This is a genomic window from Elusimicrobiota bacterium (assembly GCA_026388095.1).
Lineage (GTDB): Bacteria > Elusimicrobiota > Elusimicrobia > UBA1565 > UBA9628 > UBA9628.
The window spans coordinates 1-55,877 of sequence record JAPLKL010000062.1; the positions used below are offsets into that span (position 1 = coordinate 1).

The following is a 55,877-nucleotide window of genomic DNA, read 5'->3' on the forward strand; positions in this document are numbered from 1 at the left end:
GGCCGGCAAGGCCGGCGCGCCCACGGACCTGGTCCTCATCTTCGACACCAGCGGCAGCATGAACGAGAGCGTGCCCGGCGGCCGCAAGGTCGACGTGGGCAAGGCCGCCATGTGGAAGTTCGTGGAGCTCCTGCCCAAGAACACCAACGTGGGCCTGGTGGCCTTCCAGAACGCCTGCGACGTGAGGACCGTCTCCCCCATTCAAAAAGCTTCGAGCGAGGCCCGCGCCGGCCTGCGCGCCTCCATCGCCGGCCTGCGCGCCGAGGGCTCCACGCCCCTGGGCTATGCCGTAGACCGCGCCACGCGCATGCTGGCCGGCTCGCCGCGCGCCAAGCGCATCGTCATCCTGACCGACGGCGAGGAGACCTGCGACGAGAACGCCTTCGACCAGGCCGCGGACGCGGCCTGGAAGGCGGGCATCAAGGTCTACGCCATCGGCTTCTCGGTGGGCTCCGAGCCCAGCCGCAACTTCCGGCGCCTGGGCATCTACAAGGACGCGGGCGACGACAAGCAGTTGGCCTCGGTCTTCAGCGACATCCGCAAGAGCCTGGAGCGGGGCTCCTCCGGCTACGACGAGACCAAGGCCGTGGCCGCGGGCGAGGCGCCGCCCCGCTCGCTGGTGGGGCGCAAGGGCTTCTTCAGGGACTCGGGCTCGCCGCGCGCGGGCCGGCTCTACGAGAGCCTGCAGCTCAAGTCATCGTTCGAGCCCCGCTTCAAGGCGACCGACCGCTTCACCGTGCTCGAGCACGGCTACCACGTGCTGTTCGACCCGGAGGAGTTCACGGCCAAAAAGGTCGAGGTCATGAAGGTGCGCCTCGACGAGACGCTCAATTTCGCTTACGGCGGGGCGGAGGGATTCGTGCTCGCCAGCGATGTCGTCATCGAATAGGAGAAACAGAACATGTGGGAAAGATTGAAGCGGGTGGTCCGGTCCTTCGTCGGGTTCTTCATCAGCACCATGGAAGACCCCAAGCTCATCCTGGAGCAGACGGTGCGCGACATGCAGGACAAGGTCCCGGTCATGAACCAGGGCCTGGCCAAGGCCCGCGGCGGCATCATCATGATCCAGAACGAGATCAAGCAGTACGAGCGCGACGTCAACCTGCTCACCGCCAAGATCAAGGCCTGCGTGGTCAACAAGGACGAGGAGCTGGGCGGCCAGTACGCCTCGCGCCTCAAGCGGACCCAGGAGGCCCTGGCCCGCGACCAGGAGCAGCTCCAGGCCGCGCAAGCGGGCTACGACGCTTTGCTCAAGATGAAGGAGAAGTTCATGCGCGAGATGAAGGCCAAGACCGAGGAGGCCATGGCCGCCATCCGCGACGCCGAGGCGTCCAAGTGGAAGACCGAGCTGGCCGACGTGTTCGAGCAGTTCGAGGTGGCCGGCGTGGACGCCACCCATGAGGAGATGATCGGCAAGCTGCGGGCCAAGAACGCCGAGGCCGAGGGCCGGCTGGCCATGGCCGCGGAGAGCGTGGACTCCAAGGCCGCGGCCGCCGACGAGACCGCCGAGGAGCTCGAGGGCAAGGAGCTCTTCAAGACCTTCCAGATGGAGATGGGCGTCACCGGGGAGGCCGCGGGCGGCGACAAGAAGGAGGCCGCTGAGAAGACCATCGGCATGAAGGACGCCCAGAAGGCCCAGGAGTGACCTCATGGAACTGAAACTCGGCGGTAAGATCGCGCTGCTGCTGGTCATCGGGGCCCTGGCCTTGGGGGCCCTTTACAAGTTCGGCGTCATCAAGCCCGGGCACATGCCCGTGGTGGGCAAGACCATAGACAAGGACACCTTGGACAAGATCAAGGCCGGCACGGAGACGCCGACCACGGCCAAGACCTACAGCTTCGTGGCCAAGCAGGCCCTGGGCGAGGTCAAGGGCGTGTCCAACTACCAGTTCAAGGACAACACGATCGTATTCCCCATCAACATCTGGGGCGGCTGGGCGCCCATCGTCGCGGCCAACAACGGCTTCGGCCCCAACAAGGACTCCGTGTTCTTCAAGAAGCACGGCATCCTGGTGGACCTCAAGCTCATCGACGACCCGTCGGCCGCGCGCGACGCCTTCGCCTCGGGCCAGTCGCACGTGCTCTGGGGCACCCTGGACATGATCGCGCTCTTCGCGCCGGGCCTGTCGCGCGACTCGCGCACCGTGCCCATCGTCTTCCAGCAGATCGACTGGTCCAACGGCGGCGACGGCATCGTGGTGCGCTCCCGCATCAACGAGGCCAAGGACCTGCGCGGCAAGACCATCGTGCTGGCCCAGCACTCCCCCTCGCACTACTACATCCTCAGCGTGCTCACCGACGCGGGCATCCAGCCCTCGGAGGTCAACTTCAAGTTCACGAGCACGGCCTTCGAGGCGGCCAAGGCCTTCGTGGACAACGCGGACATCGACGCCTGCGTATCCTGGTCGCCGGACATCTACAACATCATCGACGAGAAGTACGGCGGCAAGAAGGGCGGCGTGGCCGGAGCCAGGCTCTTGACCACCACCCGGGACGCTTCCCAGCTCATCACCGACGTCTACGCGGTCCGGGCGGATTTCGCCCGGGACCACCACGACCTGGTCAAGGGCCTGGTCGCGGGCATCTACGACGGCTACGACATCGTCCAGAAGGAGCCGGGCAAGGTGGCGGGCCTCATGGCCAAGGGCTTCGGCGTCTCCGCGGAGGAAGCCAAGTCCATGATGGGCGACGCTCACCTGACCAACTACGCGGAGAACAAGAAGTTCTTCCTGGACAAGGACAACCCGGCCAACTTCGCCCGCACCTGGGCCGCGGCGAGCTACGTCTACAAGTCCTACGGCGCCATCGGCACGCCCGTGCGCGCCGACGAGGTGGCCGACTCCACGGTCCTGGCCGAGCTGGACGGCAAGTACCCGCACCATAAGGACGAGTACACCCCGGCCTTCAACAAGATCAACATCTCGCACATGAAGCTGGAGTCCCAGCCCATCCTGACCAAGTCGGTCATGATCACCTTCGCGCCCAACTCCTGGAACCTGGACTCGAAGTACGACTCCAACATCTCCAACGTGATCGAAGAGGTCGGCCAGTTGGCCGGAAAGTTCGCGGCCGCGCGCGTGGTCATCGAGGGCAACGTGGACACCAGCCGCAAGATCGAGTTCCAGCGCGAAGGCCCCCGGGTCTTTCAGGAGATGTCCTTGGCCGTGCAGGAGCTCTCGGAGCGGCGGGCCGAGTCGGTGAAGACGGCTCTCGCGGCCAAGTACAAGTTCCCGCAGAACAAGCTGGCGGTCATCGGCAACGGCTGGGACAACCCCATGTCCTTGACCGACCATACCAAGAACCGCCGGGTGGAGATCAAGGTCTACCCCCCGGAGGCTGAGTAGCGCCGGCGGACCTTTGTAGAGCTTCGGTGGAAATAAGACTGATCCGACAACCCGTCTCCTGGGCGGAGGTCCGCGCGCTGGCGGGGACGCAATTCGGCGAGATGGTCAAGGCGGCGGTCGACGTCGAGCGGGGGCTGTTGGCCCTGGGCGGAGAGCTGCATTCCGATGAGGAAGCGCTCTTGATCGAGGACGGCTCGCGGCAGGAGGACCTTTGGGGGATCAACATCTACCCGGACAGGCCCGAGGCGGACCGCGTCGAGTTCGACTCCATGATCAACGTCCGGCCTGCCCAGAACAACCGGTCGCGAGGGGTGGAGGACCCGGCGCTGCGCCGGCGCGTGCTGGCCGTCGTGGACAGGCTGGTGAGAACGTGAGCGGGCCTCGCCATGCCACGTTGGCGGCCGGCCGCTGGGAGACCTTCACTCTGGCGCAGCAACTCGGCAATGTGGGCAGCGAGGTGAGCCGGGCCTTGCGCTGGCGAGGCAAGGATCAGAAACTCTTCGACGGCGCCATGGAACGGGCGCTTGAGCTGTTGGACCTCTCCATACGCGATCCCCGGTGGAAGCACCGCCTCAAGGAACTGACCCGGGCGCGCGAGCTGCTCTGCGATGCCTGGCTGGGCGGCAGGGAATACTCCTCCGACCTGGAGGGGCTCAACCGCTATTTCTTCAACTTCGCCTTGGCCGCCAGATCGTAGTGCGTCCCTTTTATTATATTATCATGGTCGCAAAGGATCCCATGTCCGAGGCCACACGATGAGTCCCGCATTCAAGATCCGCGAGGAGCCCCTGCGCAAGCGCTCCTTCCTCCTGGGCTCGGCCGCCGTGGCCTTGGCCATCGGGGTCTGGGGCTATCTGACCACCGGCTCGCAGATCGAGTCCCGCATCCTCAACCCGCAGATCCTGCCTAACCCCTGGGAGGTCCTGCTCTCCTTCAAGGGCCTCTACAACGACCGCGACCTCATGACCTCCATCACCTACAGCCTGTTCCGGACCACGGTGGGGTTCCTGCTCGCGGCCGCGGTCGCCATCCCGCTGGGCATCCTGATGGGCGCCTTCACCAAGTTGCGCGAGTTCTTCAAGCCCCTGACCACCATCTCCGGCTACATCCCCATCGCGGTCCTGGTGCCGCTGTCCTTGTCCTGGTTCGGGCTGGGCGAGAAGCAGAAGATCCTCTTTTTGGCGCTGGCCACCTTCGTGATGCTGCTGCCGCTGGTCATCGCCAGCCTGGACCGGGTGGACGAGGTGTACCTGCAGACCGCCTACACCTTGGGCGCGAACTCCTGGCAGACCATCTCCGAGGTCCTGGTGCCGGTGGCGCTCTGCGACATCTACGACGACCTGTGCCTGACCTACGGCATCGGCTGGGGCTACATCATCCTGGCCGAGCTCATCAACGCCAAGTTCGGCCTGGGCTACCTCATCACGGTCTCCCAGCGCCGGGGCATGAACGAGGACGTCTACGCGGTCCTCATCGTCATCGTGCTCATCAGCTTCCTCATCAACTGGACGCTCGCCCGCATCGGCGGGTGGCTCTTCCCCTACCGCGAAGCAGGGGCGGGGAGGTGAGGCCATGAAATGGCTGGCGGGTCTTTCCGACTACGCGCGGCGCGCCTTCATCCAGGAGGCGGCCGAGGAGAAGGAGCACGAGCATCTCGAGCAGTTCGAGGAGCCGCCGCACAAGAAGAAGCTGACCGCGGAGCAGTTCGCGGCCCTGCCCGTGGTCGAGTGCCGCAACGTGAGCAAGTCCTTCCGGGACCACCGGACGGGCAAGGATGTCCTGGCCCTCGAGAACATCGACTTCGTCATCGACGACATCCCCAAGGTCGGCGAGCTGATCACCATGCTGGGGCCCTCGGGCTGCGGCAAGAGCACGCTGCTCAACATCATCGCGGGCCTGGAGCCGCATTTCCCGCCCAGCAAGGGCGAGATGATCGTCAAGGCCGAGCCCGTGACCGGGCCGGGGCCGGACCGGGGCATGGTCTTCCAGAGCTACTCCTCCTTCCCCTGCTACACGGTCCTGGAGAACGTGGCTTTCGGGCTCAAGCTCAAGGGCGTGGCGGAGAAGGAGCGCGAGGCCATAGCCGCGGACTGGATCAAGAGGGTCAAGCTCTCCGGCTTCGAGCACGCCTATCCCAAGGAGCTCTCCGGCGGCATGCGCCAGCGCGTGGCCTTGGCGCGCACTTTGGCGGTCAAGCCCCGCATCATCCTGATGGACGAGCCTTTCGGCGCCTTGGACCGGGTCACGCGCTGGGAGATGCAGGACCTGCTCATCGAGCTGTGGAGCCAGGTGGAGGCCACGGTCTTCTTGGTGACGCACGACATCCCGGAGGCGGTGTTCCTGGGCGACCGGGTCTTCATCTTCAGCCCCCGGCCGGGCAAGCTCGTGGAGATCGTCAAGCTGCCCCGGCCCACGGAGAAGGCCGCGCAGATGCAGCGCACGGCCAAGTTCGCGGACATCGTAAACGAGATCAGCCGCAAGGTTGAGGCGGTGGACAGCCATGGCGGATAAGCCCAGCTACGTGGGCGCGGCCTTCAAGCGGGCGGAGAACCTCATCGGCCTGACCGGGCTGTGCGTGGCCGGGGTGCTGTTCAACCCGGGCTTCCTGTTCCTGGCCGGCGCGGCCGAGCTGGCCTATCTCTGGGCTTTGGGAGGCAACGAGCGCTTCAAGCGGGTGGTGGATTCCCAGACCAACCGCCTGCGCAGCCTGTTCGACGCCAAGGAGAAGGACCGGCTGCTCCTGCGCCTGCCGGGCGAGGAGCGCGACCGCTACCTGGAGCTGGCCAACATCCGCCAGCGGGTCTACGAGTCCTGGCAGAACCGCGACGCGGTCACGCAGGGCCTGCTGCAGCCCAGCGTGGACAAGCTGGACTACCTTTTGGACACCTTCCTGCGCGCGCAGATCACCTTGAGCTCCATGCAGGAGCACCTCTGCGACAGCAACAAAGCTCAATTGGAGCGCCAGATCCGGACCATCGAGGCGGACATCAAGCGGGGGCTGCCGGACAAGCTCAAGGACGCCAAGAACCGGAGCCTGGACATCTTCCGGCAGCGCATGACCAGGCTCGACAAGCTCGAGACGGATATGGAAGTCCTGCGCACCCAGATCGACAACATCGAGCAGACCATCAAGCTGGTCAGCGACCAGTCCATCTCCTTGAGCGACCCCCAGCAGGTGGCAGGCCAGATCGACGGGGCCGTGGCCGAAGTGGGGGAGACCGAGCGCTCCCTCAACGAGGTGGAGAGCTTCCTGGGCTCCGAGCAGGAGGCGGACAAGAAGGACGCGGCCGCGCAGGAGCAGGCGCAGAAGGAGCAGTCATGAGCGTGGAGAACTATCCGGCCTGGGCGCGCGAGCTGGCCGACAAGTACATGAGCGGCTCGGCCTGCCTGTTCATCCTCTCCGGCAACATCAACGACTGGGTGCCGCTGCGCGAGACCAACACGACCAGTTTCGTCTCTTTGGCCGATTTCCTCAAGAACGCGCTCTTCGGCCAGCGCGACGCGGTGGTGTCCTACGACCAGGGCTCGGGCATCACGGTGAGCGCCGACGCCATGCAGGACTTCTACAAGACCGTGGAGGCCTTGGACACGGTCACGGGCACGACTTACGGCAAGAAGATGCCCAAGAATCCCTCCGAGGCTTTGCTGGTCATAGACCGCTTCATCCGTTCCCGGGCCATGGACTCGAAGAAGAAGGCCAGCGTGGCCGTGGTCATCCAGTTCGCGCATATGGTGGCGCCGCGCGGGGATCTGCAGTTCATGAACCAGGAGGATTTCCGCACGCTCATCACGGTGCAGAAATGGGCCACGGACCCGGTCTTCGCCAAGTCGGATGTGACCATCGTGCTGGTGACGGGAAGCCTGCAGGACCTCAACGAAGCTATCGTCAACAACCCTTTCACGGCCAAGGTGGAGATCGGCCTGCCTGACGAAGGCGAGCGCCGCGATTTCATCGCCAACTGCAACATCCCGGTCAAGTACGATGGGCTCACCGAGGAGACTTTCGCGCGGCAGACCAACGCGCTCTCGCGGGTGGACATCTCGGTCATCCTTCGCGAGGCGCAGAGGCAGGGCAAGCTGGACCTGACCTTGATGGCGCGCAAAAAGAAAGAGCTCATCGAGAAGTCCTGCTTCGGGCTTCTGGAGTTCCTGGAGCCGACGCGGACCTTGGACGACGTGCAGGGCCAGGACGCGGCCAAGAAGCGTCTGCGCGAGGACATCAGCCTGATCAAGAAGGGGGCCTGGGACGCTTTGCCCATGGGCTATCTCTTCACCGGGCCGGTGGGCACGGGCAAGACGTACCTGGCGACCTGCGCCATCGGGGAGCTGGGCATTCCTTGCGTGCAGTTGATGAATTTCCGGTCCAAGTGGGTGGGCGCGACCGAGGGCAACCTGGAGAAGATCCTGCTGACCCTGCGGGCTTTGGGGCCGGTGGGCGTGATCATTGACGAGGCCGACGCTTTTATGGGCACGCGCGAAGAGGGGGGGGACTCCGGGACCTCCAACCGCATCTTCGCGCAGTTCGCCACGCAGATGGGCGACACGCGCTATCGGGGCAAGATCCTGTGGTTCTTGATGACCTGCCGGCCGGACCTTCTGCCGGTGGACATCAAGCGGCAGGGCCGGGTGGAGATCCACATCCCGCTGTTCTATCCGCAGGAGGACGCGGAGAAGAAGCTTTACTTCGTGACCATGTCGAAGAAGACGGGCTGGCCGGTGGGCGAGGCGGACGTGGACCCTCGGTGGGTGGCGGGAAAAAAGCTTTCGGGCGCGGACATCGAGGCGATCATCGTGGCGGCCAAGCGGCAGAGCCTCTTGGACGGGGGCGGGCAGCCGAAGAAGAAGTATCTGGAGACCGCGGCCTTGAATTTCATCCCTTCGACCTCGGTGGTGGAGGTGCAGTTCCAGGAGTTGGCCTCGGTGATCGAGTGCACGGATCAGTCGTTCTTGCCGGATTCCTACCGGAAGGCGGACCGGGTGGAGCTGCTTAAGGATTTCCACCGCTTGCAGGCGATGATGGAGGCCTGATGGGTCTGCGCGATTTCGTGGATCACTACGTGGTAAGCCTGCATCCGTCGGCTCCTAAGGGCGGGGAGATAGACCCGAATAAGGTCCGGCTGGAAACGGGGGGGAAGGTCTCCGAGTTGGATGTGCCGCCGGTGGATGAGGCGCGGCTGGCGAAAGCGGCGGGCGGGGATGTGTCCTTTGACAAGGTCTTTGCCGCGGCGCAGATACCGGTGCCGGCGCATGGGTTCACCGTTGAGAAAGTCGGGGAGATGCTGAACCATCCGAAGCTGGCGGGGATGGTCAAAGAGGCGAAGGCGGCGGCGATCTTGGTGGCGCTGGAGGCGGCGGGGGTGACCATCGAGAGCGTCATCACGGAAGCGGCGCGCAAGGACAAGGCTTTGGATGTGTTTGCTAGGGTGCAGCAGGAGCGGGCGGTGCAGTTGGTGACGCAGAAGGATGAGGAGAATAAGAAGCTGAGGGCGCAGATCGCGGCCAACGACAAGGCGGCGGCGGAGATCGCGGCGCAGCTTGAGGCTTGGCAGAAGAAGAAGGCGGCTAAGGAAGCGGACCTTTATGAGATCGTGAGCCATTTTACTACGGCTAATCCGATAACGGTGGAGCAGGCGCCTGCGCCGGTGGTGGCTCAGCCCGAGACACCCGCAGTCAAGGTGAAGGTGACGGATTTGTCCAAGACGCTGGACCGGTAGCCCACGGACGGGCCGCCGCCCGATCCAGGAGCTCACCCCTGCGGCGTTTTGGTGCTATACTCGCCAGGTACCCTGCTATGGATGAGATTCTGACCAAGATTCGCAAATTCCGCGACGAACGCGATTGGATGCAGTTTCATAATCCAAAAGATCTCGCCATCTCGATTGTTATTGAGGCCGCCGAACTTCTCGAGCAATTCCAGTGGAAGGACAGAGGAGAAGTCGAGAAGCACATCAAGGCGAACCGAGAAGACATCTCCGATGAAATCGCCGACATAGCCATCTACTTGGCTGAGCTCTCCGACAACCTCGGCATCGACCTCAAACAGGCCATGGAGAGGAAGCTCGAAAAAAACGCCAAGAAATATCCCATCGAGAAAGCCAGGGGCGTCGCGACCAAGTACACGAAGCTGTAGGCCCCGGTGGCGACATCCTCTCGCTTCGCCTCTGTTCACTGAATACTTTGGTCTGTAGACCTTTGGTATTCAGATTCCTAGAATCCCCATATGCTTAATCAGGCCTTTGCTAAGGTGCTTAGACGGCTTCGGAACGAAAAGGGTCTTAGCCAGGAGCGGTTTGGTTTTGAAGCGGGCCTGCATCGCACCTACGTATCTCAGTTGGAAAGAGGGCTAAAATCTCCCAGCCTAGAGACCCTAAGCCGCATCTCCAGGGTCCTGCAGATTAGCCTATCGAGTATGATGAAGATGGTGGAGTCCGGGCACCGGAATGCGAATGCTCAGCGGTGATGAACGGCGACGGCTGATCAGCGGCATTCGCGCTGCGATCGCGGTGCCATTCGTGGACGATATTGAGGATTACATCTGGGAGGCAATCTTCGCATACGCGTACAATTTACCTTTGATCGACCCTCTCACGAACACCCGCGCCAAGCTGCTTTTTGACGTGGTTCATTCAAAGAAAAAAATCGGTTGGTCCTGCAAAGCCCTTCAATGGCCCATAACACCTGGCGGAGAATTTGAGCTTGTTATCCAAAGAGCGGATATTTTTAAGAAGGCTTGCGCGTTAGGATTCGGGACTTTGGACACGAATAGTTCCTGCGCGGTTCTCGGTCGTGCCGTTCTGAAGCACTGGCACTCCAAGGTTCATTCTGACGCGGCGACTCAAGGAGTGAGAAACAAAAGAATTGCCGTACTGCTCAAGAGTGATGATCGCACAAAGTACGCAATTTACGAAGACCTGCTGGTCGAATACGCCCCTACTGACTTGGAATGGAGTTGGACGAACCAGTCAAAAGCAGGGCTGCAAGGTAGGCGAAAGAAAGACAATTTTTGCGTGTATCGTTGGCATCCGAATCAAAAACAGTTTTTCGAGCGCTTCCGCCTACCCGCCAATGCGCCCGTCATCGAGATCAAGCCGCAGCGGCTACCTTTGAAGATGGTCGTCGACTTGCTGGTTTCGCGCCTTCAAGACACTTAGTGATGTTTTCTGCCAGGGCTCCCATCAGCAGAGGGGGCACGGCATTCCCGAGCTGGTGCGCCTTCTCAATGTAGGTCCCAGTGAAAAGGAAATCATCCGAGAAGGACTGAATCCTCGCGACCTCCCGAATGGTCAGCACGCGAGGCTCCACTGGATGTGAAAAACGTCCTGAGCCAGGATGAAAGACCCATCTGGTGATTGTGGGGGCAAGCATCTTCGTGTCCAGCCTGCCGTAGGCTCCGCTGTAGCCTGATTTGGGTTGCAGTCGTTTTGGTAAATCTCTCCAGGCTTGGCCGGGGCCAATGGCCGAAATCCGTGCATACTGTTTTTCGTTTAAACGCCGAGTCACATGATCATGCAGCACCTGTGCGCCGCAACGCATGAGACGTTGATAGTCGTTCTGCGGCGGTTGATCATACTCCATTGGGTCATGCCCCTGACCGTTTGTTAGTTTTGGCAAATCGGAAATGCATGACCACGCCGACCTGTGCTTTCGGAGACTGGAAAATAACTCTGTCGTTTCGTCGGGGGCGAAGGTGGGATTAGGGAAGATCGGGGGAACCCCTGTTCTTGATGCGAAGAAAAAACATCGTCGGCGACGCTGCGGCAATCCGTAATCGGGCGCGTAAAGCACTTTAATTTCCGTATCGTACCCCAGCTCCCCAAGTCGCTCGCGGACTTCTTCTCTGACTGCGCCGTCGTATGCGTTAAATATCTCGGCAACGTTTTCCATCACCAGAACCTTTGGTTCAAGGACAGCCGCGTATTCGAGAAAATTTCTAAATAGAAGGTTCCTGGGATCCTCGAAGAATCGACCCTTGGCCGGAACATTTTTGGAGAAACCTTGGCAGGGAGGGCCTCCAATGAGGCAATCTAATTTGCCCCGGCCTAGCCCCAAATGGCGCAGAATCTCTTTCGGGGGAAGATTCTGGATCGACTCGTTGAACACCGCGGCGGTCGGATGGTTGGCTTGAAAGGTTTCCAGGGCCCGTTTCCAAAGGTCAATGGCTCCTAGCGCCCGAAAGCCCGCTTTGTGAAGGCCCCATGACATCCCGCCGCAGCCGGAGAATAGATCGAGGACCGTGTGTTGAGCTTTTATCATTGTAGACTATAGTATTCTAATCGCAGGCATTTGTCAAGGCGTGTCCCACTATATATACGATTGAGGCGCCATTTAGTTCCCTCATCGAATAGCGGTCAATGACACCACTAGGCTTGAAGGTTTTTCCGACAGCTGATGCTCCCAGACACGGCGGACACTCCAGCCAATACGGCGGAGCGCTCTTGCATTCCGCTCATCGCGGGATCGATTGAGAAGCGCTTTGGAGTCCCAATACTTGCGCGAGGACTTCGGCCGACGGTAGCATTTTGGGCAGCCGTGCCAAAAGCAGCCATCAACAAAAACCGCAAGCTTCCGGGCCGGAAATACAAAATCGGGGGTCCCCGGCAGATTTTTGTCTCTTACCCGCCAACCTTTGATGCCCAAGCGAATCAGCACTGCTCGTAGACGCCATTCGGTTGAGCGGTTGCCATCAGAACGGATTTTCTCCATTACGACGGAGCGCTGCGCCTTGGTGATGTTGTCCATTACTCAACTAACTTTTCCCGTTTAAGCTCCTGCATCACCGGGGCGAGATCGCCAATAACTCGGCGGAGCTCGGCCTTATCCCCAAGACTGGTATAAACATCGACAGCCGCAGAGCTGAATATTTGAAGGACAGATGCTTTGTAGGCTCCTTGTGCCTCATGGGGATTATTCAGGTGGCCAGTTGCCCGGATGGGCCGGAATCCAGCGACCAGCGTGATGATGTAGTAGTTCGGTCCACCACCCTTTGGTCGACGGGGATAGTGATAGCTGCCGTCCAGCGTGAAGGCGTAGCCTCTGGTCCCAGAGCTGCTTGCGAGGAACTTCGCCAAACCAATTCTTAGGAACTCTTTATAGTCATTGGCAAGCAGAGCGCTTGGCGCGGGCTTCCCGCCATACGCCGCCTTCGCTGCCTCGTCCGCCATGTTGCCCTCGATGATTCTCTGGAGTTGTCCGTTGGCGTCATCATTGGCAGTGCTCCGGCAGGCGCGAAAGGTTAGAAACATATGCCACTCGCCCGCTCCTTTATCATGCTGTGTCTGCATGATGCGTTCAATTGCGCGGATAGTTGAGTTGTACGGCGGATCATTTTCCGGCACGACGTCTCCAGTGAAGTCTAGATTGATGATGTCGTACGGGAAACTCGCAATAAGAGCCTTGTGATCCTCCGGGAAAGTGGCCGGCTCTAAAAGAATTCTCTCAAGGTCGCCTTTAATCCCCAATTTCGTGGTGCCTAGGGATTCCGCTATGATGGCGTAATCCTGTGCGTCCTGTTCAATGAACGCCACTGTCGGATAGCGCTTCTCTTGGTCATCATGCGGGAGAAGACTCTTGAGGCGAAAATACCTGATATCGATTGCCAACTTGGCGCAGAGCGTGAGATATTTCACTCCATCTTTTCGCATTGGCGCATATTTCTGGAAAACTGGGAGCCAGCCGTGGCCCCGGACATAGTGCTTCTTGGGGTCGGTGTAGGAGCTCTTGGCTCGATTGCGGCGGCTTTCAATGTCTCGGAATGGCGTCATGAGCTAGACCGACTTCAGCGAATCTCGAACAGTTTTGCAATCCTCTGCAGCAAGTCTCGGCGCACTGCGGGCGGGACTCTGTCGCCGATAGTCTTTTCCACCACCCCACATATCCCCATGAATAGATCGCGATGGCGGGTTGGGACTGTGGCCACCAGCTCTTCATCAACAACCAGGCTCCGGCGTGTCAGCCGAACACCTGCAGGAGTCGCGATCTTAGAGGCGGCTGTTTCCAGCGTCATTGAGCCGGGCGAGCCGAAGATGGCGGAGTGGGTTTCGTTGGCGCGTTTTTTGTGTTCCTTTTGTTTTTTCCGGTCGGCCGCTTTTTTTGCCATCGCCTTGATGCTGGTGAAAATGCCGGCACCCTCATCAGTTTTCTTCCCAAGGCGCTGAAAGAGGAACTCCTGCAACGAGAGATATGCCTCGTCAGATTCCCGGAATGAGGCTCTGTCAATGTTGATGGCTTCATCAAGGCCATCGTCAACGTATATCTCGCCGCAGAGCTGGGAGAATTTCCACCCTTCGTGTTTTGGGTACTTAAGGTAGGTGGGGTCGAATGTCCCGATCCCGACGTTCCGCACACGGACCAGGATGCCCTGTAGCTCTCTCGGGAGAATCCGGCTCTGCTGCCAATAGATGTATCCTCGAACCCGCAGCGTTCTCTTGTCTGACAAGGTCGTGGTGAAATCCAGTTTGGGATAAACTTTGAAGTCTGTTGCGGCGCCAAGCGGAAGAAGAAGGGGTTTGAACAACTCGACGCCATCTAGGAAAACGCTAAATTTGAAACTCTCCATGCGCTTCCGCAGATCGTCAAGCGATGGTGTGTCGCGGATCGGCCCTCCGGGAAGATATCTGATGGGCGTGGTCGAGGCGAGTTCCCAAATCAGCTGAGCATAAGCTCCATGTTCCGAAACTGTATCATGGCTTACGCTTCGAAGGAAGGCTTCCATGTCGCCCTTTTTGAATATTTTCGGTGTGACCCCCATCTTTCCCATCGGGGAACTCTGCAATTGCTGGCGGAACCCTGGGATAATCGAATCCATTACAACGCGGGTGTAGTGCTTCTCCGGGTCTTCGGGAGCAGTGTCCATCTCACATTTTCCAATCTCCACCTTGTCGTTTCCTGACAAGGGTTTGTTGAGCTGAACCCTGCGGGCCTCTGGGCGCATATATGGTTCCAAGTTGATCTTTGCCCGGAACTTAATGGGGCTTCCCTTCGCAGATGAGAAGACCTCGAACCTTCGACAAATCTGGCCTATTGAAAGTATCCCGATTCCAATTCTGCCCACGAGTGGGCGGTTGTTGATAGGAGAAACCTCTCCGTGATCTCGCTTGCTGCTGCCGCCAATCAGCCCCATGTTCTGCTCGAACTGTTCTGGCGTCATGCCAGTTCCGTCGTCCGAGCAAGTGAAAGTCCCAAAGTGGGGGGCGTTCGTGGACACCTGCACCATATTCGCATCAGCGTCAAAAGCGTTGGTCACCAATTCTTTCAGCGCGCCTGCCGGTGTTCGATAGATGCCGGCGCTGATGTCGGCGATGACTGATGCCGCTGCGTTTATTGGGAACTTTCGCGTCTCGGCAGCCATTTTGATCTCCTAAATTTGTTTCAAGGTTCGCAACGCGGCTCTTGCCAGAGCGCGAGCCATGTTGTACGGGACGGCGTTCGCTACTTGAAGCGGCTGTTCCGCATGGGGGCCGAGGAAGCGGAACCAATCAGGGAGTGTTTGCAGGCGAGCAGCTTCCCGAACGGTGATTGTTCTATCTTGTAGCGGATGCACCGGTAGCGCCCGGTGGCCAGCGATAATCGTGTGTGCCAGGGTTGTGGGCAATCTCCGGTAAGATAACGGGCCGTTGCCCGGCTGTATCTTCCGTATTTTGGCCACCACTGCCGGGCCGTGCGTCATCGCACGGTGATTGTAAACCAATCTCCCTTTTATGGTCATGACGTCATTACCCTGCCCCGGAGCGAGCTTGGGTAGACCCTTCAAAACCGCGGCAACGGTGCGCTTTCCCCTTCTGCCCGGAGGGACCAGCGCCTCGGGGCGAAGTTTGAGATTCTTCCTCGCAGCGACGAATATTAGTCGTTGCCGCCGCTGCGGCACGCCAAATTTTGACGCATCCAGCTCAACCGCCTTTGCCGAAAATCCATGGTCCTCAATAAATCCCAGAATCCTTGTCTTGAAATTGACACCAGCGACCCGCATGAGCCCTGGCACATTCTCCATAACTAGGATTGGCGATTGTAGCCCATGAGCCATGTTCGCGATGACCCGGTACAGCAGGTTTTGACGGGCTCCAGGCTTCCTGAGGCCAGCGGCGCTGTAGCCCTGGCATGGCGGCCCCCCCATGACGAGGGACAATTTGCCCAGAGCCAAGCCAGAAATCTCGGCGACGCGTGCGGGGGAAATTGAGCGCGCATCCATCTCAAGAACTGGGACTCCTGGGTGATTGTGTCGATACGTTTGGGCCGCATGACGAGATTTCTCAATCGCCAAGACGATGCGGAAACCTTCCCTCAAAAACCCAGCAGACAGCCCGCCCGCCCCGGCGAATAAGTCTAGAACTGTGGGACGATCACTAACTCGATGGCGATGATTGGCAAGGCCCGTTTGGCAGAAAGAGATGAGCGGGCAACGGTGGCATTTGGGGCTAGATGCTCTGCAGAGGCGCTGCGAATGATGAGCCACTTTGGGCAGGAAATCAGCCTGGAGCCTGTCACCGACTCCGTTGCCACATTTCTTTCTAAGAAGTTTTTCGATCTCGCCGAATATTCCGATTCTCCTCAATGCTCGCGTGACTCCGGCATGGGTTAGCCATGAGGTTTGTCGTGCAGCCGAAGGGGGCACTGCGCTGCGCCTGGCAGCGAGCAACTCAACGGAGCGCTCGACTATCCATGCACATTTCGGAGGCTGTCGACCCCAATTGCGGCTCACGGTGCTCCTTGGGCGCTCCAAAGTCATTCCCACGCGAGGGACCGCGAATTCATGCCAACACCCGCTCAATTGCATTTGCAACCATTCCCGGCCTCACCTCTCTAATCTTCCTTGGTCGGCCGGGAATCGGGCGGGTCATGAGTCCTGCCATGCCCTCGTGGGCGAAGCGATAGCGCCAAAGCTTGACCGTATTGCGGCTGATGCCGAGCTGTTTGGCGATCATGTAATTGGTCTGGCCTCGCGCGGCCCGCATGACTACGTTCGCTCGGATTGTCAAGCGTTGGGACAGCCGGGCACTCACAGTCCCCTTATGCCATCTGCCCAGGGTTCTTCGCTCAGGCAGGCTAAGTTGGATGGGGATGGAGGAGCGTCTAGGCATGATTGAAGATTGTAGCATATGGTCAGATTCTTTAATGTCTGATGGGGGCGCGGCCGACGTTGCGGTATTTCTTGGAGGCGGGGCGGAGATGCTCGTTGAGCTTGAGCGGTAGCAAGTGGTCCTGCCACGACTCTGCCTCGATGCCGCCCGCCTAACCTCTCATCCCCAATCAGGGGGCTCACTCCGACAATCTGGGCAGCCTTCGCCTGCGCCCATAACGGCCGACGCACTTCCTTATGGCCGTCAGGACCGGGGGACTACCGTCCCTCGGCCGCAACCTTGACGTGGAAGTACTTCGACACCCCGGCGCCGAAGAATATCACGATGACCTGCTTGCACTGATGACCGGATAATCCGTCGGCATGTACCGCGTGCAGCTTGGCCTCAGGTTCAGCCAGAGCAAGATGGCCAAATACGACAGCCACCAGCCGTAGATCACCAACTCGGCTGAAATCGCATATCGGTCGGCATTGCCGCTCCAGCGGCGCACCTCATGCTCGCCCGCGAAGGCGGCCAACAGCCCCGTGTACATCTCCGGCGTCAAAAAGCGCGTCCCGGCCGAGAACATGAACTCGCGCAGCTCTAAGCCCAAGTAGGTGGCGGTATAAAGGAAGACGATCAGATAGAGCGCTTGGCGCAGAGTGTGCGGGCTTGGGTCGGGGCCAAGTCGGACTCCATGGCGGCAGGCAGACCACACGGCGCAGCATGTTGGCGGCGTTCATGGGACTATTCGTTAGATTGCCAAGGATATACGCATATTGTAGTATTCGAGATGCTGGTATATTGGCGAATTGGACTAGCCCGGTTGGTCTGGTGATAGTTAGCGCGGGAATAGGAAGAGGAGGACCCATGACGAAGTTTAGGGATGTAGTTGCTGCTATCTGTCTCACGATTTGTTTGGCTGGGGCGATATCATTAATCGTGCTTGTGTGGATGGTCCCATCGCAAACCCCGATGGTCACGAACCTTCTCAATATTCTTCTCTTCATTCTTTCAAGCCTTTTCGCCGTAATTGTTGGTTACTACTTTGCGCGTGTTAGCACATCTGAAAAGGTCGATACCATTGCCGAACAATCAACCGAGAAGATGGTCCATTTGTCCCTGCAATTGCAACATCTCAAGAGTTATCTGCAAGAGACTGTAGAGGTGGCGGAAGAAGAATCACATGTTAACATTATGGCCGAAATGAACGCCTACCGGCACCGAGTCGAGGCCGCCGCAGAGACAGCCGCATCGCTCGCTTCATCCAACGAAACGTTTCGTAGCGATTGGCTCGGCATTGTCTCAGATTCTGCCCGTGGGGCAATCGAAAAAAAATATGAGAAATTGCGTGAGTACCTACAGGATGCAGAGACCTATGAACGTCTCAAGACCGAGCGGATTGCGGGCGGTACAACTGCGGCCGAGGATGAGAAACTCCGTGCAGTTGAAGCGCGGATAGAGATTGCCAGGAAGCAGTTGCCGATCCAGCAACTCCCTTTCAGACCGTTGGTGCATCAGCCTGCAGTATCTGTCGAACAAGTAATAAAAGAGGCTTCTGAATCGCACCAAACCGGCACTCTGAAGGTAAAAGTGATAAGACCAGTTTTTATGGCAACCGGTTCCGGTAAACTGACTCCCCCCATGCGGAGCGTGCCTTGGATATCACATAAATTAGTATCACATCCTGCTGAATTGATTGTTGACAATTTCCGGGCATCCCCGGGGACCGGAACCACATATGATTTTAACATCTGTCTAAAGTCAATGATGTTCGGCGTTTATCTCCCCCTTGGAGAGTATGTCTTTGAGTACGATGCGGGGGAAAATGGAGCCGGCCGAGCGTCGGATGCGACTTCACGGCCCAGTCTACGCGCGACATCCGCAACGCCTCAAGGCTGATATTGGCGGGGGATTGATAAGGATTGCAGGACCGTCTGCCGAAAGGGCCAAGAGTCTAGTGCTTCTAGATACCTACCCCTACTTCGACGAGCCCGTATTGTCTCGGCAGGAATTCCAGCCGATTGCGCTTGTGGGGTTGCCCTACAGGACTCAAACCACAAGTACGGTTTGATGAGGGGGCCGTGGAAACGTACGAGGCCAGGCCTCGTGTCGCGCCACGGCCCTACTCTGCGCATGAGAGCCCGTCTCTAAAATGGTTCTGAACAAACCAGTTCTCCTTTTGCGGCCGGAGACTTTTTGCTTTATTTTTGCATAGGTCTGCACTATGAGTCCCATCTAAATATAGGCCAGAAAATGTTTCACCTTTGCCCCAGAGACCCATTCAGAGGGATATGGGCCGGTGTTAGAATAAAGCAGTATTATTTGGTGCCATTATCATATGATTCCACAAAGCGTGTGTATCTCCCAGACACATCAGAGAAAAACAAGACATGCCCTAATCGATCTCCATGGATTACATGATGCCGATGGCGGGATTGATATCAAGACGAAGGACGGGCGAATTACATTTCAATACCCAGCGCGCTGCTAAACAGAGGTGAATATGGAATTTTCCCTTGCAATGAAATTGGTTGCCGATGAACTGTTAGATAAAGAGGTGGCGACAAAGGAAACCTATTCCCAAAGCGCGTCCTTAGATATGGCGCGAGAAATCCTACATGCGTCTCCTGAATATAAATTGGGGGACTTTAGCAGTCCTACTTTGAGGGATTTCATCAAGAATGAGGATTCGCTGGGGCCATATGAAAAGCACATTCTTTGCACGCTTCTGTTAGGGCCATCCAAGGTGGTGGCAATCCTCGGCGGGCTGGGATGTGGGAAATCTTCCTCAATGAAATTCGTCAAAAGGTTTGTTGACGAGAACCGCGTGGGTAACCAAATAGAGGTTTTCTTGGTCGATGGGAATCTGATGGACATTCATTTCCCGCCGACTAATGATGAAGCCATTCGCCGACAACAATGGGAGCATCTTCTGGGCGAACTCGACCGCCAAGTGTACGAGACTTTCTGCGTCACAGCGAAAACCAAAAACGCGGTTTATTCGATACTTGCATCAGCGCAAAGGCGAAGGTATCTGCCCGAAGGGAAGAAAGGTGGAATCGGGTCTAATTTCGCAATCATACAAGATGTAATGGCAAAATGCGGAGGGTTGACTGAACTTAAGAGCGCATTGGATAACGGGCGCGATGTAAATGCGCTCATTCGCAAAGTGGTCCTAGAGGAAATGAAGCCAGGAGACATGACTAGTTTGACTATGGCGTTGATGCAAGTTCGACATCTCCAAAAGCCATTGGCAAAACGAAGATCAATCCTTATCGTTGACAATCTCGACCCATTGCCGAGATATTTGCAGAAGGATCTGCTAGTTTTCCTTCTGCGACGCGGGAATCCAATTGACTATATGGTCGCTGTGCCCCTGCGCTTGTCCACATTCGAAGAAGCCTCCCGATACCACCCATTTTCGTGGTACCCGCATTCCGGGCCACTGCCATTAGAAATCCTCTTTAGTAAGCTTGCCGTCTTTCTCGCGAACCCAAAGGCTCTGAACAGCTTTCAAAGCGTTACCGATAGGGGAATGCAGAGCCGCATCTATTTTAGAGTTACCGAATTCTTCTTCCGTTTTCTCGTGGGGTCTCGCGATTTTAGAGATATCTTCGAATCGATTGCGGGGCATAATGTGCGAAACGCATATGATGTTGCCTCCGGATGGTTACGCCATATAAACCTGCGCAGCAATTATCCAGACCTGGACATGCGGGAAGTGCAGGAGGAGGTTCGGCGGCACAGCTTCTTGTTCTTCTGTGAAGAGGTAATTATGACCTTATCGCGTGTCCTGCGCACGGAATCAACAAGAAGAGAATTTGCCCCCAAAGCACTTTCTGTTGACGGTGAAGAAATGGCGAAGAGAATCGGTGTGCACCTCGCGGAACGGCTTGCCGCGACTTGCGCAAAGCAAGTACAGAGATTTATCGCGAATGTGCGTTGGGTTTCCGATTTGAAGCCGGCAGACTTTGACAGGTACCTAGCATGGGCTTTCGGGAAACTCGAGATGTGTTTTGATCAAGAGAACGAGCACTTGAGTCCACTCGCAGGCGCCACGGCATTCGCCCGGCTGGAAGGAGCCCGGGTTGGCAGAAAAGATGAATTCTGTCAGGAAGCTATGCGAGAGCTGGCCAAGACGCTACAAGATCAGGGGGCAGAGGTCATCTCCGCTGCGGGGATTTCTCTGACCAGCGCGAAATTGCTGTGCAAAGGCATCATTGATCGACTGCAATCAGGAATGAAGGTAGACCCAAGCGATAGAAGGGTGGAGTTGGAAATCAAGGAGCCCTGTAAATATGCTGCACCCAATATTGAGGCTGGCATAAGGGGGCTACTCGATAGGAACAGCAGGTACGAAGCTGCCAAGAGTCTGATCTTTCTCGACGATGCTACTAATCCCTTGCGAGAGAAATTCATTTTTAACGTTTTCGGAATTAGAAGAGAGCTTAGCCCATTAGGTCTTCGAATCATTTACCTCCTTGCCGAGCAAAGGGGGCAATTTATGCCGGTTCAGCAGTTGCTATCCGAGTTGGACCGCCATGGATACACAGATGAGGTTGAGACACGAGATGTTTTCAATAGCATGATTGACACTGACCGGCGGTTGCTCGCAATCGCCGTCGACGCAGATTTTCAGAGCTATTCGGAGATTAAGTGCCTCACAACGCAGAACGTGCAATTGACCCCGGTGGGCCGCAATTACTACGAGCGATTGGTTTGGCAGCCTGTTTATATTCAGGCGATGCTTCCACGATTGGTAGGCCGCGGCTGTGATGATGAGCCAAGGGAATCTTCGCGACATGAGGAGAACTTCCGCATTCTCAATCGCCTTGATGAGACATTTGATGCCCTTAAGAATCTTGTTGAAAACGAGTTCTCTCGTTTGGGAAAGCCTTGGAATTCCCGGATCCAGATCCAATGGCGACCTGTTGATTTAGAATGTCAGAGCGCAGCTGGCGATGTCTATACAAAGAGTCTGGAACGCTTTGTCACCTCTTGTTGTAGTCACTTCCACAATTTACGCCAAGAGTCTAATGGGAACGCCCACCGCGTAGCCGAACTGACCTTCCAATGGATTGACTTTGGTCGGCAGATGATGCTCAAGCACGCTGAAATATTCAAATCAAAGAATCAAAATTGGGAGGTGCGAATCGGAGAGGCCGATAGGCTGGCAGAGAGGAACATGGGGCGTGAATATGCCAATTTGCGACATCCCCAGGTTTCTCTTTGAGAATCAGTGGGAGGATGCGATGCACTTTTCTGATATTGTCAGCCTAATCGGCACTGTCCTGAGCGGATTAATCTCGGCTGGGCTCCTTTGGCATCTACTTCGCCTCAATGGCCAGCCCGACAAACGGCCACCAGTGTTTTTGGCCACTGTGGTCTCAAAGATTGTCGCTGCAGATAACGAGCGAAATCGACGCCGGGTTGAAAACAGACTTACCTGGATAGCTATCATTGGGATGGTCTTGGGAGTAATTTGCCAAGCTGTTGGTCTAGTCCTTTCTCGCCTGGCACCGACCTCCGTCTTTTAGGTCGCAGTCAGCGGCCCCGGCGCTCGCCGCCTCTGTTGGGCAATCGCCTCCATGAGTAAGACAGACAATCTTTGTCGACGGGAGAAAAGCGCCGAAGGGTCAGACGGAGAGTCCTCCAGTGGGAAAGCGGCGGCTAAACCATCCGCAAGCAAGAGCTCGAATACTGCGTCCTCTTCCGCGACACTGACTGTGCTAAGCTCCCCAAGCCTTAACCCCTCACGGAAGACCCCGACGCCGCCACCAAGTTTTCCAAATTCCTGCCCAATCCCGCGCCGCGCTCCGGAGGGCAATTTCAGCTGCCTTTTGCTAGAATCGGCTGGACTCACGCCCATGACCCCCGACCAGCCCGCCCCACCCGCCAAACTCGCCATCCGCCGCACCCTTCGCCTGGGCTCGGGCCTGCTCGCCGCCGCCGCCATCCTCGACCTCGCCCGCGAAGCCTACTCCGGCGGCTCCTGGCTCGCCACCCCCGGCCTCGGCCAAGCCTACGCCATGGTCCTCACCGCCTACGCCGCCACCCGCGAATGGGAGAAATGGACCGACCCCAAAGACCAGACCGCCTACCACGGCCACTACTACCTCCTCGCCTGGATCACCCTACCCCTCATCCTCTGGCTCACCGACATCACCAACATCGCAGCCCCCGCATGGCCCGCCAACCTCAACACCACCCTCGGCTGCGTCCTCGCCGCATACGCCGGCAGCAAAGCCTCAAGCCGCTGGCGCGGCTTCACACGCCGCGCATTCGTCAAAGCCCGCCTCCAGCCCCCGGCCCAGCCAGAGCCCCTCACCCCCGACCGCCTCCTCACCAGACACACCCTCAGGATCGGCGCCATGCTCTTGGGCGCCGCCTGCCTCTGGGACGCCGCGGTCGAAGCCTTCTCCGCGGGCGCATGGACCTACACCGGCCACCTCGTCTCCACCTACAGCCTCGTCCTTGGCGCCTACGCAGCCACCCGCGAATGGGAAAAATGGACCGACCCCTATGACCAGGACGCCTACTGGGGCCAATGGTTCGTGGCCGCCTGGTGCCTCCTGCCCGTCCTCATCTGGCTGACCATGGCCGTAGGCTTCCCTAATAAGTGGCCCTCCGGCCTCACCCCCGCCCTGGCCGCTGTCCTGGGCGTCTTTGCCGGCAGCAAAGCCTCCGCGGCTTGGCGGGCGGACAAGGCCAAGAAAGGCTGGGGGAACGTCCCTGGCCTCCCCCAGCCCGCCCCGGGCGACGGAGCAGCCCTCCCGGCCGACCCCCCCGGCCCAGCCGACCAGGTCGCCCGAGCCTGCCGCAAGCGCGGCGCCTTCACGGCCGAACAGATTGCCTCGGACACCGGCCTGACCCTGCGCGCGGCCCGGGGACATCTTGGCGTACTTGTCAGGGAAGGGTATGTATCCAATGACGGCAACGACCAGTTACATTGGATAGGACCTTAGGCCTTGAAATAGGTACATACCATGTGTCCGGCAGACATGTATGTATACATCGGATGTATGTATCCTACCAGTCGCGGAACAGTCAGAAATGCATGAATTTACATCACTTATTTAAAATAACAGTCGACCCCACAAGAACAGTCGCCCCACCAGTGAACACCATAGCCACCCCCTCAGTCAGGAACCCCAATGAGCAAAATGACCGCGTTTCTCCCGATAGGCCTGCTGGCGGTTTTGGCCGCCTGCGTCCAGCCCAACATCTCCTATGAGCCCGGCCCCACGGCCCAAAACCGCCTGCCCATCCGGGCCGTGGTCTGGCTCATTAAGGAACAGCCCCCCGAGCCCCCAACCGGCCGGCCGGCAACGGACGCCCCCATGGAGACCAGCCTGACCAAGAACGGATCCCTTTGGCGGCCCCAGCTCACCATGCAGGTCCTAAGCAGAGCCTTGGCCGCTGAAATCGAGGCGCGGGTCGCGGAGAACGCCGAGGTCGTGGAATGCAGCTACAATAACTGCCCCATAGTAGCGGAAGAGCAAGCCGGCGCCCGGCTGTTCGTGGAGGGCACTGTGGTCGAGGCCGTTGCCAGCCGCTCGCGCGGCGGCAACCAAGTATACCGCCTTAAGATCGACCTCTCCGCCACCCTGGTCCGCCAGCGGCAGCCCAACCTGCAGTCCTACTGGACCAAGACCGTGGAGGTCGAGCAGGGCCGCGCCGGCCGGCCCGCCAAGGACCTCGCTGAGCTCATGCGCAAGGCCTTTGCCCCAGCGGCCGATGAGCTGGCCCGGGCCCTGGAGCAAAGCCCGGCGGCCGAGGCTTTGGCGCAGGCGGGGCAGTAGCCCTGCTGAAGGGCTCTTCCCTCTCGACCGACAAGACCGGCAGCCTTCATAGGGGCGCCGCGACCAAGGAATAGTCGCGTCGGGGTTGCGGCCTGACCGGCCGCAACCTTTAATTCTGAGGCAGCCGGCAGGGAACTTTCCGCGGCCAAAATCGTACATATAGTATGAGCCACCAACGCGCCAAACCGATTGTCCAGCAGCCTGCTGGCGTATTGACCGTGCCCGCCGGCTATCCTGACTTCCTCAAAGATAGGGAAAAATTGACCGAATCCTAATTTATCCTAATTTATTGTAATTTAGGATATTGACATATTGAAGAATACCTGCTATCCTAATTTAAGTCAGATTAGTATAAATTATGATGAAACCGTGAAAATCCCAGAAGAGCCGCCCAATTTCTACTCCGTATTCGAAAAAGACCCGCCCACATTTTTTAAAGCCATGGCCAGGGCGGATGTTCAGACCCTCCTGCGCAAGAGCGCAAGTCAATATCCCTATTGGGACAAGCTCAAGTATTGGCCCATGCCTGAAGGCATCACCCCGGAACTCCTGTGGACCCTTCGCGAATGGTCTGCCCAGGCAGAGCGCAAAAAAATCCCGCTCGTGGCTACGTCCGGAAACCCCTTTTCGTATTGGCTTCCAAATCAGGCTCAGGAGTGGCTCTACCAGATCGACCGCAACGCCCCCAGCCAACTGTCCTTGGAGGGAAACCCTCCCTCTGCGCAGGAGCGGGACCGCTACATCGTCAGTTCGTTGATGGAAGAAGCCATAGCATCAAGCCAGATCGAGGGCGCGGCCACGACGCGGCGCGTGGCAAAAGAGATGCTGCGCACCAAGCGCCCGCCCGCGGACAAGTCCGAGAGGATGATCCTCAACAACTATCGCGCCATCGAGCGGCTGCGTGTCCTCAAGGATTCGCCTCTCACTTTGGAATTGCTGCATGAGCTCCACGCCATATTGACGCAAGGCGCCATCGAGGAGCCTGAGGCTGCAGGCAGGCTCCGACGCAGTCCGCAGGACGACGATATCAGCGTCATCGATGACGGCGCCGATCCCCACATACTCCACATGCCGCCCAAGGGCTCGGAACTGCCGCGGCGCCTGGAACGGTTCCTTGCCTTTGCCAACGACGAGCGGCAGGAATCCTTCATCCATCCGGTCATCAAGGCCATCCTCCTTCACTTCTGGCTGGCCTATGACCACCCCTACGTGGACGGAAACGGCCGGGCGGCGCGCGCGGTCTTCTACTGGTACCTCCTGAGAAAAGGCTACTGGCTCTTCGAGTTCGTCTCGCTCTCCCGCATGGTGCTGCGCGCGGCCGGGCAATACTACCGGGCGTTCCTTTATTCCGAACGGGGGGAGAAGGATGCCACGTACTTCATCATGTTCAATCTGCAGGCCATCCATCTCGCCATCAATGAGGTCCAGAAACACATCGCCCACAAGCAGGCTGAGATGCGGCAAGCGGCCGCGCTGCTGCGCGGCGTCCGGGGCCTCAACGGCAGGCAAAGGGAGCTCTTGCTCGATGCCCTCAAGAAGCCGGGCCGGACCTACACCATCTATGGCCACCAGCAGACCCAGCAGGTCTCATACCAGACGGCAAGAAACGATCTGTTCGGATTGGCCGACAAGCAGCTCCTCACCGTCTCGAGGTCAGGAAAGACGTTCGAGTTCGTCCCCTCCGAAAAACTCCCGGAGATGTTGAAGGCAGACCATCCCAAGCCCGCGCCATGAGCCCCGACCAGCCCGCCAAACTCGCCATCCGCCGCTTTCTGGAGCCTCCGCCCCAGCCGCCCCGCCAGATCGGCTTCAAGCCCTAATAGGGGCGACGCGACTGAGGAAGGGTCGCGTCGGGGTTGCGGCCTGACCGGCCGCAACCTTCGATTCCGAGGCAGCCCGGGAACTTTTTCCGGCCTCATTCGTATATGTAGTGGAGACTCGCATGAAAGAAAACCAGCATATCGAATACAAGGAATCCTGGCGTGACGAATGCCTGAAGTGGATCTGCGGCTTCGCGAACGCCGACGGCGGCGTGCTGCACATAGGCCGCAACGACAAGGGGGTGGTCGTCGGCTTGGCCAACGCCTCGAAGTTGCTGGCGGATATTCCCAACAAGGTGCGCGATATCTTGGGCATCATGGTGAAGGTCAACCTGCGCGAAGAAGCCGGGAAAGAGTACCTGGAGATCGCGGCGGAGCCTTATCCCTGCCCGTGAGTTACAAGGGCGAGTACCACTACCGCAGCGGCAGCACCAAACAGGAACTCAAGGGCGCGGCGCTGGACCGATTTCTCTTGAAGAAGCAAGGCCGCCATTGGGATGGCGTGCCGGTTCCCCATGTCAAGATCGAGGACTTGGATAGAGCGGCTCTGGCCTATTTTCGCAAGCGGGCCTTGAGCAGCAGGCGGCTTTCCCCGGAAATACTGGGAGAGCCGGACCCCGTGTTGATGGAGAAATTGATCTTTTGGATGGGAATTACTTGAAACGGGCCGCCCTGCTCCTGTTCCATCACGACCCTGAAAAATTCGTCACCGGGGCCTTCGTGAAGATCGGATTCTTCCGCGGCCATTCGGACCTGCTGTACCAAGATGAGATCCATGGCGACCTGTTTTCCCAGGTCGACAAGACGCTGGACCTCCTGTCGACCAAATACATGAAGGCGTTGATTTCCTATGAGGGGATTCAACGCGTGGAGACCCATCCGGTGCCGGATGAGGCGATGCGCGAGGCCGTGCTCAATGCCGTGGCTCATAAGGATTATTCCAGCGGCCATCCCGTCCAGATCAGCGTGTACGACGACAGGATCTTGCTGTGGAATCCGGGGCAATTGCCGCCCGCTTGGACCGTGGAACGATTGCAGGAGAAGCATTCTTCCCAGCCCTTCAACCCGGATGTAGCCAATGCGTTCTTCCGGGCGGGCATGATCGAGGCTTGGGGCCGCGGCATCGAACGGATACTGGAGGCCTGCCGGTCTGCCGGTGTCCCCGCTCCGGTGCTTCGCTGCGAAGGCGCCGGGTTGTGGGTGGAGTTCCCTTTCAAAACCGAACTAACGGAGAGAAGAACCGGGGCGACTACCAAAGAAACTACCAAAGAAACTACCAAAGAAACTGCCCAAGAAACTACCCAAGAAACTACCCAAGAAAAGATTCTGGCCCTTCTGAGAGCACGGCCTGGGACCAATCGCAGAGAGCTGGCCGCGAAGCTCGGCATCAGCGAAGATGGCGTCCAGTATCATTTGAACAAATTGAAGTCATCCGGGCTTGTCAGACATGTGGGCCCCACGAAAGCGGGACATTGGGAGGTGAGATGAACGATCATCGCGCAAAGGGCGGTCCGTCGCCCTGACTGGCGCCGGTCTTTTGCTAGAATCCCACTGAAATAGGGACCCAAATGAGCCCCGACCCATCCGCCCCACCCGCCAAACTCGCCATCCGCCACACCCTCCGCCTCGGCTCCGGCCTCCTCGCCGTCGCCTCTTTCCTAGACCTCGCCCGCGAAGCCTACTCCGGCGGCTCCTGGCTCGCCACCCCCGGCCTCGGCCAAGCCTACGCCATGGTCCTCGCCGCCTACGCCGCCACCCGCGAATGGGAAAAATTGACCGACCCCTATGACCAGGACGCCTACTGGGGCCAATGGTTCGTGGCCGCCTGGTGCCTCCTGCCCGTCCTCATCTGGCTGTGCATGGCCGTAGGCTTCCCTAATAAGTGGCCCTCCGGCCTCACCCCCGCTTTGGCCGCTGTCCTGGGCGTCTTTGCCGGCAGCAAAGCCTCCGCGGCTTGGCGGGCGGACAAGGCCAAGAAAGGCTGGGGCAACGTCCCCGGCCTCCCCCAGCCCGCCCCGGGTGACGGAGCAGCCCTCCCGGCCGAACCCCCCGGCCCAGCCGACCAGGTCGCGGCGGCCTGCCGCAAGCGCGGCACCTTCACGGCCGAACAGATCGCCTCGGACACCGGCCTGACCGTGTTTATGGCTTGCGGCTAGGTGGGCGCCCACTTGAGGTCATGACCATCACGCCGAGTGTACTGTACTGAAGTGGGCGCGCCGAGTGGGCGCCCACTTTAGGCCAAGTGGGCGCCCACTTCTGCCGCCCACTTTTTTGGGGTACAGTCGATTATCTCGTATTTTGCGGGATTTCTCTGGGGTACAGTCGGGGTACAGTGGAGGGTACAGTCAGGGGTACAGGTACAGTCGGGAGTACAGTCGGGAGTACAGTCGGAGTACAGTCAGGGGTACAGTCAGGATACAGTCGCCGGTACACTCAAGGGTGGGTTTCTTAGGAGATTTGTAGCCGTCCCAGCCGTGGCACTGTTCCAGGCAAGAAGTCACAAGAAGTCGTACGACTTCTTCACGACTTCTCGCGGCTTCTGTACCCCTGTAGTCGATCGCACATCCACCCCGCAAAAATTAGCAAAATAACCGCGTTTCTCCCGATAGGCCTGCTGGCGGTCCTGTCCGCCTGCATCCAGCCCAACATCTCCTATGAGCCCGGGCCCACAGCCAAAAACCGCCTGCCCATCCGGGCCGTGGTCTGGCAGTTCAAGGAACAACCCCCCGAGCCCCCAACCGGCCGGCCGGCGCCGGACGCCCCCACCCAGACCAGCCTGACCAAGAACGGACCCCTTTGGCGGCCCCAGCTCACCATGCAGGTCCTAAGCAGAGCTTTGGCCGCTGAGATCGAGGCCCGGGTGGCGGAGACCGCCGAGGTCGTGGAATGCGGCTCCAACAACTGCCCCATCATCGCGGAGGAGGCCAAGGGAACGCTCCTGTTCGTCGAAGGCACGGTTCAGGAGGCCGTGGCCAGCCGCTCGCGCAACGGAGGCGAAGTCTACCGCCTTAAGATCGACCTCTCCGCCACCGTGGTCCGCCTGCGGCAGCCCAGCCTGCAGTCCTTACTGGACCAAGAGCGTGGAGGTCGAGCAGGGCCGCGCCGGCCGGCCCGCCAAGGACCTCGCGGAGCTCATGCGCAAGGCGTTTGCCCCCGCGGCCGATGAGCTGGCCCGGGCCCTGGAGAAAAGCCCGGCGGCCGAGGCCTTGGCGCAAACGGCGCCGTAGCCCTGCCGGGGGGGCTATTGGCTCCTTCCCGGTCCAGCGCAAAGGGCGCGAACTCGCCAGCGTCTCCAGAATTCGGGAGACCCATGGAACTTTCCGGCGCCGAGCTCGTATATGTAGTATGTGGGCAACCCCGCGACCACCTGCAATCCGACAGCCAGACATGTATATCGCTTTCGGATAAACCGCACATAAGTCGATATAAGAGGCCAGATCCCGAAATGAATCAAAAGAATGAGACAAATGAAGCAGTGATTCATTTACAGCCCGCCACCTCCCAGGAATGCGCGGGAATGAATCAAGGAGCCCCAGGGGCGCCAGCGGTTCAGCCGCGCGCTGCGAGGCCGGCGGCGCGGGTCCGTCCCAAGGCGACTTGTCGATAGTGTGGAGACAAGATTCCTGGAATACCAAACGGAAAATGAAGCACCCCTTTGATCCGCGCAAGCTGATGGAGCTGGCCGTCAAGGTCATGCGCCAGTCCGTCTCGGAGCCGCGCAAGGACGGTAAGGCGATCCCGCTTGTCGGCGCGGCGCTCGTCAAGCCCGACGGCGCCATCGAGACGGCTTGTCGGGGCGAGCTGCGTCACGGAGACCACGCGGAATTCACGCTGCTGGAGAGAAAAAATCGCGGAAGCAGACTGGACGGCTCCATCCTATTCGCCACGCTCGAACCCTGCGCTCCGGATTCGCGCCACCCTCCGAAGATGAGCTGCGCCGAACGCATTGTCTTGGCGCGGATCCGGGAGGTCTGGGTCGGGATCGAGGACCCCGATCCCAAGGTGGACCGCAAGGGGATCAAATCCCTGCAAGATGCCGGCGTCAAAGTGCACATGTTCGACCGCGACCTTCAGGAAGTCATCCGCGCGGCGAACAGGGATTTTGTCACGCAAGCGACTGAGCGGGCCGAAACTGCGCGGGGCGCGAAGCAACTGAAAGAGAACGCTCTCTCTCCCCTCGAAAACGCCCTGGCTGTTTCCGCCGTCAAGGATTTCTCGGCTGAGGCTCTCGATCGATACCGCTCACAGGCCAAGATCGCGGCCGTGGCGGGTTCTCGGGCTTTCAACCGCCATTTGCTCCAGCAAGGGTTGCTGAAAGAGGAGAAGGGCCGTTTGACCCCGACCGGATTCGGCTTTCTTCTCTTCGGCAAAAAACCGCGCGGGATCCTCCATCAGGCCGGCCTCCTGGCCACCATCCATTATCCCGATGGCAAGGATGAACTTCTGGATTTTGACGAGCCGCTGGTCCTGATCCCGGATCTGGTCGAGAAGTGGCTTGGCGATAAACTACCCAACGTGATCGACCGGAGCCGGATGCAGCGCGAGACGCGGCCCGCCCTTCCCTTTGAGATGGTGCGCGAGGCCGTGATCAATGCGCTCATTCATCGGGATTACGATATCAAGGGCGCAAAATGCCAACTCGCGGTCACGGAAGACGCCATCACGATCAAGAGCCCCGGCGCTCCGCCGCCCCCTATCACGATGGGACAGATGCAAGCATTCAACGCCCCCATGCTGAGCCGCAATCCGGTATTGCATTATGTCTTCGCCCACATGGGGCTTGCGGAAGAACGCGGACTGGGCATCAAGACGTTGAAGGCCGGCGCGGAGAAGGAGGGGTTGCCCCTGCCGAGATACGTCTGGGCTGCGCCCTATCTGAGCCTGACGCTCTATCGAAGCGCGGCTGGCGCGGAGCGGGCGCTTGATGCGGGGATCCTGGCTTTGCTGAGCAAGGCCGAGAGAACTAGCTGGCGATGGCTGTCAACCAGAGATTGGGTCACTGCCGGCGAGTATGCCGCTGCGATGCGTGTTCCTCGCCGGACGGCGCAGAATCATTTCAAGCGATTTACGGACCTCCGACTCGTCCGCCCCGAAGGTTCCGGGCCATCCACGAAGTACGAGGTGCTTTCTCCGTGATCACGGCGATCCGCCGAGAATCGCGCCAACTATCGCGCCAAAATGGCGCGATAACGTCTGGAGCCATCACCTTGGGTGGTGGCTTTGCGGCAACCGGACGAGGGATCGGACTGCCTGTCCGATCCCTTCCCTTGGGTGGACGCCATGGTGCTCGCGGCTTACTCCGGCACCCGCGAGTAGGAAAAATGGACCGACCCCCGGGACGACAGGTCATACCACACCAACCTTGGGGCCCCAGGCTGGTCGGACTCGCTGACCAACACTCTAGCCTGCGTCCTGGCCGCCTCCGTAGGCGACCACGCTTCGGCCCGTTGGCGGGGGCTCAAGCGCGGCACATTCGCCCGTGCCCATTTGTTGCCTCAAAGCCTGTGCGGAGATGCGGGCTGTGCTCTATGACAGTTCGCATATCGCATATTGCAATTCGTCATAATCACTGTTATACTGTCCCTATGTTCAGCCACCCCACACACCGCACGCACCGCGGACTCAAGCCGCAGGACGTCCTTGTCCTTCTGAAGCTCCTGGCTTCGCAAGGCAAGCAATGGCGGATGGTGGACCTGGCCATGGAGCTCGGGATCTCGCAGTCCGAGGTCAGCCTGGCCCTCGGCCGCGCGGGCTACGTGGGCCTTTTCAACTCGGAGAAGGGGGAACTGGTGAAGGCGGCGTTGGAGGAGTTCCTGCTCCACGGCCTCAAATACGTGTTCCCGGCCGAGTTCGGGATGATCTCCCGAGGCATCCCGACTTCGCATTCAGCTCCGCCGCTGGCCCAGAAGATCGTCTCGGGAGAGTCGGACCAGTACGTCTGGCCGCATCCCGACGGCGAAGCCAGGGGGCAGTCCATCTCGCCTCTGTGCGAGTGGGCGCCGCAAGCCGCCCGCAAGGACCCCCGCCTCTACGAGCTGCTGGCCCTGGTGGACGCCCTGCGCGTCGGGCGAGCCAGGGAAAGGGCGCTGGCCGCCGAAGAGCTCCACAAACGCCTCCATGCGGCCTAGCACGCCGAACCTCGACATGCTGGCCGTCGTAGCCAAGGGGCTGCGGGGCCTTGAGGAGTCGGTGGCTTTCGTCGGCGGAGCGGTCATCGATCTCTATCTCTCCGACCCCGGAGCGCCGCAGGCGCGTCCGACGGCGGACGTCGATTGCGTCGTGGAACTGGCGAGCCGGACCCGATACCACGACATCGAGGCGGAACTGCGCCGCCTGGGCTTCAAGCATTCCACGGAGACCGGCAGCCCGCTCTGCCGATGGGAATACCGGGGGGTGCTTGTGGACGTGATGCCTCCTCACCAGCGCATCCTCGGCTTCGCCAATCGTTGGTACCCGGACGGCCTGGCCCATGCCGAGAACGCGATCTTGCCTGACGGCCAGCAGATCCGAGTCTTCTCGGCCCCGCACCTTTTGGCATCCAAGCTCGAGGCCTTCCGGCATCGCGGCAAAGGGGATTATCTGGCCAGCCGCGACATCGAGGACATCGTCGCCCTCCTGGACGGCTGCCGAGAATTCGCGGAGAGATTCCAGCGCGCTCCCGCGGAGCTCAGATCATACCTGGCAGAGCAGTTCAGGACGCTTCTGGGACAGGAGGGGTTCGTGGAGAGCGTCCCCGGACATGTCCGGGATGTCGGCCATTCGCAGGTCAGGGCGCAGCGCGTCCTCGCCCTGCTCGAAAAGCTTTCCCAGGAGCCGCAAGGTCGCTAGCCGGCCTCGGCCAAGACTGCGGCATGGTCCTCGCCGCCTACGCCGTCACCCGCGAATGGGAGAAATGGACCGACCCCTATGACCAGGACGCCTACTGGGGCCAATGGTTCGTGATGGCCTAGTGCGTCCTGCCAGCCCTCCTTTGGCTGGCCGGGGTCATGGGCGCTTGGACCGTCTGGCCGGCCAACATGAACACCACCTTGGCCACCGTTCTAGGCGTCTTTTCCGGCAGCAAGGTCTCCGGCCTTTGGCGGGCGAAGAAGGCCAAAGAAGGCGGGCTCCCCTTGCCTGGCGGCGCGGCGCCGGACCCCGACGCCCCGCCGGAGCCTGTCGACCAGGTCGCCGCAGCCTGCCGCAAGCAAAGCAAGGACTCTATAGCTAATGAGTGTGGTGGGGTCGCCATTTGGGGTGGTTTGGGGTGAGATTTGGGGCGATTTGGGGTGCCGCCTGACTGGTCGGTAGAAACCGCTTCATTGCGTTTCCTATCGTTTTCCACAGGTCGCCGGAGTTCTCTCTAATGACCTCCGCGCAGACGGGTACCCAGAAAGGTACCCAGAAAGGTACCCAGAAAAGTTCCCAGAAGGCGACCCAGGAAGTTAGGGTGAAAACTAGGGAGAAAGTTAGGGAGAAAACTAGGGAGAAAATCCTGCGCGCCATACAAGAAAAGCCTGGCATCACGACCACGGAACTGGCCCATGAGATCGGCCTCACACAGAAGGCTATTGAGTGGAACATCAAGAGACTAAAGGAAGGGGGAGTCCTGAAAAGGATCGGGTCCGACAGGGGCGGTCGATGGGAAATCCCGCTGCCCAGGCCTTGGCGGCTGCGCCGCAGGCCGCTCAGCCCGAGCTGAAATCAAGCCGGCTTGCACCGCGCCGGCACCACCGTCACCCGGCTGTGCCGGATATGGGATTGCAGGCTCTCGCGCATGCGGTCCATCACTTGATCCACCTCGCCCACGCGCCGCTCCGGGTCGAACTCAAGGTACAGCTCGATATAGACCCCGCCGCCCGAGCGCCGGGACCGGATGCCGTGGACCTGCTCATACTCGGCGTAGAAACGGGCCAGCTCGCGCATGATGACCAGCTGCAGGGCCTCGTCGAGCGTGCGGTCGCTGAGGTCGCCCAGGGCCCGCGCCGCGATCTCGTAGACCGTCCAGAGGATATAGGCCGCGAATCCGAGGGAGACGGCCGGGTCGACATAGAGGGCCCCCGGCTGGCCGGCCAGGAACTTGCCGGCCAGAAGGGGCACGATGAGTCCCGCGCAAGTCAGCGTGGATATGCGATGCGACTTCCATTTCGCCTCGATCACCGGCGAGGGATTGTCGCGGTCGTTGCGCCAAAGCTTGCGCCACATGTAGCCGTTGCCGAAGATCCCCACGATGTTGACGGCCAGCCCGCAGGCGATGCCTCCGAGCGGACGGGGGGAATGCAGACGGGCCAGGGCCTCGCCGAAGATGGCATAGACGGAGGCGAGCAGGCCGGCGGCCACCAGGATGCCCAACAGGCTCTCCACCTTGCCGATGCCGAAGTCGAATCTGTGGCCGTGTTTCTTCAGGCGGGACAGCGCCAGCCAGGAGATGAGCGTCGCCAGGGTGTCTACGGCGTGCCTGACCAGGTCGGCGTAGAGGGATAGGGAGTTGGCGAGGAAGGCGGCCGCCGACCCGCCCATCAACCCCACGCTGCCGAACAGCAGGCTCAGGCCCAGCAGTCGTTTCTTGGCGTCTATCCGCGTTCTTTCTCTGGAGTCCACGTGATCCGGCCCGGGAGGCTATGATATCACAATGCCGTTTTGCGGCGCGCGCAACAGATCGAAATAGGGGCGCGATGAGCCCAGCGCGCCGGGATTTTTTCTAGAATGCCTAGGTCCCCTGGAGGCGCGCGATGAAATGGAACCAGACCCTTCCCCTGCTGCTGGCCCTGGCCGTCTGCGGCCCGGCGCAGGCCACCACCGACGACATCAACCTTCCCTTCCAAGACGACCCCGCCGTGGTCGGAACCTGGCGCAGCGTCGCCTACGTGACCACGCCAGAGGCCTTCTCCCCCAAAGCCGCCCCCGCCCCCAACCTCTTCCTTAAGGAACAGGTCTTCCTGCCCCAAGGCAAGACCCCCAGCCCCTCCCAGACCTGGACCCAAGGCATCCTCATCAACTCGCCCGAGAAGACCGCCAGCCGCTACACCTTCAAGGACATCAACGGCCTCAAATACATGTTCCTCGAATGGAAGAGCGGCGACTACACCATCCGCAACCAAAAGCCCGAATACTACGTCCTCCTGCGCGACACCGACTACGCCAAGCTCCCCAAGTCCCAGCCCATCGCCAAAACCCCCGACACCACCCGCTACGCCGATTGCCTGGTCAAGGTGCCCCCCGGCGGCCTCTGCAAGCATCCCGCGCCCAGCACCTTCCGGCCCAAGCCCCTGTACTCCCTGCCGCATTACCAGCCCGACACCGACAAGCTGTGGCAGGTGGACCTCCGCGGCCAGGACCTCACGCAGCTCGACCTCAAAAGCCGCACTGACGACCTCCTGAAGGCCGATTTCGACACCGCCACCAAGTTCCCCAAGTCCTTGCCGGGAGGCTTCGCCCCCAAGAGCATCATGGCGCTCGGCAAGAACCCCGGCCTGGGCCTGCGCAGCCTGCACAGGGACGGCATCACCGGCAAGGGCGTCTCCATGGCCATCATAGACCAAGCCCTGCTCGTAGACCACAAGGAATACGCGTCCAGGCTCAAAACCTACGAAGAAGTCCACTGGGCCGGCCCCGAGGCCGTCATGCATGCCGGCGCCGTGGCAGCCTTCGCCGTGGGCAAGGACATCGGCGTGGCGCCCGAGGCGGAGCTCTACTACGTCGCCGACTGGTGGGTCGACAGCGACGGCTCCATGAACTACATCCCCCTGGCCAAGGCCATAGACCACGTCATCGCGCTCAGCGCGGCCTTGCCCAAGGACAGAAGGATCCGCGTCCTGACCATCCAGCGCGGCTTCTCGGCCGATGAGAAAGGCTTTGCCGAGGTCACGGCCGCGGTGGAGCGCGCCAAGCAGGCCGGCATATTCGTGGTCACCAGCTCCTTGGCCCAGCAATACGGCTTCCAGTTCAACGGCCTCGGCCGCGAGCCCATCAGCGACCCTGACCAGCTCTCCTCCTACGGCCCCGGGGACTGGTGGCAGAAGAGATTCTTCGCGGAAGGCTGGGGCAGCTCGCCACAGACCCTGCTGGTTCCCATGGATTCGCGCACCACGGCCAGCCCGGCCGGCGCCTCAGACTACGTCTTCTACCGTGAGGGCGGCTGGAGCTGGTCCCTACCTTATATAGGCGGCCTCTACGCCTTGGCCTGCCAGGTCAAGCCCGACGTCACCCCCGAGCTCTTCTGGCGCAAGGCCCTGGAGACCGGCGACACCCTCACGGTCAAGAAGGACGGCAAAGACTACCAACTGGAGCGCATCGTGAATCCCCGCAAGCTCATCGAGAGCCTGAAAAGCAGCTAGGCTTGGGAGCATTGCGTGATTGATTCCAAGGTCCTCTGCGCCGGCCTGCTGGCGAGCCTCGCCCTCCTGCAGCCCGCGCAAGCCGGCCCGCTCAAGCAATTCGAGAAAGCCGCCGCCACCCCGGCGCCGTCCCGGAGCTCGGACCGGAGCCATCAAAGATCATCCCCCGACGCCGGCGACAGCGTTCTGGGCGCCCTCATGCGTCCTTTCATGGAGGAGATCGGCGCGGCCTTGGGCTACTGCTTCGTCTGCAGCGGGGAAAGGAGCCTCGTCTATGCCTTGGGAGAGGAGGACCGCTCCGCCGCGATGCTGGAATCCTGCGGCTTCGAAGGCAAGAGTCTCGAACGCCGCAAGCACGGCGACATCCTCATCCCCTTCGCCAGGGCCGACGCCGGCTACCAGGCCGTCCAGGAGGGAGTCTCCGCCGTGGACGTGCGCGCCGAAGCGGGGTATGCCTTGCTGGCGGTGAGCGTGCGGCGCACCTCCTACTGGCAGCGCAAATCGGACGAGACCATGTCCACCACCGCGCTCGTCCCCGAATACCGCATGCTCTTCGGCGGCGCCGTCGAGGCGGACCTTGGCTTCGGACCCTTCTTCCTTGACGGCGCCGCTCATCATGCCGGGACCATCCTCACCTTGCCCATCCTCATCCATCCCGCGAAGCACCTAGGCCTCGAATTCCGGCCGGCCTGGGCCAACCTGGAAGGCGGTCCGCCCATCGCAGACTACGGCCTGAACGTGGTCCTCAGGGCGGGCTACGTCGCCCTGTACGGAGGCTACCGCTGGCTGCGCAGCGGCGGCGTGGCTTTGGACGGGCCGGTCGGTGGGCTCTCGGCTTACTGGTGATCCGGCGGCTGACCCGCGATGACCGCGAGGAAGGCCTCCCCATAACGCGCCAGTTTCCGGTCCCCCACGCCCTTGACGCCGCGCAAGGCCTCCAAAGTCTTGGGCTTCAAGGCGGCCATCTCCACCAAGGCGCTGTCGTGGAAGACCACGTAGGGCGGCACGCCCAGCTTCCCCGAGATCAGCCGCCGCAGCTGGCGCAGGCGTTCGAAGAGCTCCTCGTCCGGCGGAAGACCGCAGGCGTGGCTCTTGCGCAGGGCCTTGGACTTCTTCTTGCCGCGCGCAGCCGGCGGAGCCGGCACGCCCAGCCGAACCGCGCCCCCACCCCCGCATAAGGCCTTGCCCGCCTCGGTGATGCGCAGGAGGGGATACTCCCGTTCCTCGGAGACCTCCAAGAAGCCCTGCACGATGAGCTGGTCTATCCAGGAGCGCACCGCCGCCTCCCCGGCTTCCTTGAGCAAGCCGAAGACCTGCAGCGCGTCGTGGCCGTGGCGCGCCATGCGCTCGTCGCCGCGTCCCAGCAGCAGGTTGACCACGTAGCCGGTGCCGAAGCCCCCGCCCGCGCGCCAGGCCCCGCTCAAGACCTTCTTGGCCGTCAGGAGAGCCTCCTCGGCGGAGAGGCTCTTGGTCTCGCCCAGGCAGACGTCGCAGGCGGCGCAGCCTTCCGCTCCGGGCTCGGCTCCGTCGGGCGGGTAGGCGGCGCCGAAATGCTCGGCCAGCAGGCGATGGCGGCACACCGGAGCTACGGCATAGCGGCCGATCTCGCGCAGTTGGCGCTCCAGCGCGCGCTGGCGCTCGGGCGCCAAGTGGCCGTCCTTGAGCGCCAGGCCGCGGTGCCGGGCCAGGTCCGAGGCCGCGAAGAGCAGGACGCAGTCGGCAGGCTCGCCGTCGCGGCCCGCGCGCCCCGACTCCTGCTGGTAATGCTCCACCGAGCGCGGCGTGTTGGCGTGGACCACGTAGCGGACGTTGGAGCGGTCGATGCCCATGCCGAAGGCGATGGTGGCCACGACCACGTCGAGCCGCTCGTTGACGAAGTCGTCCTGGGCGCGCCGCCGGACCTCGGCGTCGAGGCCCGCGTGGTAGGCCGCGCAGGAGACCCCAGCGTTGGCCAGCCCCGCGGCCAGGCGCTCCACGTCCTTGCGGGTCTGGGCGTAGACGATGCCGCCCTCGCCGGAGTGGATGCGCACCACCTCCAGCACCTGCGCGGCTTGGTCGCGGCGCGGGAAGGCGCGATAGACCAGGTTCGGGCGGTCGGGATGCCCGATCAGGCGCGCGGGCCCGCGCAAGGCGAGCTGGACGCAGACGTCCTCCTGGACCGCGGGCGTCGCCGTAGCGGTCAGGGCCATGCGCGCCGCTTTGGGGAAGCGCTCCATGACCTCGGCCAGGCGGCGGTACTCGGGCCGGAATTCGTGGCCCCAATGCGAGACGCAGTGCGCTTCGTCGACCGCGATCAGGATCAGCCGCGGGGCGCAGTCCTCCAGCAGGTCTCCGACCAAAAGGCGCTCGGGGCTCACGTAGAGGAGGTCGATCTTGCCCGCGGCCAGCCGGCGGTAGGCCGCGCTGCGATGGTCGGCCTCCAGGTTCGAGTGCAGGGCGTCGGCGGCCAAGCCCGCCTCGCGCGCGGCCGCGACTTGGTCGTCCATGAGCGCGATGAGCGGGGAGACGACCAGGACGAGTCCCCGGCCCATGGCGGCGGGAAGCTGGTAGCAGAGGCTCTTGCCGCCTCCGGTCGGCAGCACGACCAGGCTGTCGCGGCCGGCCAGCGCCGCCTCGACCGCCTCCCGCTGCAGGGGCTTGAACGAGTCGTAGCCCCAGCCGCGCTTGAGGGCCTCCTCGGGTGTCATCATGGCAGACGCTGGGATGTATTGTACCGGCTTTCCCAGCCGCATGGCGAGTCTGTTATAATCCTGCCAGAGGCATGATGATGAAGGCGATCGAACGGATCTTAAAAGCCAGCGCGCTGCTGGCCGCCCTTTCCTGCGCCGCGCGGGCGGGCCAGGCTCCCGATCCTATTGCAGCCGCCAAGACCTTCGGCGGCGACGGCAGGCGGCCCATCCAGGAGCTCTACACGGCCATGGACGACCTGGCCAAGAACGGCCCCTGGACCATGGAGACCGTTTACACCGACCAAGGCCTGCCCATCCGCGTGCTCCATACGAAGAAAAAAGGGCCAGCTCTTTGGCTGCTGGCGGGCATCCACGGCGAAGAGCCCGCCCCGCCAAACGCCGTTTCTTACAGCACGGAGGCCCTCGCCGCTTTGGCGGCCGCGGACATCCCGGCCGTGGTCTTCCCCCTGTGCAATCCTTTCGGCTACTCCAAAGGGTGGCGCTACCCGGACGCCAAGGAGCGCCGCCTCGGCCACAGCGTGGGCGACAGCGACTACCGCCTTCTGGACAAGGACGGCAAACCCCGCCTGGCCACGCCCGCCTCGGCCCAGTCCGCCGCGCTCACGGCCAAGGTCCTTGAGCTGGCCCGGGAGTACCCGCCCGCGCTTTCCGTGGACCTTCATGAGGACGACTCTTTGCTTGCGGGCTACATCTACTCGCAAGGCCCCAAGGGCTGCGACGACCCCGTGGCCAAGGCCGTATTAGGGAAGATGGCGGAGCTGAAGTACCCGATCAAGCTCGCGGGACGGACGGATTTCGACGAAAAGATCGTCGACGGCGTCATCTGCGGCGTCAACGACGGTTCCATCGACGAGCTTATCTCAGCGCAGAAGGTATCCGTGGATGGCAGCGTCCGGCCAGGCCCGGCGGGCCGCTCGGTCATCGTGGTGGAGACCAGCTCCATGAAGATGCCCCTGCCCAAGCGGGTGCGCCTGCACCGCGCCATCATCGGGATGCTCGAAGAGCTCTTCAGTATCGCGGGGAAGCCGCGGCCGGCGCCATGAACAAGAGCCTCTCCATGTAGTCCGACGACTTGCCGGCCAGCGAGAGCCGGTAGGTCCGGTCATAGAAGCTCCGCGCATCGTCCGGGTCCCTGACCCCCCGGACGAGCTCGTGGGCCAGATTGAGCGCAAGGAGATTGAGGGCCTCGTCGTTGCCGCGCACGGTGATCTCCTTTCCGTCCTTGGAGACCTTCAGCTTGGCGCTGAAGGCCGCCAGAGCCTTGCGCTTGTCCGCGGGTACCTCGTAGGCGAGCGTCTGCTCCAGGTTGTCCGGCCCCATGGTGCCGGAATAGTAATAGTCCTCCGCGTTCCAGACCGCGATCTTGTCCCAGGGGCCCCTGTGGTCCCAGGTGAGCCGGTCAGGCTCGATCCGGTCCGGGGCGCCGTATTCCTCTATGAGCTGCAGGGCCATGACCTCGGAATAGGTGTACCATCTCGTGGTGACCGCCTCGGCTTGCTCGCGGCGCTGCTCGGCGCCCATCGGCTGCGTCGGCGCCGTGGCGCAGGCAACGCTCAGCCCGGCCAACGCGGCGAGAAAGAAGAGGTTCCGCATATCTGCCTCCCGGTCCTATTATAAGTCTGCCTCCCGGGCGTCAAGTCGTTGTCAAGCGCCTCCGATTGGGTGTCGGTGGTCAACTTACTTAACTTTTCAACTTTCGAGTGGAAAGTTAAATAAGTTGACAAAGTTGACCACCGGCACCTTCGGAGTGGGCCTTGACAGCTTGGGGAAACCTGCTATAATTAGGCGCCCACCGCCGAGGGCCAACCACATGCGCAAAGCATGGCTCCTCGGCGTTTTCCTTTTCCTGCCCCGGACGGGGCAGGCCGCGCTCGGCGGCGTCCCGGCTGAGCCTGCGGCCAAGCTCCAGCCGTTCGGCAGCGCCAAGGAGCTTTCCCTCCTGCTCAACACCGGGGAGCTTCCGCCCATCGCGTCGGCGCCTATAATGGAGGTGGAGAAGCTCGGGGAAGACCTGCGCGACGCCGTCGCCCCGGTCCCGTCCTTGACCGGGCTCCTGGCCGCGCTGCGCGACCCGGATCCGCGCGAGCGCGGCGAGGCCGTCGCGGCCTTCGGCTATGAGGGCAATTTCGCCGCCATCCCCTACGTCAGCGCGGTCTTGCTGCGCCTGGACGAGCCGCTCTTCGTGCGCGTGGCCGCGGCCCAGGCCCTGGGCCGCATCGGCGACCGGCGCGCCTGGAGCTTCCTGGCCCGCGCCGTCAGGGACCCTGAGCCCCAGGTGCGTCTGGCTTGCGCCATCGCCCTGGGCCGCCTGAGCCGCTGGAGAGGGGTCAGGCCCCTGTCGCGCGCCCTGCGCTCGGAGACCGATGAGAGCGTGCGCGTGGCCCTGACCTGGGCCCTGGGCGCGGCCCAGCGCCGCCGGCTCTAGGGCCGCGGGCTGGAGGCCGCGGCCGACGGCGACGGCCGCCAGCCTTCCTTGAGCGCGGCCAGCACGATGCGCGCGCAGGCCTCGGCGTCCGAGAGCGCCTGGTGGTGGTCCAGGTCGATGCCCAGCCGGCCGCAGACCGTGGGCAGTTGGGTGGGGTAGATGGACCAGGTCTTGCGCGCCAGCTGCACCGTGCAGACGTAGGGCCAAGGCGGCGGAGCGATGCCCGCGGACCGGCAGCAGGTCTCCAGGACCTTGCGGTCGAAGCGCGCGTTGTGCGCGGCCAGGAACTGCGCGTCGCCGATGGCGGCCGCGATCTCGATCCAGAGCTCGGCGAAGCTCGGCTCCAGGCACACCTGCGGCCAGGTGATGCCGTGGATGTAGGTGAAGATGAAGCGGTCGCGCGGCGGGCGGATGAGGCGGTGGAAGCGCTTGGCGATGCGGCCGTCCTTGACCCGCACCACCCCGACGGCGCAAGCCGAGTCCGAGCCGTAGTCCGCGGTCTCGAAGTCGATGGCCGCGAAGTCGGGCGCCTCGGCGGGGACCTTGCGCGTCTTGGGGCTCATGCTCGCCTCCTCTTGCGCGCCAGGCCGTAGGCCTTGTGCAAGGCGCGCAGGGCGGTCTCACCGTGCGCCGCGTCCACCACGGTCGAGATGCGCAGGTCCGAGGCCACGATCATGTGGATGTTGATCTTGTGCTTGGCCAGAGTCTCGAACATGCGGGCCGCGATGCCGGGATGGTGCCGGAACCCGGTGCCCACGGCCGAGACCTTGGCCACCCCGTCGCGGATGTCCACGGCCGCGCCCAGGCGCCGGGCCAGGGGGGCCAGGGCCTCCTTGGCCTTGGCCGCGAAGCTGCGCGGGGTCATCAGCGAGATCGCGTTGACACCCTCGCGCGAAGGCGCGGACTGGATGATCATGTCAACGGGGATGTGCCGCGCGGCCAAAGCCGAGAGCACGGAGGCCGCCACGCCCGGCCGGTCCGGCACGTCGGTCACGTTGAGGCGCACCTCGCTCTTGTCCAGGGCCAGGGCCGAGACGAAGGCTTTTTCCAGCATGGTATCTCCCTTGGGTACGATCCAGGTGCCCGGCTGCGGGTGGAAGGCGGAGCGCACGTGGATGGACACGCCGAAGCGCTCGGCCACCTCGATGGAGCGCGGCTGCATCACCTGGGCTCCGGCGCCGGCCAACTCCAGCATCTCCTCGCCCGTGATGGAGTCGAGCTTGCGGGCCTCGGAGACCAGGCGCGGGTCGGCCGTGTAGACGCCCTTGACGTCGCTGTAGATCTCCACTTCGCGCGTGCGCAGGGCCGTGGCCAGGGCCACGGCGGTCAGGTCCGAGCCGCCCCGGCCGAGCGTGGCCACGTCGCGCTCCGGGTTGAGGCCCTGGAAGCCGGCCACGGTCACGATGCGTCCGGCTCTCAACTCGCGCAGCAGCTTGCCGGTCCGGATGCGCACGATCTGGGCCCGCGTGTGGGCGCCGCCGGCCTCGATGCCGGCCTGCGCGCCGGTCAAGGACACCGCGGGCACGCCGCGCGCCCGGCAGGCCATGGCGAAGAGGGCGATGCCCACCTGCTCGCCCGTGGCCAGCAGCTGGTCGAGCTCGCGGGCGTCGGGCTCCGGTGCCACGCGCTGGGCCAAGGTCAGGAGCTCGTCGGTCATCTCGCCCGGGGCCGAGACCACCACGACCACGGCCCGGCCGCGGCCACGGGCCGTGATGGCCCGGTCGGCGGCGAGCTGGATCTTCTCGGGGTCCGCGACCGAGGTCCCGCCGAACTTCATGACCAGTATGCGCATGGGTGCCGCCGAGTCATTCTACCAAATGGGGGGGGGCGGGCCGGCTCGCTGGGAAGGTCCCGGCGTCAGCGCAGGGCCTCGGCGAGCGTGCAAGCCTCTTCGATCTTCGCCAGAAGCTCGGTCCAGGAGGCGACGGCCTTGTCCTTCCAGGCCGCCTCCTCCGCGTCCTTGGGAGAAAAGTCCTTGAGTTTGTCGAGATGCTTCCTGAGGATGTCGCGCGCGTACCGCAGATCCGCCGCGACGAAGCCGGCGTAATTCGTGTTGTCGATATGCTCGGCGACCGCGTCCATGTCCTTGACGGCCTCGGTCAGATATCCCGCGTGGGAATGGCGGGCATAGCCGACCCCAGGGGTCAAGCGCAGGGTGCCGTCCGTCCCCATGTGCGCCCCAGGCTGGATGCCGAAGTCGATGCCGGAGTGCTCGGGCTCGGCCATCCTCTCGAAAACCGTCTTGACCGCCAGGCCGTAGCCCCAGCGGTCGAGCTTTAAACGCGCGGCGATCGGATCGTTCTGATATTGCGCCGTCAGTCGAGCGGCCTGGGCCTGCGCCTCGACGGCGAGACCCTTGAGGCGGGAGGCCTTCATCTGGCGGGAGGACGCAGCGGCGGCGTTCGAGACGTCCCGGACCTGGGCGTCCCAGGACTGGGCCGCCAGAGGCAGCGACAGGCAGGCGGCGACGGCAAGGGAGGATAGCATCACCCTGATTGTAGCCTGATCCCCTCGGCCGCGCCTGAAGCGGAGGGCCTACCCCGACCTCGGCTTTTGGCCCAGCGCGAATGGGACAGCCGTGGAGCGGAAGTCCTATGGCGGCTGGGCCTGTCGGCCCGGCGTCCCGCGGCGCCGGCGCGCGCGCGCGCCGGCGCCGCGCAAGCGGCCGGGGGCCTCTCGTCGATACCGGGTGGAATCGCCTAGGTCTTTGGACCTATTTTGTAGTGGGTCCATTGGTCCGTTCGGCGGGACCGAAGGGCCTATAGTGGAAATCCGGGGGCGTGATAAAATCTCTTCCATGCTCAGTAAGGAGGTAGGGGGAATGAAGAGACTTTCATCCATTCTGTTGCTGGCCGTGGTGATGCTGGCCGCTTGCGGCGAGGAGACGCGCGACGGACTGCTGACTTTGGCGGGCTCGGGCCCGCTGAAGATCACCGACCAGAGCGGCAAGGTCGTGGAGTTCTTGGCCGGACCGACCAAGGTCGTGTTCTCCGCCGACAACTCCCGCAAGTTCACGGTGACGGTCAGCCAGGGCCAGGACAAGCAGGCCAAGTTCTCCGGACAGGCCCCGGTCAGCGACGGCTGGAACTTCACTCTGCGCGGCAAGGACATCGGCCAGCAGGTGGATCTGGCCAGCAGCCGCAATGTCGAGTTCGTGGGCCGGACGTGGCGGACCATGCGCGACGGCATGCCCTGCGGCTTCAACGGCCGCATGGTCGTCGAGGACACGTATCAGGCCTGCAACGAGGACTGGCGCGTGGGCTTCTCCGACAGCTTGAACACGCTGCCGGTCGCCTCCTTCCGCGCGCAGCGCAACAACCAGACCTGCCTCATCGACTCCCGCGACCTCTACTGCCGCGACTACGGACCGAACCCGTACTATCCGCCGATCCCGCACCCGCACCGCCTGCAGTCGGCTCAGGATTCCGTCAGCAAGCTCAGCGACCTGGGCGTCGGCGGCATCAAGTTCGACTAAGGCTTCCGGCCCGGAAATTCACCGGCCACCGCGGACGAATCGCGGTGGCCGGTGCCTTTTTAGCGCCGCCCCGCATCGAGCCGCGCCAAGGCGGCGAGGGCCTGCTTCTGATGGGGGTACTGGGCCGTAGCGAGGACGGCGCGCCACTCGGCGGAGTCCGGGCCCAGGCGCTGCCGCACGGCCGCCAGAAGCTCCGCCGCGGGAAAGCCCGTCATCTCCGACCTCTCCGGGCTCAGGTACTGGCCTATGGGGCCCCAGGGGCTCGTCGGGGCGAAGCCGCCCGCGTCCACGAGCACCCAGCCGCTTTTGGTCCAGTAGAGGTTGCCCATGTTGAGGTCCGCGGTGTGCCCGATGCGCACCAGCCGGACCATGAGCTCGACCAGGCCCGCCCTCTGCTCGGCGCTCAAGCGGCCGGCCTCGTGCATGGGCGTGCCCACCACAAGGTCCTTGACCAAAGCCAGGCCGTCGGCGCTGGCCGCGCGCAGCGCGGCGTGAGGGATGTCGGTCTTGGACATGGCGGCCAGCGCCGCGGCCTCGGCCCCGAAGACCTCGATGTCCTTGAGCTCGGGGGCGATGAGCTTGACCACCAGGTCCCGGCCTTTGACGCGGTAGACCCAGGCCGAGGTCCCTTCGCCGAGCTTCTCTGCGAGCTCGTAGGTCTGCCCCGCGATGCGGACCCGGTCCCCGGTCTGGCCCGGCCAGGCGGGGATGTCGTCCGGCGGCAGGGCGAGGACGGGTCCATCGAAGAGCTCGCCGTCAGCGCGAGCATCCTCGGGGGACCGCTCCGGGCCGACGGCCGGTCCGGCGGGCGCTTCGGGAGGCGGTATCGCCGGGGCTCCGGGCGCCGGCTCCGCCAGGACCGGTCCCAGGGGCGCGACGGTCTCGGGGGCAAGGACGGCCGGGACTGGCGAGAATGCGGGAGCGACGAGCGGGCTGGGCGTCAGCGAGAACTGCGCCTGCGGCGCCAGAAGAGGCTGGGATAGCGGCGCGGCGAGCTGGACCGTGGGGACGACCTGGGGAATGGCGCGCGCCTCGACAGGAGCCACTTCGAAGCGCGCGGCCTGCGCCGCGGGGGCCCAGAGCGTCCAGAGCAGAAGGAGGCGAAGCATGCCCGGGTAGTTTAGCCCCAAGACGTCGTCGGCGCAAGGCCGCCCGGAAGACTTGACTTCGTTTTGAGCCCGGGGAGCTAACATATGAGCGGCGGGGGGGAGGGAGACTGATATGTATATCCTGGTGACGCATCAGATCAAGGATGCCAAGGCGTTCTTCGAGAAGGGCTCGTCGCTGGTCAAGAAGGTGCCGCAAGGCCTCACCCCCCATCTGTTCCTCCCGGACAAGAAGATGAGCTCGGCCATCTGCGTGTGGGAAGCCGACTCGGTGGACCGGCTGCAGAACTACATGGACAAGGAGCTGGGCCTGTGCAGCGTCAACGAATGCACCGAGATCGACGCCGCCAAGGCCATGGGCCTGGAACTCCTGGCCTCGGCGCCGGCGGTGTGATGCGGCCACTCCTGTCCGGGGAAAATCCGTCGCGCGACGCACCAAGCCCTGATGAAACAGCCTCCGGTCGGGATTGTCCGACGAGAAATCGGCAGCAGGCCTCGTTGAATCGGCTTGCGCGGTTTTACAGCCTGTCCCGAGACATCATCCCGGCGTTGGCCCGCGCCGGCGATACCGGCTGTGGCCGTTGACAACCCCGATGGGTCCTGCGAGTTGCGGCGGGGTGCATCGCACAGAGAACCCTGTCGGGCCCAGGATCGTCGCAGGTCGGTTCCGCTCCGAGAGACTCAGAGAACGGCCAGGCAAGCTTCTTTGACTTTCCCCGGACAGCTCTGGATGCGGCACCGGTGCATGCTGAAAATCCTCTCGCCACGTGTCACTCCTGCGACCCCTTGATGTATAATCGCAGGGCGCGGTGTCTTGCGACCCGGCAAAGGGGGCATCATGACTTGTTGGTTCCAAGTGGCGATCGTATCGCTGGCTTTGAGCGCCGTCGCGAGGCCCGCCATGGCCGAGACGACGGGCGCGGATGATTCCTGGCGCGGCGCCTATGCCGGCCTAGCCTCCGGCCTGAAATCCGGCGAGGCGACCTGGACGGGCCGGGAGAACAACGGCGGCACCGTCGCCCTGGACGGTCTGCCGGCCCGCGGCTACGACCTGACGGCGCTGCGCATCGGCGGCTATGGCGGCTACAACTGGCAGAGGGGGCGCTGGGTGTTCGGCCCCGAGGCCGACTTCGCCTGGAGCGACAAGACCGAGACCCGCGACTTCTTCCCGGGCTGCGGCCCGGGCTGCGGCGGCTTCACGGCTCCTCCCGGTCCCAACGATACCGCCTCGGTCAGGATGAAATGGGACGGCGGCGTGCGGGGGCGCATCGGGTATCTGGCGGGGCCCGCATGGCTGGTCTACGGCACGGGCGGACTCGCGATCCAGGACATGGAAGCGACCGGGGTCTGCTGGAACCCGACGCTCAACTCGCAATACTGCTTCGGGACGGAAGAACAGGCGCCGATCACGCGGGAAATCCTCATGTTCGGATATTCGATCGGCGCCGGCGTGGAGAGGAAGATCCGCGAGCATTGGCTGCTGCGCGGCGAATACCGCTTCTCGGACTTCCCCGGCGTGGACGACACGATGGTGTTCCCGCCAGGCACCTTCGGGAACAACACCTATGGCTACCGCCTTTCGGCCCAGACCCACATGTTCACGGCGGGACTCGGCTACAAGTTCTGAGCGCCTTGCTATAATCCAGCCATGGCCTGCTGTACTCCTCCGACCGAGGGACGCATCCTGTTCTGCTTCCTCGCCGCCGGGGCCCTCCTGCTCTTCCTGATCAATCCCCGTCTGGGAGCCGCGGCCACCGTGCTCCTGGCCGCCCTGTACTTCTGGGGGTCTTGGCTGCTGGCCAAGCTGGACGTCGCCTTCGCGCGCTGCGAGCTCGCCCTGCGGCAGAGCCGCGGGGTCCGCCGGCCCGGCCTGCTGTACTGCCCGGAATGCGGCCTGCATCTCCAGAGCCGGGCCGATGGCAAGCCGGTAGCGCACTACGTCTGTCCGTCCTGCGGCGGGGCTTGGTGCGGCTGGGATGAGCTCTGCGCCTTCCTGAGCCGCCGCCTGGCTCAGTGGAAGCCCGACGCCGCTGATGGGCTGGCCGCGACGCTGGTCTGCCCCAAATGCGCGCGTCCCATGGGTGCCGGAGGCTGGGCTGGGGCGCCGGTCACCGCGCACCGCTGCCCCGTCTGCACGGGGGCCTGGGTCCCCCGCCTGAGCTGGGTCTGGTTCCAGATGGGATCCCCCCGCGGCTGAGGCCTCAGCCGCGCTTAAGCCGAGACCCGCGCGCCCTTGCGCTCGATGGGCAGGACCTCGGCCCGGCTGGCGATCTTGTGGGCCGCGAAGGCCTTGACCATGGCCTCGCCGATGGCCAACGCCTGCGGCCCCTTGCGGCACAGGGCCAGCACCGTCGGCCCTGAGCCGGAGAGCGCGGCCCCGCAGGTGCCGGCGGCCAGGGCGGCCTTGAGCACGTCCTTGAACCCGGGGATGAGCGGAGCCCGGTAGGGCTGGTGCAGGCGGTCGCCCATGGCTTCGGCCAAGTCCTCCCAGCGCCCGCGCTCGATGGCCGAGGCCAGCAGCAGCGCGCGAGAGACGTTCTCGACCGCGGCCTCGCGCAGCACGGTGTCGGGCAATACCGCGCGGGCCTTGGCCGTCTCCAGCTGGAACTCCGGGATGCAGACCACGGCCGTGAGATCCTGGTGAGGCTTCAAGGCCAGGTTGCGCACGGCCCTGTGATCTTTTATGGAGAGGGTGACCCCTCCCCTGATGGCGGGAGCCACGTTGTCCGGGTGGCCTTCCATGACCACCGCGTACTCGAAGAGCTGCTCGTCCGTCAGCGGCGAGGGCTCCAAAAGCCGGTTGGCCGCGAAGAGGCCGGCCACGATGGCGGCCGCGCTGGAGCCCAGCCCCCGGGCCAGCGGGATGCGGTTGTGGGCCTTGAAGACCAGGCGGTTGAAGAATCGGCCCGCGATGACCGTGTTGGCCGCGCGGACCATGAGGTTGCTCTTGTCCTTGGGCAAGGACTCCGCGCCCTCGCCCTCGATCTCGACGACGGGCGGGCCGTCCTCGGAGTGCTTCTCGATCTCAAGCTCGTTGTGGAGCGTCAGGGCCATGCCCAGGCAGTCGAAGCCCGGACCGATGTTGCTGGTGGAAGCCGGGACCCGCACCCGCACCCGCCGGAGCACGCTCACAGCTTGAACCCGCGGCCCGGCGTGAAAGCCCGGCGGCGGGGGGAGAAGCGCGCCGCCGTGTCCGGGTCCTTGAGCCCGTGGCCGGTGAGCACGCAGACCACGGTCCCGCTCGGCTTGCGGCCGGTCCGGGCCAGCTTGAGCAGGCCCGCCACTCCGGCCGCGCTGGCCGGCTCGCAGAAGACCCCTTCTTCCCGCGCCAGGAAGCGGTAGGCGGCCAGGATCTGGCTGTCGGTCACGGAGCCGATCATGCCGCCGGACTCGTCGCGCGCGGCCAAGGCTCCGGCCTTGGAGTAGGGGTCGCCGATGCGGATGGCCGTGGCCACGGTCCTGGGGTCGGCGACCGGACGGCCCAGCACCAAGGGTGCCGCGCCCGCGGCCTGGAAGCCCATCATGCGCGGCCTGCGGCCGCCGAGCTCCCGGTAGCCCTTCCAGTAGGCGGTGATGTTGCCGGCGTTGCCCACGGGCATGAACTGGAAGTCCGGGGCCCGGCCCAGGACCTCGGCCACTTCGAAGGCCGCGGTCTTCTGGCCCTCGATGCGGTAGGGATTGGACGAATTGACCACGGTGAAGTCTTGCTCGGCCGCGATCCGCAAAGCCGCCTTCAGCGCCGCGTCGAAGTTGCCCGCGACCTCCACGATCTCGGCTCCGTGCATCACGGCCTGCATGAGCTTGCCCAAGGCCACGGCGCCGCGGGGCAAGAAGACCACGCAGCGCAGGCCGGCCTTGGCGGCATAAGCCGAAGCCGAGGCCGCGGTGTTGCCGGTCGAGGCGCAGAGCACCCCCCGGGAGCGCTCCTCCAAAGCCTTGGACATGGCCACGGTCATGCCGCGGTCCTTGAAGGAGCCCGTGGGGTTGGTCCCTTCGAATTTGAGGTGCACCGAGCCCGGCCGCAGGCCCGCGGCCTTGGCCAGGCGGTCGGCGCGGATCAGAGGCGTGTTCCCCTCGCCCAAGGACACCACCGGGGTGCGGCGCGTCACGGGCAGCCGGCCGCGGTAGCGCTCGATGAGGGTCATCAGGGCAGAAGGCGCATCACGGTATGGCGGCGCGCGATGCTGGGCAGAGCGAGTATGTCGCGCAGGGCCCGGCCGAAGGTGCCGGGGCTGGTCGGATGCGTGGTGAGGATGATGGGCACGCACTTGGGGTCGCAGCCCCCGGGCTGGTTGATGGTGGCAATCGAGATGCCCAGCCGGCCCAAGGCCGCGGTGACGGCGGAGAGCACGCCCGGCCGGTCCAGGGCGCCCAGGCGCAGGTAGAAGGCGCAGTCCGAGTCGGCCAGGCGCGGGGCCGGCCCCGGCCGCGGCGCGGCGGGCGCGGCGCCGGAGATGAGCTCCCGGCCCAGCGCCATGATGTCGCCCAGTACGGCGCTGGCCGCGGGGCCCGCGCCGGCGCCTCTTCCGTAGAACATCAGGTCCCCGGCGGAAGCGGCGCGCACCAGGACCGCGTTGAACTCGTCCTGCACGGCGGCCAGGGGATGCGCCAGAGGGACCAAGGCGGGGCCGACGAAAGCCTCGACTCTGGGCTCGGCGCCTTCCAGGAAGCGGGCCACGCCCAGGAGCTTGACCCGGCGGCCCAGCTCGTTCTCCGCGAAGGCCATGTCCTCGAGCCCCAGGTCCTGGATGCCCTGCGTGCGCACCTGGTCGGGCCGCAGCCAGGCCCCGGTCACCAAAGAGGCCAGGACCGAGACCTTGTCCGCGGTGTCCTGGCCGCTCAGGTCCAGGGCGGGGTTCTTCTCGGCCAAGCCCAGCTCCTGGGCCCGGCGCAGGGCCGCGGCCGGCGCCACGCCTTCGGCCATGCGGGTGAGGATGAAATTGGTGGTGCCGTTGAGGATGCCGTAGACGGCCTCGACGCGGTCGCCGGCCAGGCTCAGGTCCAGGGCCTTGAGGATGGGGATGCCGCCGGCCACGCTGGCCTCGAAATGCAGCCGGCCGCCGCCGTCGGCCGCGGCTTTGCGCAGCTCGTCCCAGCTCCGCGCCAGGAGCCGCTTGTTGGCCGTGACCACGCCGCGGCCGCGGCGCAGGCAGCCCAGGACCAGGCGGCGCGGCGCGCCCAGGCCGCCCAGGAGCTCGACGACCGCGTCGACGCCGGGCAAGGCCGCCACCCGCGCCGGGTCCGTCAGGCGCCGCACCGAGGCCGGCAGGCCGAGGCGGCGGGCCGCGGCCGCAACGCGGCGGTCGCAGACCGCGGCGAGCTCCAGCCGGGCGCCCAGACGGCGGCAGAGGCTCTCGCGCCGGGACTTGAGCAGGCGCACGGTCTCGGAGCCCACCACGCCCAGGCCCGCGACCGCGAGGCGTATCGTGCGCATGGATTAAGTCTACAAAATCTGTGCTAGACTCTCGGTATGTCAATACTCTGGATCTGGCTCTGGCTGAATCCGCTCGCTTGCGCGGGGCTTGCCCCGACGTGCGTCAGCAAGGCCGCGGATGCGAGCTACCAGGAGCCGGCCGACCTCAAGGCCCTGATGGGCTGCCAGAAGAGGAAGCTGGCCCGCTCCGTCTCGGACTACCAGGCCAAGCATGGCACAGAGCCCCCGGAGGAGACCCTGGAGGGCTGGCAGGAACTGCAGCGCGGCGAGGTGCGGGACTTCATCCAGCGCCATCCGGACCGGTCCGTCATCGAGGGAGATGTCGACTCCGAGGCGGGCGGCGAGCCGGCCGGGCCGGACCAGGGCGGAGGCGGCGCGGCGGCCAAGCCGGGCCAGGTCGTGAAGAGCGCGCAGACCAAGCCGGCCCAGGGCCGGGCGAGCGCGAAGGTCAAGCCGGGCCAGGCCGCGCGGAGCGCTCAGGCCGAGCCGGTCCAGGGCCAGGCGAGCGCGGCGGTCAAGCTGGGCCAGGGCGGGAAGGGCGCTCAGGCCAAGTCAGTCCAAGGCCCATCGAGCGCGACGGTCAAGCCGGACCAGGCCGAAGAGAGCCCGAAGGCCGAACCGGGCCAGGGTCAGGCGGAGCAGGCTCCGCCCGCGGACCTCGAGGCGCTCAAGAAGGACCTGTTGGAGAAGTCGGACCAGGGGCGCAAGGGCGTCACTCCGGAGATGGCCGCGGAGATCGTAGCCGCCCTCAAGAAGCAGCAGGGCTCGGTGAGCCCCGACATGGCCGCGCTCCTCGACGCGGTCCAGAAGGACGGCCCGAACCTGTCGGCGGACACGTTCCATAAGCTCCAGGACGCCGCGCGCAAAGCCAATGCCTCGGGGCTGGATCTGGGGGCCTCTCCGGAGGTCGAGGACTCCCTCCTGAAGGGCGAGTACGATAAGGACCAGCCCGCGCCGGCCCCGCCCGCTCCCGGCACGGACTAGGTCAGCCGCCGGGCTTGGAGACGGCCAGCCCGCCGCCCATGATGAGCGCGCCCTGCAGGAAGGCCAGGCCCAAAGAGACCCTGAGGCCCAGAAAGATGGCGTCGATGATGGTGTCGATGTCGAAGAGCAGGGCCCAGGCCAGGCAGGCCGCCAAGCCGGCCGCGGCCCAAGCGCCCACGTTGTAGAGGTGCGTCAGACGCCGGGCCACGGCCTTGGCCCGGGCCGCGCCCTTGGCCGGCTCATAGCCCACCAGCGAGTCCTGGAGCCGCTTGAGGTCCAGACCGGCCTTCTCGAGACGCGCCTCTCCGGCCTCTACCTTCTTGCGCGCGTCTCGGTCCTCCGCGAGCCGGGAGTAGACGGCCTGGCCCGGGGCCGTGATCCAGCGTTCCACGGCGTCGTGGGCGCGGCCTTCCGGCGCCCAGTGGTTGAGCCCGTAGCTGGCCGCGGCCGCGGAGCCGGCCACCACGCTCGTGGCCACCAAGGTGTGGAAGAGGCGGACGATCATGCTTATATGATAGCGCTATTCCTTTGATAGTGTCCCATGCTCGTACATGGGCGCATGGCTGCAGACTGCCAGATTTTATTTGAGCATGATCTGAGCCGCGTATGAGCTCCCTCGGAGGAACCTGCCTTATAATATTGGTATGAAGACGGGAAGAGGGATTATGAAAAAGATGAATTTGAAGATCCTGCTCGAACTCGCGGCCGCGCTTGTTTTTCTGGGTGTCCCGTCGCAAGCCGGCGAAAACTCAGTCATGACCTCGCAACTGGCGATAGCGGCAACTCCCCAAAAGGGCTGGCTCTCCAAGGCGTCCTCCGCAATCGCCCCGGTGTCTAAAGCGCCGGAAGCCCTGCCGGCAGCGGGCGCGAACCTGAAGAGCAAGGGCGCGGAGCCCGTGAAGTCGGTGGAGCCGCGCAAGCCGCGGGTCTCCAGGCTGCAGGAGCCGGGCGAAGCGTTCGGCGGCGGAGCGGCGAAGCGGATCCGGGATGCGGCCAGGATGCTGGCGGAACAGGCTACAGAGACCAAGAGCGCGCAGTAAACCGCTATTTCTTGGGAGCAACGCGGCGCAGCAGGAAAGCCTGCACGGCCTTCGGGTAGGCCGCCCCGGTCTCCAAGTAGCCCTCGTCGTGGCCGCCCGTCATCTCCAGGAACTCCTTGGGCTGCGGCGCCGCCGCGAACAAGGCTTGGCCCATGCGGAAGGGCACGACGCGGTCCTGGCGGCTGTGCATGACCAGGACCGGACACTGGATGCGGGGGATCTTGGCCAGGTTGTCGTAGCGCATGGTCACCATGAGGCGCACGGGCAGCCAGGGGAACACCTCGCGGCCCATGTCCACGATGGAGGTGAATGCGCTCTCCAGGATGAGGGCCTTGGGCGGATGGCGCAAGGCCGTCTCCAGAGCGATCCCGTTGCCGAGGGACTCGCCGTAGATGACGAGTCGGTCGGGCGGGTAGCGCTTGGCCTGCGTCAGCCAGCGCCAGGCCGCCTCCGCGTCGCGGTAGGTGCCCTGCTCGGACGGACTGCCGGCGCTCTTGCCGTAGCCGCGGTAGTCGAAGAGCAGCACGCTCAGGCCCAGCCGGTGGAACAGGTCCGCCTTGGGGACCCGGCTGCTCACGTTGCCGGCGTTGCCGTGGCAGTACAGCAGGACGAGCCTTTGTGCCGCCAGGGGGCCCCCGGCGGCCGGGAGGAACCAACCGTGCAGCGCGACCCCATCCTCGGCGCGGAGCGCCACCTCCTCATGGGAGAGGCCGAAGGTCCGGGGGATGACCGTGAAGTCCCGCGCGGGATGATAGATGTTGGCCGTCTCGAAGCGCCGCAGACCGACCCAGCCCGCGACCAGGAGGGCGATGACGAGGACCGTCTGCCGCATGCCGGGCATGGTATCACAAACCCCTGGCGGCAGTCGAGGCGATGCGTCCGCCGGCACGGCTGGAAGGAGGGGCGTGGAATTTGTAGATTAGGCGCATGACGAATAGAGACGAAGGACAGCATCGTTCCATCCTGAGAAAGCTCGCCCGCCAGGCGATGCTCGACAGAGGGCTGCTCCCTGATTTCCCGCCCCAGGCGCTCGCCGAGCTCGATGCCATCCGCGGGCCCGCGGCGCGACCCGAAGGGCCGGCGCGGGATCTTAGGAGCTTCCTCTGGTGCTCCATAGACAACGATGATTCGCGCGACCTGGACCAGCTCACCGTCGCCGAGGCCGCGCCGGGAGGGTCCGTAAAGGTCCTGGTGGCCATCGCCGATGTGGACGCTCTCGTCGTCAAGGGGTCGGCGCTGGACGAACATGCGCGGCAGAACACCACTTCGGTCTACACCGCGGCCGAGACGTTCCCGATGCTGCCCGAGAGGCTCTCCACCGACTTGACCTCTCTCAACAGCGAGGCGGACCGGCTCGCCGTCGTCGTCGAGATGGTCGTCGCCGCGGACGGAGCCCTGCAGAGCTCGGATATCTATCGGGCGCTGGTGCGCAATCGCGCCAAACTCGCCTACAACAGCCTCGCCGGCTGGCTGGAGGGCGCCGGGCCGATGCCCCAGGAGGTCGGCGCCGTCGGCGGTCTCGAAGAGAATCTCCGGCTGCAGGACCGCGTGGCCCAGAAGCTGAAGGCGCTCCGGCATGTGCATGGAGCGCTCGACTTCGATACCATAGAAGCGCGCCCGGTCTTCGACGGGGATGTCCTCAAGGATTACGCGGCCGAGAGGAAGAACCAGGCCAAAGGCATCATCGAGGATTTCATGATCGCCGCCAACGGAGTCACCGCGCGGTTCCTCGCGTCCAAGAAGCGGCCGTCCTTGCGGCGCGTCGTGCGCACGCCCAAACGCTGGGATCGGATCGTCGAGCTCGCCTCGGAGCGGGGCTTCACGCTGCCCCAGGAGCCCGACTCGAAAGCCCTGGATCGGTTCTTGACCGCGCAGAAGACCGCCGATCCTCTGCGTTTCCCCGATCTCTGCCTCAGCGTCATCAAGCTGCTGGGCGCCGGTGAATATGTCGTCGAACTCCCGGGGGGCGGCGCGGTCGGGCACTTCGGTCTGGCCGTCAGGGACTATGCCCACTCCACGGCTCCCAATCGCCGCTACCCGGATGTCATCACGCAGCGGCTCCTGAAGGCGGCCCTGGCCGGGAGCTCCTCGCCCTACGAGAAGGAGGAGTTGGCGGCGCTGGCCAAGCGCTGCACCGAGATGGAGGACTCGGCGAAGAAAGTCGAGCGCCAGGTCGAGAAATCCGCGGCGGCGATGCTGCTGGAATCGAGGCTGGGCGAACGCTTCGACGCCATCGTCACCGGCGCGTCCGACAAAGGCACCTGGGTCCGACTCTTGAACCCCCCCATCGAGGGAAGACTGGAGAGCGGCTTTGCGGGCATGGATGTCGGTCGCCGGCTCCGCGTGCAGCTGATGAGCACGGATGTGGCGCGCGGGTATATCAACT

General features: G+C 63.2%; 56 protein-coding genes and 1 pseudogene (1 of these 57 running past the window's edge). 38 read left to right on the forward strand and 19 right to left on the reverse strand.

Translation table 11 applies throughout. From position 1 onward, the window contains the following. The 13 genes from NTY77_14870 to NTY77_14930 all read left to right on the forward strand — a co-directional run. Positions 1-889: VWA domain-containing protein (locus NTY77_14870; GenBank protein ID MCX5796775.1), on the forward strand; the 889-nt coding region annotated here is incomplete at its 5' end. 12 nt (positions 890-901) lie between these two features. Then, positions 902-1,645 (forward strand): PspA/IM30 family protein, encoded by a 744-nt coding sequence (locus tag NTY77_14875; GenBank protein MCX5796776.1) that lies wholly within the window; start codon positions 902-904, stop codon positions 1,643-1,645. Positions 1,646-1,649: 4 nt separating this feature from the next. Continuing rightward, positions 1,650-3,344 (forward strand): ABC transporter substrate-binding protein, encoded by a 1,695-nt coding sequence (locus NTY77_14880; protein ID MCX5796777.1) that lies wholly within the window; start codon positions 1,650-1,652, stop codon positions 3,342-3,344. Between the two features lie 26 nt (positions 3,345-3,370). Next, a complete protein-coding gene (locus tag NTY77_14885) occupies positions 3,371-3,718 on the forward strand; it encodes a DUF5674 family protein (GenBank protein MCX5796778.1) in 348 nt (115 codons plus the stop codon). After that, positions 3,715-4,041 carry a hypothetical protein gene (locus tag NTY77_14890; GenBank protein MCX5796779.1) on the forward strand — a complete coding sequence of 109 codons (327 nt, stop codon included), beginning with the start codon at positions 3,715-3,717 and terminating at the stop codon, positions 4,039-4,041. Before NTY77_14885 ends, NTY77_14890 begins: the two co-directional genes overlap by 4 nt. A gap of 58 nt (positions 4,042-4,099) precedes the next feature. Next, entirely contained in the window at positions 4,100-4,912 is an 813-nt protein-coding gene (locus tag NTY77_14895) for an ABC transporter permease (protein ID MCX5796780.1), read from the forward strand. Between the two features lie 4 nt (positions 4,913-4,916). Next, positions 4,917-5,855 carry an ABC transporter ATP-binding protein gene (locus tag NTY77_14900; protein ID MCX5796781.1) on the forward strand — a complete coding sequence of 313 codons (939 nt, stop codon included), beginning with the start codon at positions 4,917-4,919 and terminating at the stop codon, positions 5,853-5,855. Then, complete coding sequence (locus tag NTY77_14905; protein ID MCX5796782.1) at positions 5,845-6,666, forward strand: hypothetical protein; 822 nt, start codon at positions 5,845-5,847, stop codon at positions 6,664-6,666. The genes NTY77_14900 and NTY77_14905 overlap by 11 nt, the downstream gene beginning before the upstream one ends. Next, positions 6,663-8,372, forward strand: a complete 1,710-nt coding sequence (locus NTY77_14910; protein ID MCX5796783.1) for an AAA family ATPase — start codon at positions 6,663-6,665, stop codon at positions 8,370-8,372. The genes NTY77_14905 and NTY77_14910 overlap by 4 nt, the downstream gene beginning before the upstream one ends. Then, positions 8,372-9,058, forward strand: a complete 687-nt coding sequence (locus NTY77_14915) for a hypothetical protein (protein ID MCX5796784.1) — start codon at positions 8,372-8,374, stop codon at positions 9,056-9,058. Before NTY77_14910 ends, NTY77_14915 begins: the two co-directional genes overlap by 1 nt. A 77-nt stretch (positions 9,059-9,135) precedes the next feature. Next, positions 9,136-9,474: a nucleotide pyrophosphohydrolase gene (locus NTY77_14920; protein ID MCX5796785.1), complete on the forward strand. Its 339-nt coding sequence runs from the start codon at positions 9,136-9,138 to the stop codon at positions 9,472-9,474. A 90-nt stretch (positions 9,475-9,564) separates the two neighbouring features. After that, on the forward strand, positions 9,565-9,804 hold the full coding sequence (locus NTY77_14925; protein MCX5796786.1) for a helix-turn-helix transcriptional regulator: 240 nt from the start codon (positions 9,565-9,567) through the stop codon (positions 9,802-9,804). Next, positions 9,791-10,495 (forward strand): hypothetical protein, encoded by a 705-nt coding sequence (locus NTY77_14930; GenBank protein MCX5796787.1) that lies wholly within the window; start codon positions 9,791-9,793, stop codon positions 10,493-10,495. Before NTY77_14925 ends, NTY77_14930 begins: the two co-directional genes overlap by 14 nt. Here the strand turns inward: NTY77_14930 and NTY77_14935 are convergent. The 5 genes from NTY77_14935 to dcm form a co-directional block, all read right to left on the reverse strand. Further along, entirely contained in the window at positions 10,428-11,597 is a 1,170-nt protein-coding gene (locus tag NTY77_14935) for a DNA cytosine methyltransferase (GenBank protein ID MCX5796788.1), read from the reverse strand. The two genes, NTY77_14930 and NTY77_14935, sit on opposite strands and share 68 nt — an antisense overlap. An 81-nt stretch (positions 11,598-11,678) precedes the next feature. Further along, entirely contained in the window at positions 11,679-12,083 is a 405-nt protein-coding gene (locus tag NTY77_14940) for a very short patch repair endonuclease (protein MCX5796789.1), read from the reverse strand. After that, positions 12,083-13,105 carry a hypothetical protein gene (locus tag NTY77_14945; protein MCX5796790.1) on the reverse strand — a complete coding sequence of 341 codons (1,023 nt, stop codon included), beginning with the start codon at positions 13,103-13,105 and terminating at the stop codon, positions 12,083-12,085. The genes NTY77_14940 and NTY77_14945 overlap by 1 nt, the downstream gene beginning before the upstream one ends. A gap of 14 nt (positions 13,106-13,119) precedes the next feature. Continuing rightward, positions 13,120-14,691, reverse strand: coding sequence for an ATP-binding protein (locus tag NTY77_14950; protein ID MCX5796791.1), 1,572 nt, complete (start codon positions 14,689-14,691; stop codon positions 13,120-13,122). A 9-nt stretch (positions 14,692-14,700) separates the two neighbouring features. Continuing rightward, positions 14,701-15,792 (reverse strand): DNA (cytosine-5-)-methyltransferase, encoded by a 1,092-nt coding sequence (gene dcm / locus NTY77_14955; GenBank protein ID MCX5796792.1) that lies wholly within the window; start codon positions 15,790-15,792, stop codon positions 14,701-14,703. Between dcm and NTY77_14960 the strand changes: the two genes are divergently transcribed. Beyond that, entirely contained in the window at positions 15,697-15,918 is a 222-nt protein-coding gene (locus tag NTY77_14960; GenBank protein ID MCX5796793.1) for a hypothetical protein, read from the forward strand. The genes dcm and NTY77_14960 overlap by 96 nt on opposite strands. 169 nt (positions 15,919-16,087) lie before the next feature. Here the strand turns inward: NTY77_14960 and NTY77_14965 are convergent, their stop codons facing one another. Together NTY77_14965 and NTY77_14970 are read right to left on the reverse strand one after the other, a co-directional pair. Beyond that, on the reverse strand, positions 16,088-16,417 hold the full coding sequence (locus NTY77_14965) for a helix-turn-helix domain-containing protein (GenBank protein MCX5796794.1): 330 nt from the start codon (positions 16,415-16,417) through the stop codon (positions 16,088-16,090). A 319-nt stretch (positions 16,418-16,736) separates the two neighbouring features. Next, positions 16,737-17,114 carry a hypothetical protein gene (locus NTY77_14970; GenBank protein MCX5796795.1) on the reverse strand — a complete coding sequence of 126 codons (378 nt, stop codon included), beginning with the start codon at positions 17,112-17,114 and terminating at the stop codon, positions 16,737-16,739. 152 nt (positions 17,115-17,266) lie between these two features. Between NTY77_14970 and NTY77_14975 the strand changes: the two genes are divergently transcribed. The 13 genes and pseudogenes from NTY77_14975 (at position 17,267) to NTY77_15035 (ending at position 33,702) form a co-directional block, all read left to right on the forward strand. Then, complete coding sequence (locus NTY77_14975; protein MCX5796796.1) at positions 17,267-18,298, forward strand: hypothetical protein; 1,032 nt, start codon at positions 17,267-17,269, stop codon at positions 18,296-18,298. 604 nt (positions 18,299-18,902) lie between these two features. Beyond that, complete coding sequence (locus NTY77_14980) at positions 18,903-21,632, forward strand: hypothetical protein (protein ID MCX5796797.1); 2,730 nt, start codon at positions 18,903-18,905, stop codon at positions 21,630-21,632. Positions 21,633-22,266: 634 nt separating this feature from the next. Continuing rightward, entirely contained in the window at positions 22,267-23,364 is a 1,098-nt protein-coding gene (locus NTY77_14985) for a hypothetical protein (protein ID MCX5796798.1), read from the forward strand. A 198-nt stretch (positions 23,365-23,562) separates the two neighbouring features. Then, positions 23,563-24,201 (forward strand): hypothetical protein, encoded by a 639-nt coding sequence (locus NTY77_14990; GenBank protein ID MCX5796799.1) that lies wholly within the window; start codon positions 23,563-23,565, stop codon positions 24,199-24,201. 369 nt (positions 24,202-24,570) lie between these two features. After that, positions 24,571-25,935 carry a Fic family protein gene (locus NTY77_14995; protein ID MCX5796800.1) on the forward strand — a complete coding sequence of 455 codons (1,365 nt, stop codon included), beginning with the start codon at positions 24,571-24,573 and terminating at the stop codon, positions 25,933-25,935. Between the two features lie 208 nt (positions 25,936-26,143). Further along, a pseudogene (locus NTY77_15000) lies at positions 26,144-27,509 on the forward strand (winged helix-turn-helix transcriptional regulator). An 80-nt stretch (positions 27,510-27,589) separates the two neighbouring features. Beyond that, entirely contained in the window at positions 27,590-28,177 is a 588-nt protein-coding gene (locus NTY77_15005; protein ID MCX5796801.1) for a hypothetical protein, read from the forward strand. A gap of 542 nt (positions 28,178-28,719) precedes the next feature. Then, the gene (locus NTY77_15010; GenBank protein MCX5796802.1) at positions 28,720-29,187 is read left to right on the forward strand and encodes a hypothetical protein; all 468 of its coding nucleotides are present in this window, start codon (positions 28,720-28,722) and stop codon (positions 29,185-29,187) included. Between the two features lie 476 nt (positions 29,188-29,663). Next, the gene (locus NTY77_15015) at positions 29,664-31,157 is read left to right on the forward strand and encodes a hypothetical protein (GenBank protein ID MCX5796803.1); all 1,494 of its coding nucleotides are present in this window, start codon (positions 29,664-29,666) and stop codon (positions 31,155-31,157) included. Between the two features lie 449 nt (positions 31,158-31,606). Further along, positions 31,607-32,149 carry a hypothetical protein gene (locus tag NTY77_15020; protein ID MCX5796804.1) on the forward strand — a complete coding sequence of 181 codons (543 nt, stop codon included), beginning with the start codon at positions 31,607-31,609 and terminating at the stop codon, positions 32,147-32,149. Further along, a complete protein-coding gene (locus NTY77_15025) occupies positions 32,139-32,849 on the forward strand; it encodes a nucleotidyl transferase AbiEii/AbiGii toxin family protein (GenBank protein ID MCX5796805.1) in 711 nt (236 codons plus the stop codon). Before NTY77_15020 ends, NTY77_15025 begins: the two co-directional genes overlap by 11 nt. Positions 32,850-33,007: 158 nt before the next feature. Beyond that, a complete protein-coding gene (locus tag NTY77_15030; protein ID MCX5796806.1) occupies positions 33,008-33,271 on the forward strand; it encodes a hypothetical protein in 264 nt (87 codons plus the stop codon). Positions 33,272-33,366: 95 nt separating this feature from the next. Beyond that, positions 33,367-33,702, forward strand: coding sequence for a winged helix-turn-helix transcriptional regulator (locus NTY77_15035; protein ID MCX5796807.1), 336 nt, complete (start codon positions 33,367-33,369; stop codon positions 33,700-33,702). A 2-nt stretch (positions 33,703-33,704) separates the two neighbouring features. Here the strand turns inward: NTY77_15035 and NTY77_15040 are convergent, their stop codons facing one another. Then, positions 33,705-34,601 carry a cation diffusion facilitator family transporter gene (locus NTY77_15040; GenBank protein MCX5796808.1) on the reverse strand — a complete coding sequence of 299 codons (897 nt, stop codon included), beginning with the start codon at positions 34,599-34,601 and terminating at the stop codon, positions 33,705-33,707. A gap of 131 nt (positions 34,602-34,732) precedes the next feature. Here NTY77_15040 and NTY77_15045 point away from each other — a divergent pair, with 131 nt between their 5' ends. Beyond that, entirely contained in the window at positions 34,733-36,337 is a 1,605-nt protein-coding gene (locus NTY77_15045) for a hypothetical protein (protein ID MCX5796809.1), read from the forward strand. A gap of 15 nt (positions 36,338-36,352) precedes the next feature. Beyond that, positions 36,353-37,183: a hypothetical protein gene (locus NTY77_15050; protein ID MCX5796810.1), complete on the forward strand. Its 831-nt coding sequence runs from the start codon at positions 36,353-36,355 to the stop codon at positions 37,181-37,183. Here the strand turns inward: NTY77_15050 and NTY77_15055 are convergent. Further along, entirely contained in the window at positions 37,174-39,027 is a 1,854-nt protein-coding gene (locus tag NTY77_15055) for a RecQ family ATP-dependent DNA helicase (GenBank protein MCX5796811.1), read from the reverse strand. The two genes, NTY77_15050 and NTY77_15055, sit on opposite strands and share 10 nt — an antisense overlap. Before the next feature lie 77 nt (positions 39,028-39,104). Here NTY77_15055 and NTY77_15060 point away from each other — a divergent pair, with 77 nt between their 5' ends. Beyond that, complete coding sequence (locus NTY77_15060; GenBank protein ID MCX5796812.1) at positions 39,105-40,070, forward strand: hypothetical protein; 966 nt, start codon at positions 39,105-39,107, stop codon at positions 40,068-40,070. Here NTY77_15060 and NTY77_15065 read toward each other — a convergent pair. Continuing rightward, positions 40,036-40,620 (reverse strand): hypothetical protein, encoded by a 585-nt coding sequence (locus tag NTY77_15065; protein MCX5796813.1) that lies wholly within the window; start codon positions 40,618-40,620, stop codon positions 40,036-40,038. The genes NTY77_15060 and NTY77_15065 overlap by 35 nt on opposite strands. Before the next feature lie 217 nt (positions 40,621-40,837). On the opposite strand from NTY77_15065, the gene NTY77_15070 reads away from it, so the two are divergent. Further along, the gene (locus NTY77_15070) at positions 40,838-41,452 is read left to right on the forward strand and encodes a HEAT repeat domain-containing protein (protein MCX5796814.1); all 615 of its coding nucleotides are present in this window, start codon (positions 40,838-40,840) and stop codon (positions 41,450-41,452) included. Here the strand turns inward: NTY77_15070 and NTY77_15075 are convergent. The 3 genes from NTY77_15075 to NTY77_15085 all read right to left on the reverse strand — a co-directional run bounded on the left by NTY77_15075 (position 41,449) and on the right by NTY77_15085 (position 43,939). Next, positions 41,449-42,015, reverse strand: a complete 567-nt coding sequence (locus NTY77_15075) for a 3'-5' exonuclease (protein ID MCX5796815.1) — start codon at positions 42,013-42,015, stop codon at positions 41,449-41,451. The genes NTY77_15070 and NTY77_15075 overlap by 4 nt on opposite strands. After that, entirely contained in the window at positions 42,012-43,244 is a 1,233-nt protein-coding gene (locus tag NTY77_15080; protein MCX5796816.1) for an aspartate kinase, read from the reverse strand. The genes NTY77_15075 and NTY77_15080 overlap by 4 nt, the downstream gene beginning before the upstream one ends. Before the next feature lie 65 nt (positions 43,245-43,309). Continuing rightward, positions 43,310-43,939, reverse strand: coding sequence for a hypothetical protein (locus NTY77_15085; GenBank protein ID MCX5796817.1), 630 nt, complete (start codon positions 43,937-43,939; stop codon positions 43,310-43,312). A 334-nt stretch (positions 43,940-44,273) separates the two neighbouring features. Here NTY77_15085 and NTY77_15090 point away from each other — a divergent pair, with 334 nt between their 5' ends. Next, a complete protein-coding gene (locus NTY77_15090; protein ID MCX5796818.1) occupies positions 44,274-44,927 on the forward strand; it encodes a hypothetical protein in 654 nt (217 codons plus the stop codon). Positions 44,928-44,986: 59 nt separating this feature from the next. Here NTY77_15090 and NTY77_15095 read toward each other — a convergent pair whose 3' ends face one another. Beyond that, positions 44,987-46,036 carry a hypothetical protein gene (locus tag NTY77_15095; protein ID MCX5796819.1) on the reverse strand — a complete coding sequence of 350 codons (1,050 nt, stop codon included), beginning with the start codon at positions 46,034-46,036 and terminating at the stop codon, positions 44,987-44,989. Positions 46,037-46,148: 112 nt separating this feature from the next. Between NTY77_15095 and NTY77_15100 the strand changes: the two genes are divergently transcribed. From NTY77_15100 to NTY77_15110, 3 genes are all read left to right on the forward strand, one after another. Beyond that, positions 46,149-46,427 (forward strand): hypothetical protein, encoded by a 279-nt coding sequence (locus tag NTY77_15100; protein MCX5796820.1) that lies wholly within the window; start codon positions 46,149-46,151, stop codon positions 46,425-46,427. A gap of 444 nt (positions 46,428-46,871) precedes the next feature. Beyond that, complete coding sequence (locus NTY77_15105; protein MCX5796821.1) at positions 46,872-47,660, forward strand: outer membrane beta-barrel protein; 789 nt, start codon at positions 46,872-46,874, stop codon at positions 47,658-47,660. 21 nt (positions 47,661-47,681) lie between these two features. Then, the gene (locus tag NTY77_15110; GenBank protein MCX5796822.1) at positions 47,682-48,230 is read left to right on the forward strand and encodes a hypothetical protein; all 549 of its coding nucleotides are present in this window, start codon (positions 47,682-47,684) and stop codon (positions 48,228-48,230) included. A 14-nt stretch (positions 48,231-48,244) separates the two neighbouring features. Here NTY77_15110 and thrB read toward each other — a convergent pair whose 3' ends face one another. From thrB to NTY77_15125, 3 genes are read right to left on the reverse strand one after another with little or no spacing between them, the layout of a single operon-like run. Next, positions 48,245-49,165, reverse strand: a complete 921-nt coding sequence (gene thrB, locus NTY77_15115; GenBank protein MCX5796823.1) for a homoserine kinase — start codon at positions 49,163-49,165, stop codon at positions 48,245-48,247. After that, the gene (gene thrC / locus NTY77_15120; GenBank protein MCX5796824.1) at positions 49,162-50,178 is read right to left on the reverse strand and encodes a threonine synthase; all 1,017 of its coding nucleotides are present in this window, start codon (positions 50,176-50,178) and stop codon (positions 49,162-49,164) included. Before thrC ends, thrB begins: the two co-directional genes overlap by 4 nt. Beyond that, positions 50,178-51,467 carry a homoserine dehydrogenase gene (locus NTY77_15125; protein ID MCX5796825.1) on the reverse strand — a complete coding sequence of 430 codons (1,290 nt, stop codon included), beginning with the start codon at positions 51,465-51,467 and terminating at the stop codon, positions 50,178-50,180. Before NTY77_15125 ends, thrC begins: the two co-directional genes overlap by 1 nt. A gap of 36 nt (positions 51,468-51,503) precedes the next feature. On the opposite strand from NTY77_15125, the gene NTY77_15130 reads away from it, so the two are divergent. Then, on the forward strand, positions 51,504-52,451 hold the full coding sequence (locus tag NTY77_15130) for a hypothetical protein (protein ID MCX5796826.1): 948 nt from the start codon (positions 51,504-51,506) through the stop codon (positions 52,449-52,451). 1 nt (position 52,452) lies between these two features. On the opposite strand, the gene NTY77_15135 is transcribed toward NTY77_15130, so the two are convergent. Beyond that, positions 52,453-52,956 (reverse strand): hypothetical protein, encoded by a 504-nt coding sequence (locus NTY77_15135; protein MCX5796827.1) that lies wholly within the window; start codon positions 52,954-52,956, stop codon positions 52,453-52,455. A gap of 139 nt (positions 52,957-53,095) precedes the next feature. Between NTY77_15135 and NTY77_15140 the strand changes: the two genes are divergently transcribed. After that, a complete protein-coding gene (locus NTY77_15140) occupies positions 53,096-53,491 on the forward strand; it encodes a hypothetical protein (GenBank protein MCX5796828.1) in 396 nt (131 codons plus the stop codon). 4 nt (positions 53,492-53,495) lie between these two features. Here NTY77_15140 and NTY77_15145 read toward each other — a convergent pair whose 3' ends face one another. Next, entirely contained in the window at positions 53,496-54,332 is an 837-nt protein-coding gene (locus tag NTY77_15145) for an alpha/beta hydrolase (GenBank protein MCX5796829.1), read from the reverse strand. An 86-nt stretch (positions 54,333-54,418) separates the two neighbouring features. On the opposite strand from NTY77_15145, the gene NTY77_15150 reads away from it, so the two are divergent. Next, a protein-coding gene (locus NTY77_15150; GenBank protein MCX5796830.1) for an RNB domain-containing ribonuclease crosses the window boundary here: on the forward strand, positions 54,419-55,877 show its 5' portion. Its footprint extends 17 nt past the window's final position; only the first 1,459 of its 1,476 coding nucleotides appear in the window; the start codon lies at positions 54,419-54,421; its stop codon lies beyond the right edge, outside the window.

What these genes read in the sequence shown, in the direction of transcription:
- NTY77_15015 (MCX5796803.1), top strand. Translation starts at nt 29,664, where the DNA reads ATGAAGCACCCCTTTGATCCGCGCAAGCTGATGGAGCTGGCCGTCAAG.
- NTY77_15090 (MCX5796818.1), top strand. Translation starts at nt 44,274, where the DNA reads ATGAAGAGACTTTCATCCATTCTGTTGCTGGCCGTGGTGATGCTGGCC.
- NTY77_14945 (MCX5796790.1), bottom strand. Translation starts at nt 13,105, where the DNA reads ATGACGCCATTCCGAGACATTGAAAGCCGCCGCAATCGAGCCAAGAGC.
- NTY77_15065 (MCX5796813.1), bottom strand. Translation starts at nt 40,620, where the DNA reads ATGCGGAACCTCTTCTTTCTCGCCGCGTTGGCCGGGCTGAGCGTTGCC.
- NTY77_15145 (MCX5796829.1), bottom strand. Translation starts at nt 54,332, where the DNA reads ATGCCCGGCATGCGGCAGACGGTCCTCGTCATCGCCCTCCTGGTCGCG.
- NTY77_14920 (MCX5796785.1), top strand. Translation starts at nt 9,136, where the DNA reads ATGGATGAGATTCTGACCAAGATTCGCAAATTCCGCGACGAACGCGAT.
- thrC (MCX5796824.1), bottom strand. Translation starts at nt 50,178, where the DNA reads ATGACCCTCATCGAGCGCTACCGCGGCCGGCTGCCCGTGACGCGCCGC.
- NTY77_15135 (MCX5796827.1), bottom strand. Translation starts at nt 52,956, where the DNA reads ATGATCGTCCGCCTCTTCCACACCTTGGTGGCCACGAGCGTGGTGGCC.
- NTY77_15130 (MCX5796826.1), top strand. Translation starts at nt 51,504, where the DNA reads ATGTCAATACTCTGGATCTGGCTCTGGCTGAATCCGCTCGCTTGCGCG.
- NTY77_15095 (MCX5796819.1), bottom strand. Translation starts at nt 46,036, where the DNA reads ATGCTTCGCCTCCTTCTGCTCTGGACGCTCTGGGCCCCCGCGGCGCAG.
- NTY77_14925 (MCX5796786.1), top strand. Translation starts at nt 9,565, where the DNA reads ATGCTTAATCAGGCCTTTGCTAAGGTGCTTAGACGGCTTCGGAACGAA.
- NTY77_15025 (MCX5796805.1), top strand. Translation starts at nt 32,139, where the DNA reads ATGCGGCCTAGCACGCCGAACCTCGACATGCTGGCCGTCGTAGCCAAG.
- NTY77_15035 (MCX5796807.1), top strand. Translation starts at nt 33,367, where the DNA reads ATGACCTCCGCGCAGACGGGTACCCAGAAAGGTACCCAGAAAGGTACC.
- NTY77_15005 (MCX5796801.1), top strand. Translation starts at nt 27,590, where the DNA reads ATGAGCCCCGACCCATCCGCCCCACCCGCCAAACTCGCCATCCGCCAC.
- NTY77_14930 (MCX5796787.1), top strand. Translation starts at nt 9,791, where the DNA reads ATGCTCAGCGGTGATGAACGGCGACGGCTGATCAGCGGCATTCGCGCT.
- NTY77_15100 (MCX5796820.1), top strand. Translation starts at nt 46,149, where the DNA reads ATGTATATCCTGGTGACGCATCAGATCAAGGATGCCAAGGCGTTCTTC.
- NTY77_14910 (MCX5796783.1), top strand. Translation starts at nt 6,663, where the DNA reads ATGAGCGTGGAGAACTATCCGGCCTGGGCGCGCGAGCTGGCCGACAAG.
- NTY77_14950 (MCX5796791.1), bottom strand. Translation starts at nt 14,691, where the DNA reads ATGGCTGCCGAGACGCGAAAGTTCCCAATAAACGCAGCGGCATCAGTC.
- NTY77_14935 (MCX5796788.1), bottom strand. Translation starts at nt 11,597, where the DNA reads ATGATAAAAGCTCAACACACGGTCCTCGATCTATTCTCCGGCTGCGGC.
- NTY77_14895 (MCX5796780.1), top strand. Translation starts at nt 4,100, where the DNA reads ATGAGTCCCGCATTCAAGATCCGCGAGGAGCCCCTGCGCAAGCGCTCC.
- NTY77_15110 (MCX5796822.1), top strand. Translation starts at nt 47,682, where the DNA reads ATGGCCTGCTGTACTCCTCCGACCGAGGGACGCATCCTGTTCTGCTTC.
- NTY77_15140 (MCX5796828.1), top strand. Translation starts at nt 53,096, where the DNA reads ATGAAGACGGGAAGAGGGATTATGAAAAAGATGAATTTGAAGATCCTG.
- NTY77_15105 (MCX5796821.1), top strand. Translation starts at nt 46,872, where the DNA reads ATGACTTGTTGGTTCCAAGTGGCGATCGTATCGCTGGCTTTGAGCGCC.
- NTY77_15080 (MCX5796816.1), bottom strand. Translation starts at nt 43,244, where the DNA reads ATGCGCATACTGGTCATGAAGTTCGGCGGGACCTCGGTCGCGGACCCC.
- NTY77_15045 (MCX5796809.1), top strand. Translation starts at nt 34,733, where the DNA reads ATGAAATGGAACCAGACCCTTCCCCTGCTGCTGGCCCTGGCCGTCTGC.
- NTY77_15085 (MCX5796817.1), bottom strand. Translation starts at nt 43,939, where the DNA reads ATGCTATCCTCCCTTGCCGTCGCCGCCTGCCTGTCGCTGCCTCTGGCG.
- NTY77_14960 (MCX5796793.1), top strand. Translation starts at nt 15,697, where the DNA reads ATGATTGGCAAGGCCCGTTTGGCAGAAAGAGATGAGCGGGCAACGGTG.
- NTY77_14985 (MCX5796798.1), top strand. Translation starts at nt 22,267, where the DNA reads ATGACCCCCGACCAGCCCGCCCCACCCGCCAAACTCGCCATCCGCCGC.
- NTY77_14875 (MCX5796776.1), top strand. Translation starts at nt 902, where the DNA reads ATGTGGGAAAGATTGAAGCGGGTGGTCCGGTCCTTCGTCGGGTTCTTC.
- NTY77_14965 (MCX5796794.1), bottom strand. Translation starts at nt 16,417, where the DNA reads ATGCCTAGACGCTCCTCCATCCCCATCCAACTTAGCCTGCCTGAGCGA.
- NTY77_15060 (MCX5796812.1), top strand. Translation starts at nt 39,105, where the DNA reads ATGAAGGCGATCGAACGGATCTTAAAAGCCAGCGCGCTGCTGGCCGCC.
- NTY77_15070 (MCX5796814.1), top strand. Translation starts at nt 40,838, where the DNA reads ATGCGCAAAGCATGGCTCCTCGGCGTTTTCCTTTTCCTGCCCCGGACG.
- NTY77_14990 (MCX5796799.1), top strand. Translation starts at nt 23,563, where the DNA reads ATGACCGCGTTTCTCCCGATAGGCCTGCTGGCGGTTTTGGCCGCCTGC.
- NTY77_15125 (MCX5796825.1), bottom strand. Translation starts at nt 51,467, where the DNA reads ATGCGCACGATACGCCTCGCGGTCGCGGGCCTGGGCGTGGTGGGCTCC.
- NTY77_14975 (MCX5796796.1), top strand. Translation starts at nt 17,267, where the DNA reads ATGACGAAGTTTAGGGATGTAGTTGCTGCTATCTGTCTCACGATTTGT.
- NTY77_15075 (MCX5796815.1), bottom strand. Translation starts at nt 42,015, where the DNA reads ATGAGCCCCAAGACGCGCAAGGTCCCCGCCGAGGCGCCCGACTTCGCG.
- NTY77_14940 (MCX5796789.1), bottom strand. Translation starts at nt 12,083, where the DNA reads ATGGACAACATCACCAAGGCGCAGCGCTCCGTCGTAATGGAGAAAATC.
- NTY77_14900 (MCX5796781.1), top strand. Translation starts at nt 4,917, where the DNA reads ATGAAATGGCTGGCGGGTCTTTCCGACTACGCGCGGCGCGCCTTCATC.
- NTY77_15055 (MCX5796811.1), bottom strand. Translation starts at nt 39,027, where the DNA reads ATGATGACACCCGAGGAGGCCCTCAAGCGCGGCTGGGGCTACGACTCG.
- NTY77_14980 (MCX5796797.1), top strand. Translation starts at nt 18,903, where the DNA reads ATGGAATTTTCCCTTGCAATGAAATTGGTTGCCGATGAACTGTTAGAT.
- NTY77_14905 (MCX5796782.1), top strand. Translation starts at nt 5,845, where the DNA reads ATGGCGGATAAGCCCAGCTACGTGGGCGCGGCCTTCAAGCGGGCGGAG.
- NTY77_14915 (MCX5796784.1), top strand. Translation starts at nt 8,372, where the DNA reads ATGGGTCTGCGCGATTTCGTGGATCACTACGTGGTAAGCCTGCATCCG.
- NTY77_15030 (MCX5796806.1), top strand. Translation starts at nt 33,008, where the DNA reads ATGGGCGCTTGGACCGTCTGGCCGGCCAACATGAACACCACCTTGGCC.
- NTY77_15020 (MCX5796804.1), top strand. Translation starts at nt 31,607, where the DNA reads ATGTTCAGCCACCCCACACACCGCACGCACCGCGGACTCAAGCCGCAG.
- NTY77_14880 (MCX5796777.1), top strand. Translation starts at nt 1,650, where the DNA reads ATGGAACTGAAACTCGGCGGTAAGATCGCGCTGCTGCTGGTCATCGGG.